This is a genomic window from Mesobacillus sp. (assembly GCF_047739415.1).
Lineage (GTDB): Bacteria > Bacillota > Bacilli > Bacillales > Cytobacillaceae > Mesobacillus.
In genome coordinates this window covers 1-48408 of sequence record NZ_JBIQOE010000052.1, presented here as the reverse complement: position 1 = coordinate 48408, position 48408 = coordinate 1, and the positions used below count along the sequence as shown (strand labels likewise).

General features: G+C 42.6%; 47 protein-coding genes. All 47 read left to right on the top strand.

Annotated features, from left to right (window positions below; translation table 11 throughout):
• Positions 1 to 958, top strand: a 958-nt coding sequence (locus tag ACH0QE_RS04870; RefSeq protein ID WP_415799564.1) for a flagellar hook protein FlgE, incomplete at its 5' end; no start/stop codon positions are given.
• 54 nt (positions 959 to 1012) lie between these two features.
• Positions 1013 to 1234, top strand: coding sequence for a flagellar FlbD family protein (locus ACH0QE_RS04865; protein ID WP_415799563.1), 222 nt, complete (start codon positions 1013 to 1015; stop codon positions 1232 to 1234).
• Complete coding sequence (gene fliL / locus ACH0QE_RS04860) at positions 1224 to 1652, top strand: flagellar basal body-associated protein FliL (protein ID WP_415799562.1); 429 nt, start codon at positions 1224 to 1226, stop codon at positions 1650 to 1652. Before ACH0QE_RS04865 ends, fliL begins: the two co-directional genes overlap by 11 nt.
• Before the next feature lie 42 nt (positions 1653 to 1694).
• Complete coding sequence (gene fliM, locus ACH0QE_RS04855; RefSeq protein ID WP_415799561.1) at positions 1695 to 2696, top strand: flagellar motor switch protein FliM; 1002 nt, start codon at positions 1695 to 1697, stop codon at positions 2694 to 2696.
• Positions 2683 to 3948: a flagellar motor switch phosphatase FliY gene (gene fliY / locus ACH0QE_RS04850; RefSeq protein WP_415799566.1), complete on the top strand. Its 1266-nt coding sequence runs from the start codon at positions 2683 to 2685 to the stop codon at positions 3946 to 3948. Before fliM ends, fliY begins: the two co-directional genes overlap by 14 nt.
• 18 nt (positions 3949 to 3966) lie before the next feature.
• A complete protein-coding gene (locus tag ACH0QE_RS04845) occupies positions 3967 to 4329 on the top strand; it encodes a response regulator (protein ID WP_079508438.1) in 363 nt (120 codons plus the stop codon).
• A 21-nt stretch (positions 4330 to 4350) separates the two neighbouring features.
• A complete protein-coding gene (locus tag ACH0QE_RS04840) occupies positions 4351 to 5013 on the top strand; it encodes a flagellar biosynthetic protein FliO (protein ID WP_415799560.1) in 663 nt (220 codons plus the stop codon).
• Entirely contained in the window at positions 5006 to 5671 is a 666-nt protein-coding gene (gene fliP, locus ACH0QE_RS04835) for a flagellar type III secretion system pore protein FliP (protein WP_415799559.1), read from the top strand. Before ACH0QE_RS04840 ends, fliP begins: the two co-directional genes overlap by 8 nt.
• Positions 5672 to 5685: 14 nt before the next feature.
• Positions 5686 to 5955 (top strand): flagellar biosynthesis protein FliQ, encoded by a 270-nt coding sequence (gene fliQ, locus ACH0QE_RS04830; RefSeq protein WP_023614879.1) that lies wholly within the window; start codon positions 5686 to 5688, stop codon positions 5953 to 5955.
• Between the two features lie 4 nt (positions 5956 to 5959).
• Complete coding sequence (gene fliR / locus ACH0QE_RS04825; protein ID WP_415799558.1) at positions 5960 to 6736, top strand: flagellar biosynthetic protein FliR; 777 nt, start codon at positions 5960 to 5962, stop codon at positions 6734 to 6736.
• Entirely contained in the window at positions 6737 to 7822 is a 1086-nt protein-coding gene (gene flhB / locus ACH0QE_RS04820) for a flagellar biosynthesis protein FlhB (protein ID WP_415799557.1), read from the top strand.
• Between the two features lie 34 nt (positions 7823 to 7856).
• Complete coding sequence (gene flhA / locus ACH0QE_RS04815) at positions 7857 to 9893, top strand: flagellar biosynthesis protein FlhA (RefSeq protein WP_415799556.1); 2037 nt, start codon at positions 7857 to 7859, stop codon at positions 9891 to 9893.
• A complete protein-coding gene (flhF, locus tag ACH0QE_RS04810) occupies positions 9890 to 11065 on the top strand; it encodes a flagellar biosynthesis protein FlhF (RefSeq protein ID WP_415799555.1) in 1176 nt (391 codons plus the stop codon). The genes flhA and flhF overlap by 4 nt, the downstream gene beginning before the upstream one ends.
• The gene (locus tag ACH0QE_RS04805) at positions 11058 to 11924 is read left to right on the top strand and encodes a MinD/ParA family protein (protein WP_415799554.1); all 867 of its coding nucleotides are present in this window, start codon (positions 11058 to 11060) and stop codon (positions 11922 to 11924) included. Before flhF ends, ACH0QE_RS04805 begins: the two co-directional genes overlap by 8 nt.
• Positions 11925 to 11931: 7 nt before the next feature.
• A complete protein-coding gene (locus ACH0QE_RS04800) occupies positions 11932 to 13020 on the top strand; it encodes a protein-glutamate methylesterase/protein-glutamine glutaminase (protein WP_415799553.1) in 1089 nt (362 codons plus the stop codon).
• A gap of 19 nt (positions 13021 to 13039) precedes the next feature.
• On the top strand, positions 13040 to 15097 hold the full coding sequence (locus ACH0QE_RS04795; protein ID WP_415799552.1) for a chemotaxis protein CheW: 2058 nt from the start codon (positions 13040 to 13042) through the stop codon (positions 15095 to 15097).
• 45 nt (positions 15098 to 15142) lie between these two features.
• A complete protein-coding gene (locus ACH0QE_RS04790) occupies positions 15143 to 15598 on the top strand; it encodes a chemotaxis protein CheW (RefSeq protein ID WP_415799551.1) in 456 nt (151 codons plus the stop codon).
• Positions 15599 to 15615: 17 nt separating this feature from the next.
• Positions 15616 to 16257 carry a chemotaxis protein CheC gene (locus tag ACH0QE_RS04785; protein WP_415799550.1) on the top strand — a complete coding sequence of 214 codons (642 nt, stop codon included), beginning with the start codon at positions 15616 to 15618 and terminating at the stop codon, positions 16255 to 16257.
• On the top strand, positions 16250 to 16747 hold the full coding sequence (locus tag ACH0QE_RS04780; protein ID WP_415799549.1) for a chemotaxis protein CheD: 498 nt from the start codon (positions 16250 to 16252) through the stop codon (positions 16745 to 16747). Before ACH0QE_RS04785 ends, ACH0QE_RS04780 begins: the two co-directional genes overlap by 8 nt.
• Positions 16748 to 16808: 61 nt before the next feature.
• Positions 16809 to 17570 (top strand): FliA/WhiG family RNA polymerase sigma factor, encoded by a 762-nt coding sequence (locus tag ACH0QE_RS04775; protein WP_415799548.1) that lies wholly within the window; start codon positions 16809 to 16811, stop codon positions 17568 to 17570.
• Between the two features lie 19 nt (positions 17571 to 17589).
• Positions 17590 to 18972, top strand: coding sequence for a FapA family protein (locus ACH0QE_RS04770; protein WP_415799547.1), 1383 nt, complete (start codon positions 17590 to 17592; stop codon positions 18970 to 18972).
• Between the two features lies 1 nt (position 18973).
• Complete coding sequence (locus tag ACH0QE_RS04765) at positions 18974 to 19288, top strand: hypothetical protein (RefSeq protein ID WP_415799546.1); 315 nt, start codon at positions 18974 to 18976, stop codon at positions 19286 to 19288.
• 9 nt (positions 19289 to 19297) lie between these two features.
• Positions 19298 to 19870, top strand: coding sequence for a hypothetical protein (locus ACH0QE_RS04760; RefSeq protein ID WP_415799545.1), 573 nt, complete (start codon positions 19298 to 19300; stop codon positions 19868 to 19870).
• 144 nt (positions 19871 to 20014) lie between these two features.
• Positions 20015 to 20725 (top strand): 30S ribosomal protein S2, encoded by a 711-nt coding sequence (gene rpsB, locus ACH0QE_RS04755; protein WP_041967225.1) that lies wholly within the window; start codon positions 20015 to 20017, stop codon positions 20723 to 20725.
• 149 nt (positions 20726 to 20874) lie between these two features.
• Positions 20875 to 21759, top strand: a complete 885-nt coding sequence (gene tsf, locus ACH0QE_RS04750; RefSeq protein WP_415799544.1) for a translation elongation factor Ts — start codon at positions 20875 to 20877, stop codon at positions 21757 to 21759.
• Between the two features lie 127 nt (positions 21760 to 21886).
• Positions 21887 to 22612, top strand: coding sequence for a UMP kinase (gene pyrH / locus ACH0QE_RS04745; RefSeq protein WP_102262217.1), 726 nt, complete (start codon positions 21887 to 21889; stop codon positions 22610 to 22612).
• Positions 22612 to 23169, top strand: a complete 558-nt coding sequence (frr, locus tag ACH0QE_RS04740; protein WP_415799543.1) for a ribosome recycling factor — start codon at positions 22612 to 22614, stop codon at positions 23167 to 23169. Before pyrH ends, frr begins: the two co-directional genes overlap by 1 nt.
• Before the next feature lie 676 nt (positions 23170 to 23845).
• The gene (locus tag ACH0QE_RS04735) at positions 23846 to 24622 is read left to right on the top strand and encodes an isoprenyl transferase (RefSeq protein ID WP_415799542.1); all 777 of its coding nucleotides are present in this window, start codon (positions 23846 to 23848) and stop codon (positions 24620 to 24622) included.
• 19 nt (positions 24623 to 24641) lie between these two features.
• Entirely contained in the window at positions 24642 to 25430 is a 789-nt protein-coding gene (locus ACH0QE_RS04730; RefSeq protein ID WP_415799541.1) for a phosphatidate cytidylyltransferase, read from the top strand.
• A 102-nt stretch (positions 25431 to 25532) separates the two neighbouring features.
• The gene (gene dxr / locus ACH0QE_RS04725; protein ID WP_415799540.1) at positions 25533 to 26675 is read left to right on the top strand and encodes a 1-deoxy-D-xylulose-5-phosphate reductoisomerase; all 1143 of its coding nucleotides are present in this window, start codon (positions 25533 to 25535) and stop codon (positions 26673 to 26675) included.
• A 51-nt stretch (positions 26676 to 26726) separates the two neighbouring features.
• On the top strand, positions 26727 to 27989 hold the full coding sequence (gene rseP / locus ACH0QE_RS04720; protein WP_415799539.1) for an RIP metalloprotease RseP: 1263 nt from the start codon (positions 26727 to 26729) through the stop codon (positions 27987 to 27989).
• Between the two features lie 99 nt (positions 27990 to 28088).
• A complete protein-coding gene (locus ACH0QE_RS04715) occupies positions 28089 to 29792 on the top strand; it encodes a proline--tRNA ligase (protein WP_415799538.1) in 1704 nt (567 codons plus the stop codon).
• Between the two features lie 284 nt (positions 29793 to 30076).
• Complete coding sequence (locus ACH0QE_RS04710; RefSeq protein ID WP_415799537.1) at positions 30077 to 34402, top strand: PolC-type DNA polymerase III; 4326 nt, start codon at positions 30077 to 30079, stop codon at positions 34400 to 34402.
• 200 nt (positions 34403 to 34602) lie between these two features.
• Positions 34603 to 35073: a ribosome maturation factor RimP gene (gene rimP, locus ACH0QE_RS04705; RefSeq protein WP_192470369.1), complete on the top strand. Its 471-nt coding sequence runs from the start codon at positions 34603 to 34605 to the stop codon at positions 35071 to 35073.
• Positions 35074 to 35276: 203 nt separating this feature from the next.
• Positions 35277 to 36386 carry a transcription termination factor NusA gene (gene nusA / locus ACH0QE_RS04700; RefSeq protein ID WP_213366983.1) on the top strand — a complete coding sequence of 370 codons (1110 nt, stop codon included), beginning with the start codon at positions 35277 to 35279 and terminating at the stop codon, positions 36384 to 36386.
• A 16-nt stretch (positions 36387 to 36402) separates the two neighbouring features.
• A complete protein-coding gene (gene rnpM / locus ACH0QE_RS04695; RefSeq protein WP_102265029.1) occupies positions 36403 to 36684 on the top strand; it encodes an RNase P modulator RnpM in 282 nt (93 codons plus the stop codon).
• Positions 36684 to 36986: a YlxQ family RNA-binding protein gene (locus ACH0QE_RS04690; protein ID WP_041967213.1), complete on the top strand. Its 303-nt coding sequence runs from the start codon at positions 36684 to 36686 to the stop codon at positions 36984 to 36986. Before rnpM ends, ACH0QE_RS04690 begins: the two co-directional genes overlap by 1 nt.
• Positions 36987 to 37005: 19 nt before the next feature.
• Positions 37006 to 39303, top strand: coding sequence for a translation initiation factor IF-2 (infB, locus tag ACH0QE_RS04685; RefSeq protein ID WP_415799536.1), 2298 nt, complete (start codon positions 37006 to 37008; stop codon positions 39301 to 39303).
• Positions 39303 to 39584: a DUF503 domain-containing protein gene (locus tag ACH0QE_RS04680; protein WP_415799535.1), complete on the top strand. Its 282-nt coding sequence runs from the start codon at positions 39303 to 39305 to the stop codon at positions 39582 to 39584. Before infB ends, ACH0QE_RS04680 begins: the two co-directional genes overlap by 1 nt.
• 19 nt (positions 39585 to 39603) lie before the next feature.
• Entirely contained in the window at positions 39604 to 39984 is a 381-nt protein-coding gene (gene rbfA, locus ACH0QE_RS04675; protein WP_041967210.1) for a 30S ribosome-binding factor RbfA, read from the top strand.
• A 293-nt stretch (positions 39985 to 40277) separates the two neighbouring features.
• Positions 40278 to 41195: a tRNA pseudouridine(55) synthase TruB gene (gene truB, locus ACH0QE_RS04670; protein WP_415799534.1), complete on the top strand. Its 918-nt coding sequence runs from the start codon at positions 40278 to 40280 to the stop codon at positions 41193 to 41195.
• Between the two features lie 87 nt (positions 41196 to 41282).
• Positions 41283 to 42236, top strand: coding sequence for a bifunctional riboflavin kinase/FAD synthetase (gene ribF, locus ACH0QE_RS04665; protein ID WP_415799533.1), 954 nt, complete (start codon positions 41283 to 41285; stop codon positions 42234 to 42236).
• A gap of 122 nt (positions 42237 to 42358) precedes the next feature.
• Positions 42359 to 42628, top strand: coding sequence for a 30S ribosomal protein S15 (rpsO, locus tag ACH0QE_RS04660; protein ID WP_023614845.1), 270 nt, complete (start codon positions 42359 to 42361; stop codon positions 42626 to 42628).
• Between the two features lie 294 nt (positions 42629 to 42922).
• Entirely contained in the window at positions 42923 to 45040 is a 2118-nt protein-coding gene (pnp, locus tag ACH0QE_RS04655) for a polyribonucleotide nucleotidyltransferase (RefSeq protein ID WP_415799532.1), read from the top strand.
• 55 nt (positions 45041 to 45095) lie between these two features.
• Complete coding sequence (locus ACH0QE_RS04650; RefSeq protein WP_415799531.1) at positions 45096 to 45314, top strand: hypothetical protein; 219 nt, start codon at positions 45096 to 45098, stop codon at positions 45312 to 45314.
• 128 nt (positions 45315 to 45442) lie between these two features.
• On the top strand, positions 45443 to 46408 hold the full coding sequence (locus ACH0QE_RS04645; protein WP_415799530.1) for a polysaccharide deacetylase family protein: 966 nt from the start codon (positions 45443 to 45445) through the stop codon (positions 46406 to 46408).
• Between the two features lie 84 nt (positions 46409 to 46492).
• Complete coding sequence (locus tag ACH0QE_RS04640) at positions 46493 to 47725, top strand: M16 family metallopeptidase (protein ID WP_415799528.1); 1233 nt, start codon at positions 46493 to 46495, stop codon at positions 47723 to 47725.
• The last annotated feature ends 683 nt before the right edge of the window (positions 47726 to 48408 follow it).

The window sequence follows — 48408 nt, the reverse complement described above, 5'->3', positions numbered from 1 at the left end:
ACGCGCACTTGACCTTGCGATTTCAGGCGATGGCTATTTTGTTGTAAAACAAGGCCAATCCCAAATGTACACCCGTGCTGGGAACTTCTATCTTGATGATAACGGGACATTGGTAACTGGTGAGGGATTGAAAGTACAATCCTATAATCAAATCGGTCAGTTAGAAGATATAACTGTTAACGTAAATGCGCTTTTACCTGCTAAGCAGACGACTGAATTAGTAATGAAGGGCAACCTTCCAAAGGACGCTAAGGGCAATTCAGAATTACTTCAGCAAATTAAGGTAGTGGATGATCAAGGGATAGAGCACGTGGTCGATTTGAAAATTTCGCCTGTGGATGCATCTGCTGGATCTTGGAAATTAGCTTTTACTGATAAGTCAATCACAGTTGATCCTAACAATCCAAACGCAAATATTGTTGAGCAAACAATCACAATACCTGATTTTGACCCAACAAATCCGCCAGCGGACTTATCTATAACTCTAAAGGTTAATGATGGGAGTAACGGTGCCAGGGACCTAACCGTGTTAATGCCAATCAAAGACTTAACCAAGGAAGGCGGCAGCATGGACGCTAACGCCTACCCTGACGGCAATACACAGGGTGCATTGGAGAGTTTCAACATTGGTTCTTCCGGGGAAATCAACGGAGTTTTCTCGAATGGGTTAGTACTCACGCTTGGCCAATTAGCGCTTGCCAAATTCAGCAATCCATCAGGGCTTTCTAAGATCGGAAATAACACTTTCCAGGAATCAGTTAACTCTGGAACAGCCAATATCAATGTTGCTGGAGAAGGTAGGGGTTCCATCGCGGCTGGTGCCCTTGAAATGTCAAATGTAGACCTTTCAGAAGAGTTCACAGAAATGATTACGGCTCAGCGTGGTTTCCAGGCAAATACAAGAATCATTACAACATCAGATGAAATCCTCCAGGAGCTCGTAAACTTAAAACGATAGACTAGGAGAGGAGCAGGGCTGAAAGGGTATTCCTTTTAGCCCCTGTGAATTAATGTGATTAAAGTAACTAAATTAAACGGTAAATCATTTAGAATTAATTCATTATTTATCGAAGTGGTGGAAGCCTTTCCGGATACAACGATTACATTAATCAATGGGCGAAAGTATGTCGTTAGGGAAAGTGAAGATGTAGTGAGCGATTTAATCCAGGAATTTTATCAGAGTGTCGGCCTTCTTGGAGGGCGAGTGTTGGAGGAACTGAATCATGAAGAATAATAAACTAGTAATGATTATGTCGGTCATGCTGGTAGCCATATTGCTCGTAGGGACTATAGCAGTTGTAGCGGTTATGCAGCTTACAGCTGAGGATGGCGAAAAGGAGCCAAGCATCGATGAGGTGCTGGAAGCTTCGGTGGACATCCCTGAGGTAACAACGAATTTGGCATCGAATGATTTTATTAAGATTTCTTTTAAAATTGAAACAGACGGCAAAAAAGCAAAAGAAGAGTTGGAAAAGAGAGATTTTCAGGTGAAAAACCTGATTATTTATGAACTATCCGAGAAAAAGGCAGAAGAGCTGCAAGGCAAGGAAGGCAAGATGAACCTTGAAGAAACCCTCAAAGCCAAGTTGAATGACCTGATGCAGGATGGAAAAATCAATAAGGTCTATATAACGGGTTCTCTCCTCCAATAACAGAATGAATTAAATTACCGTAACTATATGGAGGTGAAGAGAATGTCGGGAGAGGTATTATCGCAAAGCGAGATAGATGCTTTGTTATCCGCTTTATCAACAGGAGAAATGGATGCGGATGAATTAAAGAAAGAAGAAGTAGAAAAAAGGGTTAAAGTATATGATTTTAGAAGAGCTTTACGTTTCTCAAAGGACCAAATCCGCAGCCTTACCCGAATTCATGAAAACTTTGCCCGGCTATTGACGACCTTTTTCTCAGCTCAGTTGAGGACGTATGTCAATATTAGTGTCGCGTCAGCCGACCAGATTCCTTATGAGGAATTTATCCGATCCATTCCGAAGATGACAATCTTGAATGTTTTCGATGTAGAACCTTTGGAAGGCAGAATCCTGATGGAGGTTAATCCGAATATTGCATACGCGATGATGGATAGGCTGCTTGGCGGAAAAGGGACAAGTCATAATAAAGTCGATAGCTTGACAGAAATCGAAACCAGGATCATGTCAAATATGTTTGAGAAAGCTTTTGAGAACTTTAGGGAGGCATGGGGTTCTATATCAGAGATCGACCCTCAGCTATCGGAATTTGAGATTAATCCGCAATTTTTGCAAATGGTTTCGCCGAATGAAACCGTAGTGGTGATTTCGCTGAACACTACTATTGGAGAAGCCAGCGGAATGATCAATATATGCATCCCGCATGTAGTTCTGGAACCAATCATCCCTAAATTGTCAGTGAAGTATTGGATGCAATCCGATAAGAAACAAAGCTTGCCTATCGAAAATTCAGTATTGCAAAGTGAAATCCAGAAAGCTGATGTTTCAATTACAGCTGAAATTGGTTCATCTGAAATATCGATCCAGGACTTTTTAATGCTGGAGATCGGCGACGTGATTGAATTGAATCAGCAGATTGATAAACCATTACTGATAAAAGTCGGAGATATCCCTAAATTTGTAGGACAGCCAGGGAAAATTAACAAAAAGTTAGCCATTCAAGTGTTTGATACATTTAAGGGGGGAGACGATGATGGTGAGCGATGACATGTTATCTCAAGATGAAATTGATGCGCTTCTTAGAGGAACCTCTGATGAAGCAGAAGAAACAGAAAGTACCATTAATGTAGATGACTATTTTTCTTTTATGGAAAGAGATGCGTTAGGTGAAATAGGCAATATATCATTTGGCAGTTCAGCTACCGCACTATCAACTTTATTGAACCAGAAGGTGGAAATTAATACCCCTACGGTTACAGTCGTGCACAAGTCAAAACTTGAAGATGCTTTTCCAGATCCTTATGTGGCCGTACAGGTTTATTACACAGAAGGATTTACCGGCAGCAATATGCTTGTTATCCAGCAAAATGACGCAGCGATAATCGCCGATTTAATGCTTGGAGGCGATGGACTGAACCCAAGGGAATTACTTGATGAGATTCAGCTAAGTGCAGTACAAGAGGCAATGAACCAGATGATGGGATCTGCTGCAACCTCGATGTCGACAGTATTCAGTAAAAGAGTCGATATTTCACCACCGAATATCAATCTGTTGAATGTGGTTGAAGGTGAAGGCACTGATTCGATTCCTGAAGACGATATTTTGGTGAAAGTATCATTCGCGTTAAAGATTGGTAATCTAATTGATTCAAATATTATGCAGCTTTTGCCAGTCACTTTCGCAAAAAGCCTGGTTGATGAGTTATTGAATCCAGGTGGTGCGTCGGCACAGGTACCTGAAACCCAGGAACCAGTTATGCCACAAAATAGTCAGATGGGTATAAATAATCCAAATGCAACTCAAGAAAAACAGGACTTCTCTCAATATCAGCAATTCCAGCAGCCGGAAAATCAGGCTCACACGGAGCAAGTTTATTATCAGCAGCCAACAAATCAGGGAGTTCCACAAGGACATGGCTATTCTCAGCCAATGCAATCTGCACCACAGCATATAGGCAATGTGATGCCAGGTGCGCAGCCAACGGTTCAACCCGCAGTATTCTCAAGTTTTGAGACAGTACAGACACAGCAGGCGGAGACAAAGAACCTGGATATGCTGCTTGATATCCCGCTGCAGGTCACAGTTGAACTGGGCAGAACGAAACGTTCTGTTAGGGATATCCTCGAGCTGGGGTCGGGTTCAATTATCGAACTAGACAAATTAGCTGGAGAACCAGTCGATATTCTTGTCAACAATCGCCTGATTGCACAGGGTGAAGTAGTTGTTATTGATGAGAATTTTGGAGTCCGTGTTACGGATATAATCAGCCAGAGTGATCGCATTAAAAAATTAAAATAATCTTCAGGGGGAATTTCAATGGCGAACAAGATTTTAGTCGTAGACGATGCGGCTTTCATGAGAATGATGATTAAGGACATTTTGACAAAGAACGGCTTTGAGGTCGTCGCAGAAGCAGCAGACGGTGCACAGGCACTTGAGAAATATAAAGAATTCCAGCCGGACCTTGTTACAATGGATATCACAATGCCGGAAATGGACGGCATCACTTCTTTAAAAGAAATCAAGAAAATCAATCCGAACGCAAAGGTCATCATGTGTTCAGCAATGGGCCAGCAAGCGATGGTCATTGATGCAATCCAGGCAGGTGCCAAAGATTTCATTGTAAAGCCATTCCAGGCAGACCGCGTTATCGAAGCGATTTCAAAAACATTAGGTTAGTGAACTTTTATCATTTAGAGGGTGCGGCAATTGTTAAGATTAATCCGAACTGCCTCGACAATTCTATTCTTATTAGCTGCTCTGTTAAGTCCGGTTAGCTTGGCGAGCGCAGAGCAGCTAAATAAAAGTGTGAAGGATTGTTTGAAAGATCAGTCGTGTGATGATGGACAGGCAGATAAAAAAACAAACATATCAGACGATAAAAAATCCCAGGTAGGGGTCAGTTTTCTGGATTTCCTCAGGATGATCCTTGCTACCGCCTTTGTGGCAGCATTAATCTACTTCCTCCTTAAATTCATCAACAAAAAGAGTATGGTATACAAAAGTTCGCAGCTTGTTGAAAATCTTGGAGGCACAAGCCTTGGCGCCAACAGGTCAGTCCAAATCGTCAAAGCGGGCAATAAGCTGCTCATTGTAGGTGTGGGAGAGAATATACAACTTTTAAAAGAAATAGACGATCCGGAAGAGTACAGCCAAGTCATCCAGGAATATAACAATAAAATGGAGCAGCTTGTACAGCCAAGCGATATTGTGACAAAGTTGCTTAAAAGAGCGAAGAAAGATGGCGGCAATCAGCGTTCAGAATTTTCCGCGTTACTGAAGAATCAGCTGAGTGATATGGCGAGCGGAAGAAAGAAAATGCTTGAGGAGATACAAAAGAAAGGGTCAGAAAAAGATGAATGAGTTTATGGAGTTTTTCAACAGCAGTACTCCTGAGAGTGTATCGACATCCGTAAAGCTGATGCTCCTGCTGACTGTACTTTCTATTGCGCCAGGCATCCTGATTTTAATGACAAGTTTTACAAGGATCATCATCGTTCTTTCCTTTGTCAGAACGGCGCTTGCAACACAGCAAATGCCGCCCAACCAAGTGCTGGTCGGACTTGCGATGTTCCTGTCATTCTTCATCATGGCACCTACTTTCCATGAAGTGAATGAACAAGCTCTGACGCCTTTATTCAATGAAGAAATCAATTTGGAGCAAGCATACGAGAGGGCATCTATCCCTTTTAAAGAATTCATGAGCGTTCATACGAGGCAGAAGGATTTAGCGTTATTTCTTGAATATTCAAAGGCTGAAACGCCTGAATCCATTCAGGATATCCCTCTGTCAGCTCTTGTCCCTGCATTTGCCATCAGTGAAATCAAAACAGCCTTCCAAATCGGGTTCATGATATTTATCCCTTTTCTGGTGATTGATATGGTAGTGGCAAGTGTCCTGATGTCGATGGGGATGATGATGCTGCCGCCAGTCATGATTTCACTCCCATTTAAAATTTTGCTTTTTGTCATGGTAGATGGATGGTATTTAGTCGTGAAATCATTATTACAAAGTTTTTAAGCAGGTGAATGAAAATGACATCAGAAGCGGTTATTTCGATAGCTGAACGAGGAATTTATACAGTTTTAATGATTTCAGGGCCTTTGCTGATACTTGCGCTGGTAGTTGGTTTGATCGTCAGTATTTTTCAGGCAACAACGCAAATCCAGGAGCAGACATTGGCTTTTGTTCCAAAGATTGTGGCCGTCCTGGTCGGAGTCGTCTTCTTTGGTCCGTGGATGTTAAGTTATATGCTGAGCTATGCGAGTGAAATATTTTCAAATCTTACAAGGTTTGTAGGCTGATGAGATGCTAGATTTTATTCCATCTTTTCCAGCATTCCTGCTGATTTTTGTAAGGGTGACGTCCTTTTTCTTGATGATGCCTTTATTTTCATATCGGACGATACCTGCATCACATAAAGTAGGACTGGGCTTCATGCTTTCTATCATCATGTTTACCGCAATAGGAGCTCCAGAAATCGCAGTAGATAGCACGTATTTCATGCTGGTCATCAAGGAAGCAATGGTTGGGTTATTCATAGGCTTCATTGCAGCGTTGATGATGGCAGCCATCCAGATTGCCGGGGGATTCATTGATTTTCAGATGGGGTTTGCGATTGCGAATGTCATCGATCCACAGTCAGGAGCACAAAGCCCGCTGATGGGACAGTATTTATATACGATTGCTCTTTTGTTTCTGCTGACGGTCAATGGCCATCATCTGTTGATAGACGGGATATTTTACAGTTATGATTTTATCCCGATTGATCAGGTGATGATTCCGTTGGGGAATGAAAATATTGCCGAATTCATCATCCTGGCTTTTAACAAAATGTTCATTATTGCCTTTCAAATGTCCTTGCCGGTGGTCGGCAGCTTGTTCCTGGTTGATGTTGCGCTGGGGATTGTAGCAAGGACCGTTCCGCAATTGAATATATTCGTTGTCGGACTGCCAGTCAAAATTGCTGTAAGCTTTCTCGTACTTATTGCGGTAATGGGCGTGCTGATTATGGTTATATCGGATCTGTTTTCCACCACTCTTGCGACGATGAGGGGATTGATGGAATTGATCGGAGGAGCTTAAATGGATTTTTTAAGGATAGACCTGCAATTTTTTGCAGGCGAGAAAACAGAAAAAGCGACTCCTAAAAAGAGGCAGGACGCACGGAAAAAAGGACAGGTTGCCAAAAGCCAGGATGTCAATACAGCTATTGTCCTCCTTGCTGTGTTTTTGTTTTTGATGTTTTTTGGCAGTGTGATGCTGGAGAGACTTATCGGAATACTTCGCCATTCCTTGCAAAATTATATGTTGATGGATTTGACAGCAAATAACATAGAATCCATTGTAATTGAAATTTTGGGTGAACTGGTCATTTTCCTTGGCCCGGTCATGATCGTTGCTTTGATCGCAGGGGTGGCTGCCAACTACATGCAAGTCGGCTTTATGTTTTCTACTGAAGCAATACAAATGAAACTTGAGAAAATTAATCCGATCAGTGGCTTTAAGAGGATTTTTTCAATGAGGGCTATCGTTGAATTGCTAAAATCAATCCTCAAAATCACCTTTGTAGGTGTGATTGCTTTCTCAGTCCTGTGGTTGAGATTGGACGAAGTCCTGCTGCTCGCTAATAAGAGTGTTGGTGCTGCAATTGCCACTATTGCCGGGCTGACGCTCCAAATGGGCCTTTTTGCTTCCGGAGCATTGCTATTTTTATCACTATTGGACTATCTGTATCAAAAATATGATTATGAGAAAAGTATCCGTATGTCCAAGCAAGACTTGAAAGATGAGTATAAAAATATCGAAGGTGACCCTCTGATCAAGTCGAAAATCAAGCAAAAGCAAAGAGAGATGGCAATGCGGCGGATGATGCAAGAAGTCCCAAAAGCGGATGTGGTCATAACAAACCCGACCCATTTTGCGATTGCGTTAAAGTATGACGAACAAAAGGCCGATGCTCCGATTGTTGTAGCAAAAGGTGTCGATTTTGTCGCTCAGAAAATTAAATTGATTGCCAAGGAAAATGATATTATTTCTGTTGAGAACCGTCCTCTGGCAAGGGCTTTATACAGCCAGGCTGAAATCGGGGATGCTATTCCTGAGGAATTCTTCAAAGCGGTGGCAGAAATCCTGGCCTATGTATATCAAACAAAAAATAAAGTGCTGTAATTCTTAGGTATGCAGTGTTTAGGAGAGAAGTACTATGTCAGCAAGAGATCTGTCCGTCCTGCTTAGTGTCATATTAATCGTAGCCATGTTGATCATTCCTTTTCCGCCGTGGCTATTAAGTGTACTAATCATGGTAAACATCTCAATTGCACTTCTGGTGCTGTTGAACACAATGAATATGACCGAGCCGCTCCAGTTTTCTGTTTTTCCTTCACTGCTGCTGTTGTTAACTTTATTCAGGCTTGGCCTGAATGTATCGACAACACGTTCAATCCTGTCAAAAGGTGAAGCTGGCGGGGTGGTTGAGACCTTCGGTACCTTTGTTGTCGGAGGAAATGTTGTTGTCGGGATGGTTGTGTTCCTGATATTGATCATTATCCAATTCGTCGTCATCACAAAAGGTTCAGAACGTGTATCAGAGGTTGCAGCAAGGTTTACACTTGATGCGATGCCTGGTAAGCAAATGAGTATCGATGCTGATTTGAATGCCGGGATGATTTCTGAACAGCAGGCGCGTGAACGACGCGAAAAAGTAAGCCGCGAAGCCGATTTTTACGGCGCAATGGACGGTGCGAGTAAATTCGTAAAAGGAGATGCAATAGCGGGAATCATCATCGTTCTGATCAACTTGATCTTCGGGATTGTCATCGGCATGACTCAATTAGGGTTAAGCATTGGAGATTCAGCTGAAAAATTTTCGCTATTGACAGTAGGTGATGGGATTGTCAGTCAAATTCCGGCACTGCTGATTTCGACAGCGACGGGTATAGTGGTTACTCGTGCTGCGTCTGACGGTAATCTGGGAATTGATATTACCTCACAGTTACTTGCTTATCCTAAAATGCTGTATGTCGGAGCAGCCACGATTTTCCTGCTGGGGCTGTTTACGCCAATCCACGATATGCTTACGATTCCAATCGCGGCACTGATGGCTTTTGGCGGGTACTCTTTCTCCCGTATTCCAGAGCCTGATAAGCAGCAGCTGCAGGAAATGGAAGAAGACATTCAGATGGACGAGATGAAGAGTCCTGAAAGTGTTGTCAATCTATTAAATGTTGATCCAATTGAGTTTGAATTCGGTTATGGGTTGATTCCACTTGCAGACGCTAACCAGGGAGGAGACCTCCTTGACCGGATTGTCATGATCAGAAGGCAGCTGGCGATTGAACTTGGACTGGTTATTCCAGTGGTCAGGATCCGGGACAATATCCAGCTCCAGCCTAACGAATACAGACTGAAAATCAAAGGAAACGAAATGGCCCGGGGAGAATTGCTTCTCGATCATTACCTGGCAATGAGTCCTGGAATAGATGATGATTCTATTGAAGGAATCGATACAATTGAACCAAGTTTTGGGTTGCCTGCTAAATGGATCACGGAAGAAATGAAGGAACAGGCTGAAATATTTGGCTACACCGTTGTCGATCCTCCTTCAGTTGTGTCGACCCATATTACCGAAGTAATCAAGGCTAATGCACATGAACTGCTGGGAAGACAGGAAACGAAGCAGCTGATCGATCATCTTCGTGAAAGCTATCCGATCCTTGTCGAGGAAGCAACACCTAATCCATTATCAGTTGGTGAAATTCAAAAAGTACTTGGCAAGCTGCTTAAGGAGAATGTATCAATCAGGAATTTGCCGATTATCTTCGAAACACTTGCAGATTACGGAAAAGTAACAACTGATACAGACATCCTTGCTGAATATGTTCGCCAGGCACTTGCAAGGCAAATTACGAACCAGTATTCGCGAAATGGAGAAACCTTAAAGGTGATTACGCTATCAGGACGAGTGGAAAAGGTAATTGCTGAAGGTGTCCAGCAAACAGAGCACGGTAACTACTTATCTCTTGACCCGGCAGTTTCTCAAGGGATTTTGGAATCTGTAGCAAATCAGGTAGAGCAGTTAAGCATAATGGAACAAACACCGATCATATTATGCTCACCTGCGGTCAGGATGTATGTGCGCCAATTGACGGAAAGGTATTTTGCACAGATTCCTGTATTGTCTTATAACGAACTTGAAGCAAATGTTGAAGTCCAAAGTGTCGGAGTGGTGAATGTAGAATGAAAGTGAAAAAGTATACAGCTTCATCCATGCCGGAAGCAATGAAACTAGTCAGAGGGGAACTGGGAAGTGATGCAGTAATCTTGAATTCTCGTGTCGTCCAGACAGGAGGGTTCATGGGCTTTTTTAAGAAAAACAGCATTGAAGTAATTGCCGCCATTGACCCAGACACTGAAGTAAGTCCAAGGCCTGCCATTATGGATAAGCCATATAAATATAAGCCGTCCGTAAAAGATGATGAAACTAAAAAGGACACACAAACTGTAAGGAGGAATCCTATAACGGAAACACCTCCAAAAGCCGACAAGGATCTGCTGAAAGAAATTTCACAGCTTAAGGAATTGTTAAAAGGAACGGGTAAATCTGAAGGAGTCTCTTTGCCAGAACCAGTGAGCAGGCAAATCCAATACTTGAGAGATCAGGAAGTAGACCATGAGATCATAGATGAATTTGCTGCAGTCCTTCTTGAAAAGTGGTACCTAGGCGGAACAAAAGCAAGTGATGAGGAAATCGCCGAATGGATTGCCACAGCTATTTCACACAGGCTTGCTCCACTTTCTTTTGAAGGTGTTACTTTCAAAAAGAAGTTTGTCAATGTCATTGGACCAACCGGAGTTGGGAAAACGACAACGCTGGCTAAGGTTGCTGCTGAATGTGTATTGAAGCACGAGAAGAAGGTGGCCTTTATTACGACAGACACCTATCGAATTGCTGCAATCGAGCAGTTGAAAACATATGCAAAAATCCTCGATGTCCCAATCGAAGTTTGCTACAACCTGGATGATTTCAAGGCTGCAACAGATAAATTCTCGGATTATGACCTTGTCTTTATTGATACAGCTGGACGGAATTTCAGAAATCAAAAATATGTTAACGACTTGAAAAATGTGATTGATTTTGGTAAGGACATGGAAACCTACCTTGTCCTCGCTATGACGGCAAAACAAAAAGATATGGAAGAAATCCGCAAGCAATTTTCGCTGATTCATATTGATCAATTCATTTTTACCAAATTGGATGAAACTGCTGTTTACGGGTCGATGCTTAATATGGCAATAAAGTTTTCGACTGGAATTGCCTATTTGACCAATGGACAAGATGTGCCAGATGACCTGATCGAGGCAAATCCTGAACTGATTGCAAATACTATTCTTGGAGCAAGCAACTATGAATGACCAGGCAGAAAAATTAAGAAACCGTCTTAAAATGGAAACTCCTGCAAAGGAAGCGAAAACACTTGCAGTGGTCAGCGGAAAGGGTGGAGTCGGCAAATCGAACTTTTCACTTAACTTCTCAATTTCCCTGGCCAAAAAGGGCTTTAAGGTATTGCTATTTGATCTGGATATCGGAATGGGGAATATCGAGATTTTAATGGGTAAAAATACTTCGCTCTCCATTGCCGATTTTCTTTCAGGCAAATCATCGATGGAGGAAGTTATTTTTCAAGGGCCGCATGGCGTTGAATATATTTCAGGCGGTACAGGTTTAAGCCAGTTGGTCAGGATGGACCGTGATAGTGTCGAATATTTTACTTCGAGCTTAAGTGAAGTACTGAGGAAGTATGATTATCTTATTTTTGATATGGGAGCCGGATTGAACGAAGAAACATTATCAATCCTGCTGTCTGTCAACGAAATATTTGTAATCACTACGACTGAACCAACTTCATTGATGGATGCCTACGCCACTATGAAATACATTCACCTTGCAAATTCAGAATTGCCTTTCTATTTAGTGGTCAACAGGGCGGGTTCTGCCAAGGAGGGCAATGACACGATGGCAAGGCTTGAGGATGTTCTTGTTAAATTTTTGGGCAGGACGCCTACCAAGCTCGGGATTCTGCCAGATGATAAAACAGTCCAGGAAGCCGTGAAACGCCAGATCCCTTTTACAATGTTCAATGAAAGGTCACAAGCTTCTAAAGGAATGGCAGCAATTATCGAAAAATATATCAATAAAGAGAGCTACAATGCCGAAAAGAGAGATAACAGGAGTTTTACAGCAAGATTGAAGCAATTCCTTTTCGAAAGGTAGTGGTCGAGTGGCAAAAATTAGAGTTCTCATCGTAGATGATTCGGCTTTCATGCGTAAGCTGATCAACGACTTTCTATCAGAACATCCAGAAATTGATGTTATTGGCACGGCTCGTAACGGAGAGGATGCCATTAAAAAATGGCGGGAATTACGCCCTGACGTTATTACACTTGATGTTGAGATGCCGAAATTAAACGGGTTAGAAGTTTTGAAGGTGATTATGCAAGAACAACCGCTTCCGATTGTTATGCTTTCAAGCACCACGAAAGAAGGCGCAGATACGACTCTGCAGGCGATTCAAGCGGGAGCTGTTGATTTTGTGGCAAAGCCATCCGGGTCCATTTCTATTGATTTACATAAAATCAAAACGGAGTTAATCCAGAAAGTTTTATCAGCGAGTAAAGCTAACTTAACTAAAATAAACATTCTGGAAGATTCGAAATCTGTTGGAAAGAAACAGAAGAGTCCAATAGATTCAGAGTTAAAGGTAACTGGGCATGTAACAACCAGAGGATTTTCCCGTGAATCCAAAAAGATTGTCTGCATAGGAACATCTACCGGGGGCCCGAGGGCATTGCAGCATGTTTTAACTTCATTGCCAAAAGATATAAATGTACCTGTGCTTGTCGTCCAGCATATGCCTCCAGGTTTTACAAAGTCACTTGCCAATCGTCTTGATTCTTTAAGCCAGATTAAAGTCAAGGAAGCGGAAGATGGCGAGATTATTCAAAAGGGAACTGCGTACATAGCTCCCGGTGGATATCACTTGAAGATTAAGACTTTAGGTTCTACGCTGGCAATCAGCCTTAGCCAATCGCCGCCTCGTAATGGCCATCGACCTTCCGTTGATGTGATGTTCGAGTCGATCAGTACCATCAAGAACTACTCTAAAATTGCTGTTATCATGACAGGAATGGGCTCAGATGGTTCAAAAGGGCTGGTTGAGATGAAAAAAAGCGGCACAGTTAAAGTGATTGCCGAATCGCAGGATACATCAATCGTTTTCGGGATGCCGAAAGCAGCAATAGCAACGAACATGGTTGATGAGGTAGCGAATGTAGAAAACATCGCTCAATCAATCATGAATTATATTTGAGGCCGGGGGTGCAGTGCACATGGAATTGAATCAATATCTTGAAGTCTTTATAGAAGAAAGTAAAGAACATTTACAGGCCTGTAATGAACAATTGCTGGAATTAGAGAAGAATCCACAGGATTTAACGATCATTAATGAAATTTTCAGATCAGCCCATACTCTTAAAGGGATGTCAGCGACAATGGGTTATGAAGATCTGGCAAGCCTTACTCATCAAATGGAAAATGTACTGGATGCGATACGGAATAACAGATTGACAACAACACCTGAAATACTTGATGTTATTTTCATGGCTGTCGATCATCTTGAGGATATGGTTCAGTCAATTGCCGCAGGGGGCGACGGTAAAAAAGACGTAGCCGAAACAGTTGAAAACTTAAAAATGATTGAAAAAGGCGAACCGCTGTCAAATTCCGCTAATAAGGAAGTTGCAGCTACAGCGGCTTTGGAAGTCAATAATCAATCTCATTATGATGAATTTGAATTGACCGTCTTGAAGCAGTCCAAAGAACAAGGATTCGGTGTTTATGAAATTGCTATCGCTTTGCGCGAAGATTGCTTACTAAAAGCTGCACGGGTTTATATGGTTTTTGAGGTACTGGAGAAGATCGGAGAAGTAATCAAAGCAAACCCATCAGTAGAGCAGCTGGAGGAAGAACAATTTGACCATGAATTTATTGTAACAATTGTCTCAAAAGATGATCCAGAGGATATTAAAGGCAAGATTATGAAGGTGTCTGAAGTTGTCAAAACTGACTTAAGATCCTTAGAGTTTGATGAAGAAAGTAATGAAGAAACTTTTGAAGTAATGGATAATTCAAAAGCTCCAAATGGATCCAATTCTTCTGTCCCTGATCAATCAGAATCAATTGCATCTGAAGTTTCTCCGGTAATTGATAAAAAAGGCAGTGTCAAACAGCAAAGTAATAGCAGTAAAACGATAAGGGTAAATATCGAACGTCTTGATATTTTAATGAATTTGTTTGAAGAGCTTGTAATCGACCGCGGCAGACTAGAGCAAATTTCCAAAGACCTTGAAAATGGCGAACTCACTGAAACAGTTGAAAGAATGTCAAGGATCTCCGGTGATCTGCAAAATATCATTTTGAATATGCGGATGGTCCAAGTTGAAACGGTATTCAACCGTTTCCCTAGAATGATTCGTCAGTTAGCGAGAGATCTAAATAAGAAGATCAACCTTGAAATCGTAGGTGCTGAAACAGAATTGGATCGCACTGTAATAGATGAAATTGGTGATCCACTTGTGCATTTATTGAGGAATTCAGTGGATCACGGTATCGAATCACCTGAAGAGCGCAGGGCCAAGGGCAAGAACGAAGAGGGGACTGTCGTACTTCGAGCTTTCCATAGCGGTAATCATGTGTTCATTGAAATTGAGGATGATGGAGCTGGGATCAGCAGGGAAAAGGTATTGAAGAAGGCCATCAGCAAGGGAATCATCACTGAACAATCAGCTGCTGGATTTACTGATAAACAGGCGTATGAATTAATTCTTTCATCTGGCTTCTCTACCGCTGAAACTATATCCGATATTTCCGGACGCGGGGTAGGATTGGATGTTGTAAAGAATACGATCGAATCCTTGGGAGGATCAATCTCTATCGATTCAAAGGAAAATGAGGGGACTATTTTCTCGATTCAGCTTCCGCTGACCTTATCGATCATTTCTGTTATGTTAGTCGAAATCCAGAAAGAAAAATTCGCTATTCCTTTGTCATCGATCATTGAGACAGCCATAATCAAAGATACTGACATCATGAATGCGCATAATCAAAAGGTGATTGATTTTAGAGGCAAGGTCGTGCCGCTGCTGTTCTTAAAGGATATCTTCGAGGTACCGTCAGAGCAAGTTGATGATCAATTCCACTCTGTCATTATCGTTCGAAAAGGAGATAAAATGGCTGGTTTGATTGTAGATTCATTCATCGGCCAGCAAGAAGTAGTCCTTAAATCACTAGGAAATTATTTAACGAATGTATTCGCAATTTCCGGAGCTACAATCCTTGGAGATGGACAAGTAGCTTTGATAGTGGATTGCAATGCCTTAATTAAATAGATTCCTGCTTAACTCAATGACGATGATATTTTAGGAGTGATGAAAATGGCTGAAAATCTGGTTTCAGACTTGAAAGTAATCGTGTTCCAGCTGAATGATAAAGAGTATGGTGTTCCAGTAAGCCAGGTGAAATCTATTGAAAAAATCATGCATATCACAAGGGTCCCTCATACGAATCCTTTTGTAAAAGGTGTAATGAACCTCCGTGGAGTAGTGACTCCGCTTTTGGATTTGCGTGTCAGGTTTGGCATAGAGGAACAAGCATACAACGAAGGTACTCGTGTAATCATTGTTTCTGTAGAAGATAAAGAAGTAGGCTTGATTGTAGACGGCGCAAATGATGTCATTGATATCCCAACAAGCTTGATTGAACCACCGCCTGAAGTCGTGGGTATAGCAGCTGAAGGTTTTATTGATGGAGTAGCCAATCTGGATAAGAGGTTATTGATTTTAATAGACTTGAACAAAATCCTTGAGTCCGATGAAGTTAAAGCTTTGTAAGTGAAGGGAATATAACTATGACTTTTCTAAAAAGCATTTCGGACATACACCTTGATATATTAAAAGAGGTAGGAAATATTGGAGCGGGACATGCTGCAACAGCTCTATCAACTCTATTGAATAAAAAAATTGATATGAAAGTGCCCAGTGTCAGGGTCGTATCCTTTGACGAAGTGATGGACCTTGCCGGTGGACCCGACAATGTGGTAGCAAGCGTTTTTCTTCGGATAGAGGGCGATGCTCCAGGGAGCATGTTCTTTATCCTTCCGCTTCCACAGGCAGAGAAATATATCGGCCAACTTACAAAAAACCAATCATTCTCGTTTTCCGAAGAACCTGATAATGAACTTGCATTTTCCGCCCTCCAGGAATTAGGCAATATTTTATCAGGGTCATATTTATCTTCTCTTTCGGATTTTACGAAACTGAGCCTGTACCCTTCAGTTCCGGCTTTAAGTATAGACATGGTAGGAGCAGTCATCAGTTTCGGACTGCTGGAATTATCTCAGGTCAGTGATTATGCAATCGTGATCGATACGGCTTTGGATGAAGAAGAAGCTCAGTTGCCTGACAGTGTGAATGGCCATTTCTTTCTATTGCCAGACCCAGATTCATTCCATATCATTTTTTCTGCACTAGGAGTAAGGGTTGATGCATAAAACAGCAGAAATCATCAAAGTTGGCATTGCTGATATGAATATTGTTAAGGTTCCGGATTTAATACGTACTACAGGTCTTGGTTCTTGTGTTGGTGTGGTATTGTATGATCAGGCAAAGGAAATCGCTGGTATGGCACATATTATGCTGCCAGATTCATCATTATCTCGTGCAGAGCCGCTGAATAAAGCCAAGTTCGCTAATACTGCCATTAAGGAACTGCTAAATTCCTTGATAAAAATAGGAGCAAGACCTTCAGGGATAAAAGCGAAGATTGCTGGCGGCGCGCAAATGTTCCAGTTTTCAGGAAGCAGCGACATGATGAGAATTGGACCAAGGAATGTAGAAGCAGTTTTACAGGAATTGAAGGAACTCAGGATTCCGGTCATAGCCCAGGATGTAGGTGGGAATAGCGGAAGGACAATTGAGTTCGACCCAAAAACCAGTTTGTTGCAAATCAGGACTGTTAATAAAGGGAATAGTGAAATTTAATGGAATTTGCTTATCTAATAGCTTCAAAGAATAATGCGTAATGCGCGTGAGGAGGATTACAATGGTACGAGGATCCACTTCGGAAGAACAGATGACATGGGATAAATGGGTACAGTTCCGTGATCCGGATGCAGGTAATTTGCTGATAAAAAAATATATGCCACTTGTTTCCTACCATGTGCAAAGAATTTCAGTGAGTCTTCCGAAAAGTGTGTCTAGAGATGATCTAAGAAGTCTAGGAATGATTGGTTTATATGATGCTCTAGAAAAATTCGATCCAAACAGGGATTTGAAATTTGATACATATTCTTCATTTCGAATTCGCGGAGCGATTTTAGATGGATTAAGAAAGGAAGACTGGCTGCCAAGAAGTACCCGGGAAAAAGCCAAAAAAATTGATGCAGCGATTGAGAGACTTGAACAGCGATTTATGAGAAATGCGACCATCGAAGAAATTGCCAGCGAACTGAACATGGATGAAACAGAAATTTACACAACAATAAATGAACATTTCTTTGCGAATGTACTTTCCATAGATGAGCATCCAAGTGAAAATGATGAACGCGATAACCAATCATTTGTGATCAAGGATGAAAAAGCTGAAATTCCTGAAGATAAACTTATTAAGTCTGAATTGCTCGAAGAGATAGCTGAAAAAGTTTCAAAATTAAATGATAAAGAACAACTCGTATTGAGTTTGTTTTATAAAGAAGAATTAACATTAACAGAGATTGGTCAAGTCATGAATTTATCTACATCGAGGATCTCACAAATTCATTCAAAAGCGATATTTAAACTGAGAAAATGGTTAGAGACAGCTTAACAGAAGGCGGGAGATCAACTTGGCGACGGAATATAAGTTGAAGTTATCACATGACAGGCTTACAGCTGAATTGATTCTGGATATCGGAAGTAAAGAAAAAGCTTATTCTGTAGATGAATTAATGAATATTTTAAAAGACGAAAAGATCGTGTTCGGTGTTAAGTGGGATGTTGTAACGAAAATCTCAGAAAATCCTAATTCCTTCGAGTATCCGATCACTATTGCTGCAGGAGAACCAAAAGTGGATGGTGCAGATTCATATTTGCGCAACGAACTCCAACAAAATAGTCCGGATGACCAAAAAGTCTTTAACTTTCGATCTGTCATCCATATTCCCTCAGTCAGGAAAGGTCAGTTGTTGGCATCTGTAGTCCCGCCAATGAATGGCCGACATGGGACAGATGTCACTGGGAACACCATTCCCGCAAAGCCTGGACGCCCCCTTAGGGTGAAGCCGGGGAATAATGTTATGTTTGAATCCGGGCAGTTCTATGCAACATGCGATGGACAAATAAGCATTACTGAGAAAGCAATCTCGGTCAATCCTGTATTCGAAGTCAGAAGTGATCTTGATTTAAGGACAGGGAACATTGATTTTGTAGGAAATATCGCCATTAGAGGAGATGTCCCAAGCGGGTATGAATTGAAAGCTGGGGGAGACATCGTAGTTGATGGACTTGTTGAGGCAGCCAATCTCCATGCAGAAGGCAACATCATCATCAAGGGCGGTATAGCCGGAGCGATGAAGGGTAAGGTTTCAGCAGGGGGAAGTATACTGGCGAATTATCTGAACCAGGCCAATGTAAAAGCAGGACAGGATGTTATCGTGAAGTCCTCTATACTGCACAGTAAACTGGCTGCTGCAGGTAATGTAGAATGCCGTACTGGAACAATCATTGGGGGGACAATCTCTGCTGGCCGAAATATTTCCGTCAAGGAATTAGGCAATGAGCTTTTTACTAAAACCGAATTAGCCGTTGGCTGGGATCCATTGCTGGAAAAAGCTGAGCTCGAAACTCTCCAATCCATCGAAACAGCAAAAGCCAATATTAGAAAACTCACTGAAATAGAAGTGAAGCTTGCTGAAATTGGCAACCGTTCAGGTGCACTTACTGCTGAACAAAAACAGATGATTGCGAAACAGCGAAATACAAGGCGGACTCTCGAAGCGGACTTAGCTGAATTGCTGTCTGAACTCGAGTTTTTACAAATTGAAAAACAGGATAGATTATTCTCGTCATTATATGTATACGATAGAGTATTCCCAAATACAAAGGTGTTTTTCGGGAAGTATGCGATTCTGACAAATCAGTTTTACAAGAAAGTTAGCTTTCATCTGGAAAATAGCGAGATTTCGATTCATCCGATTGTAGATAAAGAAAGTCCACTAGTTAGGAAGTGACATGATGAGCCTCAAAGCAATCGAAATGCAGATTGCGCTTCCGAGGACACATGATGCCGGCAAGATTCAGGAACAACTTCAGCAGCGGGGACAGCATCTTCAGGAGCATGCGGCACAAAGTGTGACAAAGGAAGATGATCTAAAGCGCAAGACCGTGGTTAAAAATAACCAAAAGCAAGAAGCCCGCCTTAATCAGGAGGGCAGCCGATCAGGCCACCAGCAGCAAAATGGCAGAGAAGGTCAAAGTGACAAGGATGACCAACCTGCACAGCATCACCACCCGTATAAAGGGAAGGTGATTGATTACAGCGGATAGAGGGATGTTATGACCACTTTTCTACTACTCTTAAGCCTCATATTAAACGCAGCAGCAATCTTCGCAATCATCCTATTATACTTACGGCAAAATCGGCTTGTGGAAGCAGAGAAAAAGCAGGAAAGAATCATCAATGAGATTGAAGAGGTATTTTCAGCATATCTCTTCGAATTAAAAGAGGAAAATGAAAAGTTCCTTGAATTGATGACACAAAATAATAGTCAAAAGCAGCCTGGAGGTATAGAAGCCACTGCTACGGGGGCAGCACAAAGGGAAACAGAAACAGGCCCAGATAAGGTTACTCCGGAAATTCAGCAAAACCGTCTCGGCAAAGGCATTTCCTATCATGCTGCAAGGAACGCATACCAGCAAAACCGTGAACCAGTACCAGCTGATTTAAATGATAAAATAGATATGGGATTGCCAGGAGATAACGTTGATTCAAAAGAATTAAGTTTTGTGGATCAGGTTGTGCACATGAAAAAACAGGGTTTGACGATTGAAGAAATTTCCAGAGACCTGGATAAAGGGAAAACAGAAATAGAACTTTTACTTAAATTTCGGCAAAAAACGCAAGAATAACTTGAATGTCACTTTTATTTATGCTATATTATCTCATGGTGTTAATACACACGTTCATTGATTCGGCCAGATGGTGCTGTTTCGTCAGTTCCTGGCTGAAGATGATTTGGACGGAGGAAATCAAAACCATTAGGAGGAAACACAATGTCAGTAATTTCTATGAAGCAACTGCTTGAAGCTGGTGTACACTTCGGTCACCAGACTCGCCGTTGGAACCCTAAGATGAAGAAATATATCTTCACTGAGCGTAACGGCATCTACATCATCGACCTTCAAAAGACTGTTAAGAAGGTTGAAGAAGCATACAACTACGTGAAAGAGCTAGCTGGTAACGGCGGTACTGTTCTTTTCGTAGGTACTAAAAAACAAGCTCAAGATTCTGTTAAAGAAGAAGCAGCTCGTTCTGGTATGTACTATGTTAACCAACGCTGGTTGGGTGGTACTCTAACTAACTTCGAAACAATCCAAAAGCGTATCTCTCGTCTTAAGAACATCGAAAGAATGTCAGAAGACGGAACTTTTGAAGTACTTCCTAAGAAAGAAGTAGTTCAATTGAAGAAAGAGCAAGAGCGTTTAGAAAAGTTCTTGGGCGGAATCAAGGACATGAAGGGCCTTCCAGATGCTCTTTTCATCATTGACCCACGCAAAGAGCGCATCGCTGTTGCTGAAGCTCGCAAATTGAATATTCCTATCGTTGGAATTGTTGATACAAACTGTGATCCAGACGAAATCGACGTAGTTATCCCTGCGAACGATGACGCGATCCGCGCTGTTAAATTGCTAACTTCTAAAATGGCTGACGCTATTATCGAAGCTAAGCAAGGCGAAGAAACTACAGAAGCTGTAGAAGCTTAATTTAAAATAAGGTGATATAGGGAAGCACCCTTTATCACCTTTTTTTAAGACTTATATTCCATATAACTTCCATTGGGGTTTATATTGGCGAAATCAAGTTAAAATAAAGTATAGTTACATATAACCAAGATTTTAGGAGGAATTTCATTATGGCAATTACTGCACAAATGGTAAAAGAATTGCGCGAAAAAACTGGCGCTGGTATGATGGATTGCAAAAAAGCACTTCAAGAAACAAATGGAGATATGGATCAGGCAATCGATTTCCTTCGTGAAAAAGGTATTGCGAAAGCTGCTAAGAAAGCTGACCGCATCGCTGCTGAAGGTACAACTTACATTCTTGCAGAGGGAAATGAAGCTGTAATCCTTGAAGTGAACTCTGAAACAGACTTCGTTGCAAAGAACGAAGGCTTCCAGGTTCTTGTTAAGGAAATCGCTGAGCACCTGCTAAAGAACAAGCCAGCATCTGTTGAAGAAGCTAATGCTCAATCAATGGTAAATGGAGAAACAGTTGAAACTCGCATCAACAATGCAATTGCTAAAATCGGTGAGAAGCTTTCACTTCGCCGCTTCGAAGTAAAAACTAAAACTGATAACGATGCATTCGGTGCTTACCTTCACATGGGCGGGCGCATTGGCGTTCTTTCAGTTCTTGAAGGAACAACAGACGAAGCTGCTGCTAAAGACGTTTCTATGCACATCGCTGCATTGAACCCTAAATATGTATCACGTGACGAAGTATCTCAAGAAGAAGTTGAGCATGAGCGTCAAATTCTTACTCAACAAGCTCTTAACGAAGGCAAGCCAGAAAATATCGTTGCTAAAATGGTTGAAGGCCGCCTGAGCAAATATTTCGAAGATGTTTGTGTTCTTGACCAGCCATTCGTTAAGAATCCTGACCAAAAAGTACGCCAGTTTGTTGAATCAAAAGGCGGAACACTTCGCGAGTTTACTCGTTACGAAGTAGGCGAAGGCATCGAAAAGCGTGAAGATAACTTTGCTGAAGAAGTAATGAACCAAGTAAACAAGAAATAATTTTTACTAGCCTATGTAATTGCAGGGAACACTCCAGTGTTCCCTGTTTTTGGACATAGCTTTAATTAGGCTTTTCCGATAGCATACTTGCTATCGCGAAGCTTTAAATTACATATGGAGGTACCCTATGACGAGCCCTAAATACAAAAGAGTTGTTTTAAAGTTAAGTGGAGAAGCATTAGCCGGAGAACAAGGATTTGGCATCAATCCGTCGGTAATCAAAAATGTTGCAGACCAGGTGAAGGAGATTGCGGAACTGGATGTGGAAGTCGCTGTTGTAGTAGGCGGAGGAAATATCTGGAGAGGCAAAATCGGTGAAGAAATGGGAATGGACAGAGCGACGGCAGACTACATGGGCATGCTCGCTACCGTCATGAATTCCCTGTCTTTACAGGACAGTCTGGAACAAGCGGGAATCGAGACAAGGGTTCAAACTTCCATCGAAATGCGCCAGGTTGCAGAGCCGTACATCAGAAGAAGGGCAATCAGACATCTGGAGAAGAAGCGCGTCGTCATTTTTGCAGCCGGAACAGGAAATCCGTACTTCTCAACGGATACGACAGCTGCATTGCGTGCTGCTGAGATCGAAGCAGATGTAATCCTTATGGCAAAGAATAACGTTGATGGCGTTTATTCTGCAGACCCGCGAGTTGACAAAAACGCAACTAAATATGATGAACTCTCATACCTGGATGTGTTGAAGGAAGGTCTTGCTGTCATGGATTCAACAGCTTCATCCCTGTGTATGGACAATGATATCCCGTTAATTGTATTCTCTATTATGGAAAAAGGTAATATTAAACGAGCAGTAATGGGTGAAACAATCGGAACAATCGTGAGGGGGAAAAACTAATGCCAAAACAAGCAATTGCTAACGCGAAAGAAAGAATGACAAAAGCGATCCAAGCTTATACCCGCGAACTTGCCAGCATCCGTGCAGGTCGAGCAAGTGCCTCTCTTTTAGACAGAGTACAGGTGGATTATTATGGAGCACCAACTCCAGTCAATCAACTTGCTGGTATTTCTGTACCGGAAGCGCGTCTTTTGGTTATCCAGCCATATGATAAGACAATCCTTGGTGAAATTGAAAAAGCGATCTTAAAGTCTGATCTTGGACTGAATCCTTCAAACGATGGATCAATCATCAGAATCGCGATTCCTCAGCTAACTGAAGAGCGACGCAAGGAGCTTGCAAAGCAAGTTAAAAAGGAAGCTGAAGAAGCAAAAATCGCTATCCGCAATATTCGTCGTGATGGCAACGAAGACCTGAAGAAGCTTGAGAAAAACGGAGAAATCACAGAAGATGACCTCCGTGGATACTCTGACGACATTCAAAAGCTTACGGATGAACATATCGCAAAAATCGATCAGATTACAAAAGACAAAGAAAAAGAAATCATGGAAGTGTAAGGCTTCTATCGTAGTCAACATCGAAAACCCTCTGTTTTCCAGGGGGTTTTTTCTCTATACATATTATGAAGATAAAATGACGTTGAGCTATAATCTGGGTGTGTTAAGGTTTATAGTTGTATTTTAAGTCCTGTTGATTGGAGTGGAAGGCGCGTAGACTCCTGCGGGATGCAGCTGGACAGGTGAGACCCCGCAGGAGCTTGCTCCGAGGAGGCTCAGCGCCAGCCCCAAGGAAGAATTCGCCTTTTGAAAAAGCCGGCAGTTGGGCTCTTTCATAATTCTTCCCGCGGAAAGCGAAGTGCCTGGAACGGAAATCAACAGCCTTATTAAGGAAGTTTATTTAAACAAAGAGTTTACGAAAACAGCCTGAATGATAGAATATAATAATATTGGCTGTTGTATTCTGTTTTACTGCCAAACAACATATTCTGTATATAAGGCTCCTTTTGTTAGGAGCAGGCTGGAATTGCAGAATATTAAGGTGTAGTCCAACGGTTTATAGAGATATCTTTTTTCTTTTTTGGTATGATAGTGGCATATGGAATTGAAAGAGAGAAGAAAAGGATTGCTTTCAATGAGCAGTCCGGCTTCAGCGCCAAATGAATGCTAGGCATAGTCAGCGCCTGGATGTATGACTCATTGGAGCTAAAGATAATCTTTTGGGGGAGCTGTCCAAATGTTAAATAAAATGAATCCGTGGAAGAAGGAGCAAAATCCTTCCAGTTTCCGTGATCGCGTACTTCAAATTAAAGATCATGAAGTCCCTTCCCATGTTGCCATTATCATGGATGGTAATGGGCGTTGGGCTAAAAAACGCGCTTTGCCCCGGGTTGCTGGCCATCATGAAGGCATGAAGGTTGTCCGCAAAATAACCAAGCTCGCCAATGAGCTTGGTGTTAAGGCACTAACTGTTTATGCTTTCTCTACTGAAAACTGGAAAAGGCCCAAAATGGAAGTTGATTTCCTGATGAAGCTGCCTGAAGAATTCCTTGGCACCTTCCTTCCTGAACTAATAGAAGAAAATGTCCGTGTCGAAATGATTGGATATATGGATAAGCTTCCTGAGCATACCAAAAGGGCAGTAGGGAAAGCGATGGAAGAAACGAAGGACAATACCGGACTGGTTTTGAACTTTGCTCTTAACTATGGTAGTCGGGCAGAAATCATTGACGGTGTTAAAAGAGTCATGGATGATGTTAAAAATGGTAATATTACCGAAAGTGAGCTGACCGAAGAAGTCTTCTCTTCTTATCTCATGACAAAGGATTTGGATGATCCGGACTTGTTAATCAGGACAAGTGGTGAAATCCGCTTAAGCAATTTTATGCTTTGGCAGCTGGCATACACGGAGTTCTGGTTTACTGATGTACTGTGGCCGGATTTTGATGAAGAACATTTTGTCGAAGCAATTGAAGCATTCCAGGGCCGACAACGGCGTTTTGGAGGAGTATAAAAAAGGTGTGAATACTTAGATGAAGCAGAGAATCATTACAGCAGTCATAGCAGCGGCTATTTTTCTTCCAATCGTTATTTTTGGAGGCTGGCCATTTATTGCAATGGTTTACCTAATAGCTTCCGTTGCTTTATATGAAGCACTCAAGATGAAACAATTAAAGCTATTCTCCGTCCCGGGGATTCTTTCTTTGTTATTATTGTGGATTTTCTTGATTCCCGAACAATATAGTGACTTTCTTAATGAATTTGATTATACAAAACTGGAACTTTTCTTCCTTGGAGTGCTTTTATTTCTGACTTATACTGTCATAACTAAAAATCGCTTCACTTTTGAGGATGTTGCTTTTTCAATCATGTCTACACTTTATGTTGGACTTGGATTTTATTTCTTCATTGAAACAAGAGAAGCAAGCCTGGATTATGTGTTTTATTCGCTATTCATTATATGGGCTACCGACTCAGGAGCCTATTTTATCGGGCGTGCATTTGGCAAACATAAGCTTTGGCCTGATATCAGTCCAAACAAGACAACAGAAGGCTTTTGGGGCGGTGTAGCTTCTGCACTCGTAATTGCCGCGATGTTCAGTGTGTTTGGAGATATGAAAGTACCGGCAGTCATACTTCTTTTGGCGACTGCATTTTTGTCTGTGTTTGGCCAAGTAGGGGATCTTGTCGAGTCAGCACTAAAACGACATTATAATGTAAAGGATTCAGGGAACATACTTCCAGGTCATGGAGGCATGCTTGACCGCTTTGACAGCCTGTTGTTTGTCTGGCCGTTAATACATTTATTCCATTTGTTATAATGGAGCCAAAGTTATTATTCATTTGGCTTATAACAAAACGACTGAATTTTGATTATACCGGGTACGTACCGTTTCCCGTTGGAGATATTAGGAGTGAAATTTGTGAATAGAATCAGCTTGTTGGGAGTGACAGGATCGATTGGAATCCAAACGCTTGATGTTATCAGGGAGCACCCTGAAGAATTCAAGCTTGTATCGATGTCTGCTGGTAGGAACGTGGAACTTACTAGGAAGATCATATCTGAATTTTTGCCAGAACTGGTTTCTGTGCAAGAGAAAGACGATGCTGAACGGTTAAAGTCAGATTTTCCACAGGTGAAGATTGTATATGGACAAGAGGGCCTGAAAGAAGCGGCAGTTTTTCATAAGTCGGATATACTTTTAAATGCAGTTCTCGGAAGTGTTGGGTTAAACCCGACGCTAGAGGCTATCAGATCCGGAAAAACAATTGCGATAGCGAATAAGGAAACGCTTGTCACTGCTGGCCATATCGTGATGGAAGAGGCAAAGCGTCATAACGTGCCGATCCTTCCTGTTGACAGTGAGCACTCTGCGATTTTTCAGGCATTGCAGGGTGAAAAAGAAAAAAATATTGAGAGACTGATCCTCACTGCATCGGGAGGAAGCTTCAGAGATCGCACCAGGGAAGAATTGCAGGGTGTTACAAAAGCAGATGCATTGAATCACCCAAACTGGTCGATGGGAGCAAAAATTACGATTGATTCCGCAACAATGATGAATAAAGGGTTAGAAGTCATTGAGGCGCATTGGCTATTCTCTCTCCCTTATGACGATATTTCTGTCATACTCCATCGCGAAAGTATCATTCATTCGATGGTAGAATTTCATGACACGAGTATTATGGCCCAGTTGGGAACACCAGATATGAAAGTGCCAATCCAATACGCTCTTACATACCCAGACAGGCTCCCGTTAGTCTCGGGAAAGAGACTGAATCTGGCTGAAATTGGCCGGCTTCACTTTACAGAAATGGATTTCGACCGGTTCCGGTGCCTGAAGTTTGCTTACGAAGCTGGTCGGGCGGGAGGCACTTTGCCGGCAGTCATGAATGCTGCAAATGAAGCAGCGGTAGCCGCCTTTTTGGACGACAGAATCACTTTCCTCCAAATTGAAGACTTGATTGAGAGAGCAATGGAAAGCCATAAAGTCATAGAAAACCCTGACCTTGAAACAATTCAAGAGGTTGACAAAGAGACAAGAAGCTATGTAAAGTCACTACTATAAGTTTAAGTCTCAAGAGTGGATTCTTATCCTATTAAAAGGTGGTTAGAAAATTTGAATACAGTTATTGCCTTTATCGTCATTTTTGGTGCCCTGGTATTCTTTCATGAACTTGGGCACTTGATTTTCGCCAAACGTGCAGGTATCCTATGCCGTGAATTTGCAATTGGATTCGGTCCGAAGGTCTTTTCTTTTAAGAAAGATGAAACGACTTATACCATCCGCCTCCTGCCTATCGGAGGATTTGTCAGAATGGCTGGCGAAGATCCTGAAATGATTGAGATCAAGCCAGGGCATAGAGTAGGTTTGCTTTTTAACAAGAGTGAAGAAGTTCAAAAAATCATTCTGAATAATAAGGAAAAGTATCCTGATGCACGAATAGTTGAAGTGGAAAGAGCCGACATTGAACACGAGCTTTTTATTAAAGGTTATGAAGAAGGGGAGGACGACAGCAAGCTGACAACCTTCCCAATAAGTAAAACAGCGGTTCTAGTCGAGAACGGGGTAGAAACGCAAATTGCTCCATTTGACAGGCAATTCGGTTCTAAAACGCTTGGACAAAGAACTATGGCAATCTTCGCTGGACCTATGATGAATTTTATCCTGGCGATGGTTATTTTCATTATTCTTGCTATTTTCCAGGGTATCCCTTCCAATGAACCTGTTTTAGGAAAGCTAACTCCAGATGGAAGTGCCCTTAAGGCTGGGTTGCAAGAAGGTGACGTTGTAAATAGCATTGAGGGATCAGAAGTCTCAAGCTGGCAGGATGTTGTCGAAATCATCCGCAAGAATCCGGGGAACGAACTGGATTTCTCGATCGTTCGTGAAGGACAGAATATCGAGCTGCCTGTAACACCTGAAGTAAAGGACGTTGAAGGCGAAAAAATCGGATTGATCGGCGTATACAGCCCTGTAGAAAAATCGCCATTAAAATCGATTTCCTACGGTGTGAAGGAAACATACTTTTGGACAAAAGAAATATTCACTATGCTTGGAAAATTGTTGACCGGCCAATTTTCGATAGATGCATTATCAGGACCGGTGGGCATTTATGTCTCAACTGATACGGTTGCCAAATCAGGCATCTTCTATCTAATGAAATGGGCTGCGATTCTGAGCATCAACCTGGGAATCATGAACCTCCTGCCATTCCCGGCACTAGATGGCGGCAGGCTGACCTTCTTTGCGGTTGAAGCGCTAAGAGGAAAACCAATCGACAAGCAAAAAGAAGGAATGGTCCACTTTGTTGGCTTCGCGTTATTAATGCTGCTGATGCTGGTGGTCACTTGGAATGATATTCAAAGATTCTTCCTGTGAATGATCATATCCACTGCCACATTTAACTTCCTGCCCGGACCGCACCGGGCAGGAACATTTTTTTTAAAACATGAACGAATCCTAATGAGGTGTTAATAAATGAAGCAAAGTATGTCGCTTATTCCTACTTTAAGAGAAGTACCATCGGATGCAGAAGTCAAAAGCCATCAGCTATTGCTCAGGGCTGGATTCATCCGCCAAAACGCAAGCGGTGTTTATACATATATGCCTTTAGGGCGCAAGGTTCTGCAAAAAGTCGAGGCAATCATCAGAGAAGAAATGAACAATGCTGGTGCTGCTGAGTTATTCATGCCAGCATTGCAGCAAGCGGAACTATGGCAGGAATCGGGCCGCTGGTATTCATATGGTCCGGAGCTTATGAGATTAAAGGACAGGCATGACCGCGAGTTCGCCCTTGGCGCGACTCATGAAGAGGTCATCACCAGCCTTGTCCGTGATGAAATAAAATCTTATAAACGTCTTCCTTTGACACTTTATCAGATTCAGACTAAATTCCGTGACGAAAAACGACCAAGGTTTGGTCTCCTTCGCGGCCGTGAATTCATCATGAAGGACGCATACTCTTTCCATGCGACACAAGAGAGCTTGGATGAGGTTTATGAGCGTCTCTATAAGGCTTACTCCAATGTGTTTAAACGTTGTGGCTTGAACTTCCGTGCCGTTATCGCTGATTCGGGCGCAATGGGAGGAAAGGATACTCATGAATTCATGGTCCTTTCAGATATCGGGGAAGATACGATTGCTTATTCCGATACGTCTGAATATGCGGCCAATGTCGAAATGGCGCCAGTAACTGCTGTTTATGAGAAGAGCAGTGATCCTGCAAAGGAACTTGAAAAAGTACACACAGAAAACAAGAAGACAATTGAAGAAGTCTCTTCCTACCTTAATGTAGAGTCTAAAGATTGCATCAAATCTTTGCTCTTCAAGGTGGATGATCGCTATGTACTTGTATTGGTGCGTGGAGATCATGATGTGAACGATATTAAATTAAAGAATCACTTTGAGGCTTCAGTTGTTGAGTTAGCAGATACAAAGACGACGAAAGAGGTTCTGGGCTGCTCAGTTGGTTCTCTTGGGCCGGTCGGAGTCGATAGCGTTGAGGTAATCGCAGACAATGCCGTGCAGGCAGTAGTGAATGGTGTTTGTGGAGCAAATGAAGAAGATTACCATTTTAAGAACGTAAATCCAGGTCGTGATTTCGAAGTAACTTCATATATAGACCTGCGCTTCATCAAAGAAGGAGATCCGTCTCCAGATGGCCAGGGAACAATTGTCTTCGCCAAAGGCATTGAGGTCGGACATGTATTCAAGCTTGGCACCAGATATAGTGAGGCAATGAATGCCGAGATTCTTGACGAGAATGGAAGAACTAAGCCAATGATCATGGGCTGCTATGGAATTGGTGTATCCCGGACAATGGCCGCTGTAGCAGAACAATTCAATGATGAAAACGGCCTTGTATGGCCAACAAACATTTCGCCATTCGATGTCCATCTCATTGCAGTGAATATGAAGGACAGCGCCCAGGCAGAAGTGGCTCAAGAGCTATACGCTAGCCTGCAGGCAGCAGGGTTGGAAGTCCTAATGGATGATCGTCAGGAAAGGCCTGGAGTGAAATTCGCAGATTCAGACCTGATTGGTTTGCCAGTAAGAGTTACAGTCGGAAAAAAAGCCGGCGAAGGAATCGTCGAAGTCAAAATCCGTAAAAACGGCGAAATGCAGGAAGTCCAAAAAGATGAATTAGCAGTTACTTTGAAAAACATTTTGAAAGAACTATAATCAATCAGCGGATCCTAAAAGGGTCCGCTTTTTTGGCGTTTTGAAGTTCTCCTGATTTATCGTGGTGGTTAGTCGAGTTGTAAAACTGACCAAAAAGTGTCTGAAGCAACAAGAATTCTATTCATAATGCAGTACCGAAATGGTAATATCAAACACAGGTAACGGGACATTCATTTTATGTTATAATAACCTTTGCTATTAATCACGTTTTGATACAATTAAACAAACGGGCAATTTGGCCCGATAGATAGAATTTAAGCTTTTCAGATGGGAGAGAAATAACCATGGGTGATCTTTCTTCAGGGAAAAAAGAAAGGTTTCAGCTCCTGCTGCAACAGCTGCAGCTAACAGAAGATGCAATTGTCACTCATTTTCAAAATGCTGAAATTGACAGGGTAGTGATTGAAAAACAGGCAAGGAAATGGCATTTCTTTTTCCAGTTTGAAAGAATCATTCCTTGTCAGCTGTATAGCACTTTCATAGGCAAGCTGGAACAGACTTTCTCACATATTGCGAAAATATCATACTCGGTAAGAGTACTTGAACAGGCAATCAGTGACCAGGAAATCCTTGATTACTGGAAGTCTTGCATTAAAGAAATAGATGGCATCGCGCCTCCATTGTTAAAGCTCCTGAATGAACAAGTTCCCCAAGTCCAGGGAACAAAACTCATTTTAACAGCTAGGAATGAAACTGAAGGACTTGCTCTTAAGCGTAAGTACGGCAGCATTATTGCTGAGATTTACCAGAGCTTCGGTTTTCCTTTACTTACTATTGATACGGTCGTAAGTAAAGAAAGCTCTTCGGATGAATATGAAAAATTCATGAAGGCAAAAGAGAAGGAAGACCAGGAACGCGGTCTGATGGCAATGATCGAGATGCAGAAGAAGGAAGCTGAACAAGCCAAGGGAGATGGACCGCCGCAGGATGGGCCTGTTAATATTGGTCTAACGATTAAAGACGATGCTGACTTCCGCAAACTTGAAGACATCGTTGATGAAGAACGCCGCGTAGCCGTTGAGGGATTTGTATTCTTTGCCGAAACGAAAGAACTTCGCAGCGGCAGGACGCTTTTGACATTTAAGATCACTGATTACACAAGCTCCATCATGGTAAAAATGTTCTCGCGCGATAAAGAAGACGCAGCTATTTATCAGCGTGTTTCAAAAGGAATGTGGCTAAAGGTAAGAGGAAGCATCCAGAACGACACATTTGTCCGCGACCTTGTCATGATTGGAAATGACGTAAATGAAATCAAACCTAAGGGAAGAATTGATTCTGCGCCTGAAGGCGAAAAAAGAGTCGAGCTTCACCTTCATTCACCAATGAGTCAGATGGATGCAGTGACTCCTGTCAGTGCACTGGTTGCCCAGGCAGCAAAGTGGGGTCACAAAGCTGTGGCCATTACGGACCATGCAGTTGTGCAATCCTATCCAGAAGCCTTTGGGGCTGGAAAGAAAAATGATATTAAGATTCTGTACGGTGTAGAAATAAACCTTGTTGATGATGGTGTGCCGATTGCCTATAATGATGCGCACAGAGTGCTGGCGGACGATACGTACGTCGTATTTGACGTCGAAACAACAGGTCTGTCTGCTGTATACGATACAATCATTGAACTTGCGGCTGTCAAAATCCGCGGCGGAGAAATCATCGACCGGTTCGAATCATTCGCAAATCCTCATCATCGTCTATCGGCAACAACAATCAACCTTACCGGGATTACTGACGATATGGTCCGCAATGCGCCGGAAGTGAGTGAAGTGCTTCAAAAGTTCCATGAATGGACAGGAGACTCCGTTCTTGTAGCCCACAACGCATCATTCGATATGGGCTTTTTGAATGTTGGCTATAAGAAAATCGGTTTTGGCAAAGCACCAAATCCAGTTATTGATACACTCGAACTTGGCCGTTTCCTTTATCCGGACATGAAGAACCACAGATTGAATACTTTGGCCAAAAAATTCGATATTGAATTGACACAGCATCACCGTGCGATATATGATGCCGAGGCTACGGGCTATCTATTGCTCCGTATGCTGAAGGATGCTTCTGAAAAAGGGCTTGAATACCATGACCAACTGAATGACAATATGGGCCAGGGTAAAGCCTACCAGCGCGCACGTCCTTACCATGCAACATTGCTTGCTCAGAATGAAGTAGGCATGAAAAATATCTTTAAATTAGTATCAATAGCACATATTGATTATTTTTACCGTGTGCCACGAATCCCGAGGTCTGTTTTAAATAAACACCGTGAAGGGATCCTGATAGGGTCGGGCTGTGACAAAGGTGAAGTTTTTGAGGGCATGATGCAGAAGGGACCTGAAGAGGTCGAAGAAGCAGCACAGTTTTATGACTACCTCGAAGTCCATCCCAAGGCTGTCTATGCACACTTGCTCCAACTGGAACTAGTTCGGGACCAGAAGGCCCTTGAGGATATCATTAATAATATCGTCAAGCTTGGGGAGAAGCTGGACTTGCCAGTAGTTGCTACAGGCAATGTTCACTACCTGAATGAAAATGATAAAATATACCGCAAAATCCTGGTCAATTCCCAGGGAGGTGCCAATCCGCTAAACCGTCATGAGCTTCCTGACGTGCATTTCAGGACAACGAATGAAATGCTTGATGCCTTTAAGTTTCTGGGTGAGGAAAAGGCAAAAGAGATTGTTGTGGAAAATACAAACAAGATTGCCGACATGATCGATGTCATCAAGCCGATCAAGGATGATCTTTACACGCCGAAAATTGAAGGCGCAGACGAAGAAATGCGCAGCATGAGCTATGGAATGGCACGCAGTATTTACGGGGACGACCTTCCTGAAATCGTTGAGGCGCGTCTTGAAAAAGAATTGAAAAGTATCATAGACAACGGGTTTGCAGTTATCTACCTGATCTCTCATAAACTTGTTAAAAAATCATTGGATGACGGCTATCTAGTAGGTTCACGTGGATCGGTTGGTTCTTCTTTTGTAGCGACGATGACGGAAATCACAGAAGTTAATCCGCTGCCTCCGCACTATGTGTGCCCTAAGTGCAAAAAATCAGAGTTCTTCAATGATGGTTCAGTCGGTTCAGGGTTTGACCTTCCCGACAAGGATTGTCCGGATTGTGGAATCAAATATAAAAAAGACGGCCATGATATTCCATTTGAGACCTTCCTTGGTTTCAAAGGGGATAAGGTTCCCGATATCGATTTGAATTTTTCTGGTGAATACCAGCCTCGTGCCCATAACTATACGAAAGTATTGTTTGGAGAGGACTATGTTTACCGCGCCGGAACGATTGGTACGGTTGCAGATAAAACGGCCTATGGTTATGTAAAAGGCTACCAGGGTGACAATAACCTGCAGCTTCGCGGTGCGGAAATTGACCGTCTTGCATCCGGCTGTACCGGTGTAAAACGTACGACTGGCCAGCACCCCGGAGGAATCATCGTTGTTCCGGATTATATGGATATTTTTGATTTTTCGCCAATCCAATTCCCGGCAGACAGCAGCACATCTGAATGGAAAACAACTCATTTTGATTTCCATTCGATTCACGATAACTTGTTGAAGCTGGATATCCTTGGGCACGATGACCCGACCGTCATCAGGATGCTTCAGGATTTAAGCGGGATCGACCCGAAGACAATCCCGACTGACGACCCTGAAGTCATGAAGATTTTCAGCGGGACAGAATCAATTGGTGTGACGGAAGAACAAATCATGTCGAAGACTGGTTCGTTGGGTATTCCGGAATTCGGTACGCGCTTTGTTCGCCAGATGCTCGAGGATACGAAGCCGACGACATTCTCGGAGCTCGTACAGATATCGGGTCTTTCCCACGGTACGGATGTATGGCTCGGAAATGCGCAGGAATTGATCCATAACAATATCTGTAATCTGAGCGAAGTAATCGGCTGCCGTGATGATATCATGGTATACCTGATTTATCAGGGACTTGAGCCGGCATTTGCTTTTAAAATCATGGAATCAGTCCGTAAGGGTAAAGGGCTGTCAGATGAAATGGAAGAAGAAATGCGCAAGAATAAAGTGCCGGAATGGTATATCGATTCTTGTAAAAAGATCAAGTACATGTTCCCTAAAGCCCACGCGGCTGCTTATGTTTTGATGGCGGTGAGGATTGCCTATTTCAAAGTGCACCATCCGCTTATGTATTATGCAGCTTACTTCACAGTCAGGGCAGATGACTTCGACGTCGATGCAATGGTCCGTGGTTCAGAGAGCATCCGGGCGGTGATTGAGGAAATCAACGCTAAGGGGCTTGACGCTTCGACAAAAGAGAAGAACTTGATGACCGTCATGGAACTCGCGCTTGAAATGTGCGAGCGTGGATTTGGGTTCGCTAAAGTCGATCTTTACAAATCGAGTGCGTCAGAATTCATCATCGAGGGCGATAAGCTGATCCCGCCGTTTAATGCGATACCTGGACTCGGGACGAACGCGGCGATTAATATCGTTAAAGCTCGTGGAGAAGGAGAATTCCTGTCTAAGGAAGACCTGCAGCAGCGGGGTAAGATCTCCAAAACTATTCTTGAATACCTGGACAATCATGGCTGCCTGGAGGGCATGCCAGACCAGAACCAGTTATCATTGTTCTAAATTAGCTTACTGGAAAGGCAAGCTATAACTGCCGTTTGTTTGCAATAAATATCTGGTTATGTTATATTTTTATTGGAAATACTAAGGATATCTCTGGCAGAGAGTGGGGCAACCCGCTCTTTCTTGTTTGTTAGGCACTTTTACGGGGATAAAAACCAAATAGTGATTAAGTAATGAGGTTGTGTCAAAGGAGGGATTTTATGAGCAAGGTTACCGAAGTTGTGGAAGAGCTAGTAACTCCCATCTTAAATGAAAACGAACTAGAATTGGTAGACATCGAATATGTCAAAGAAGGAAAGAACTGGTTCCTGCGCGTATACATTGATAAGGACAACGGAATTGATATCGAAGAATGCGGCATCGTCAGTGAGCGCCTTAGCGAAAAGCTCGATGCCATTGATCCAATCCCGCATAACTACTTTTTGGAAGTCTCCTCACCAGGTGCAGAACGTCCGCTGAAAAAGGAGAAAGATTATCAAAAATCAATCGGCAAGAATGTCTTCATTAAGACCTATGAACCAATCGATGGGGAAAAGGCTTTTGAAGGGGTCTTAACTGATTACAATGGGGAAACTGTCACTGTTGAAGTGAAGATTAAAACTCGCAAGAAAACAGTCGTTATCCCATTTGATAAGATTGCCAGCGCGAGACTCGCTGTCACTTTTTCATAATCTGTCCAGAAAATATCTTCAGTTAATTAATCATAGGATCGTTTCGGACCTTTTGTTTTTAGGCAAAAGCTCAAACATGCTTAAACATAATCCTCCCCACGGTGGCGGATGAAAACGTTTAAGGTTTGAGCTGGTGGACAGAGGGCAGAGTTTCGAAAAGAGCCATACAAAGTAGGGTAGTAAAAAAGGGGGATTTATATCTCATGAGCAGCGAATTGATGGATGCTCTTACGATTCTTGAAAAAGAAAAAGGAATTTCCAGGGACGTCTTAATTGATGCAATCGAGGCAGCGCTAATTTCTGCATATCGCCGCAACTTTAACCAGGCGCAAAATGTCCGTATTGATTTAAACCTTGGCAATGGTTCCATGCGCGTTTTTGCGAGAAAAGAAGTAGTTGATGAAGTTTTCGATCCGCGTTTGGAAATCTCTCTAGAAGAGGCACAGAAAATTAATCCGAATTACGTGGTTGAAGATGTCGTTGAACTTGAAGTCACGCCTAAGGATTTCGGAAGGATTGCTGCGCAGACTGCCAAGCAGGTAGTTACTCAGCGTGTCCGTGAAGCTGAAAGAGGAATCATCTATTCTGAGTTCATCGACCGTGAAGAAGATATCATGACAGGTATCGTTCAGCGTCAGGATCCCAAGTTCATCTATGTAAGCCTGGGGAAAATCGAGGCGATCCTGCCAGCGAATGAACAGATGCCGAACGAACATTATAAGCCTCACGACCGCATCAAAGTATTTATCACCAAGGTTGAAAAAACCACTAAAGGTCCACAAATCTTCGTTTCCAGAACCCATCCGGGACTGTTAAAGAGACTATTCGAGATTGAAGTTCCTGAAATTTATGATGGAACTGTTGAAATCAAATCAGTGGCGCGTGAAGCAGGAGACCGCTCTAAAATCTCTGTTCACTCAGACAATCAAGAAGTGGATCCAGTTGGTTCATGTGTCGGCCCTCGTGGAACTCGTGTCCAGGCTGTCGTCAATGAGCTTAAGGGTGAAAAAATCGATATCGTAAAATGGTCTGAAGACCCAGTCGTGTTTGTTGCCAACGCGTTGAGCCCATCAAAGGTTCTTGATGTCATTGTCAACGAAGAAGAAAAAGCGACTACGGTTATTGTTCCTGATTACCAGCTGTCGCTTGCAATCGGAAAGCGCGGGCAAAATGCGCGTCTTGCCGCTAAGTTGACTGGTTGGAAGATTGACATCAAAGCAGAAACTGAGGCAAGGGAGTCCGGGATTTATCCTCGTGACAATGAGCCGCTTTTAACTGCAGATGACGATTTTGAAGATGAAGACATCGATTAGGGTGAGGTGAATGATCGTGAACAGCCGCAAAAAGGTTCCTATGCGAAAATGTGTCGCTACCGGTGAAATGAGGCCGAAAAAAGAACTAGTTCGCATCGTTCGCTCCAAGGAAGGAGAAGTCTCCATCGACCTGACAGGCAAAAAATCAGGCCGAGGCGCTTATCTTTCTAAAGATAAAGAAGCAGTGCAATTAGCAAAGAAACGAAATATATTGTCCAAACAGCTTGAAACTCAAGTGGACGATGCAATATACGATGAGTTGAATGACCTCATCGAAAAGGAGAGCAGACTATCCTGATGAACTCAAATCAATGGATGTCATTGCTTGGCTTAGCCAATCGAGCACGGAAAATTATTTCAGGGGAAGAGCTTTCCGTCAAAGAAATTAGAAGCGGGAAGGCGAAACTCATTTTGCTTTCTGCGGATGCATCCGCAAATACTACAAAAAAGATTACCGACAAGTGCAAGTCCTATAATGTGCCTTACAAAGTGGTCCCGGACCGGTATCAGCTTGGCCAGGCGATCGGCAAGGAAGCACGTGTTGTAGTAGCCCTGTTGGACGAGGGTTTTGCAAAAAAACTGTTGACGTTGCTCGATTAATTCTAGCGGGGGTGAAGATATGAGTAAAACACGCGTTTATGAATATGCAAAGAAGCATAATTTATCGAGTAAAGACGTGATTGTAAAATTAAAAGAAATGAATATAGAGGTTTCAAACCATATGACAACTATGGAAGATGAAACCATTAAGAAACTTGACGCTGTCTATAATAAGAAGGAAGAAAAGCCGCAAGCACAGGCAAAGCCGCAGCAGCAGAGCCAGCAAAAGGCTTCACAGGGACAGAAACTAGCCCAGAACCGCAACCAAGACCAAAAGCCTAACCAGGGACAGAATCGCAATCAATCCCAAAATCAGCAAAAAAACAACCAGGCACAGCCAAAAGCTCAGCTTAAGACAACTGCTAGCGCTTTTTCAGACGACGAGCGTCGTGCAACAACTCCTGAGAAGGTGAAAACTTCAGCAGCTGCTAAAAAGCCTGGGAACTCCCAGCCTTTCAACAAAAACAATAAGAACAAACAAAATAAGAATAGAAACCAGCAAAACCAGAATAAGGGCAGACAGAATCAGCAGCAGGCTCCACAACAGCCTAAGAAGGTTAAAGAGCTTCCTTCAAAGATTACTTTTAGTGAATCATTGACAGTAGCTGAATTAGCCAAGAAGCTTAACCGTGAGCCGTCTGAGATCATCAAGAAGCTCTTTATGCTTGGTGTCATGGCTACGATCAACCAGGACCTTGATAAGGATGCAATTGAACTGATTGCAACTGATTATGGTGTTGAAGTTGAAGAAGAAATCAAGATTGACACAACAGACCTTGAAGTTTACTTCACAGAAGATGATGAAGCATCTATGGTTGAAAGGCCGTCAGTTGTAACGATCATGGGTCACGTTGACCATGGTAAAACAACCTTGCTTGATTCAATCCGTAACACGAAAGTGACTGCAGGAGAAGCAGGCGGCATCACTCAGCACATCGGTGCATATCAGGTTGAAGAAAACGGCAAAAAAATCACATTCCTTGATACACCTGGTCACGCAGCGTTCACAACAATGCGTGCTCGTGGTGCAAAGATTACCGATATAACAATCCTTGTTGTAGCTGCAGATGACGGTGTTAAGCCGCAGACTGTAGAAGCATTGAACCATGCAAAAGCTGCCAATGTACCTATTATCGTAGCTGTTAATAAAATGGACAAACCGACTGCAAATCCGGATCGTGTTATGCAGGAGCTAACTGAATACGGACTTGTTCCAGAGGCATGGGGCGGCGAAACAGTTTTTGTTCCGATTTCTGCCTTAACAGGAGAAGGTCTCGATAACCTGCTGGAAATGATTTTGCTAGTTGGTGAAGTGGAAGAATATAAAGCAAATCCTAATCGAAATGCAATCGGTACTGTAATCGAAGCGCAGCTTGATAAAGGCCGCGGATCTGTTGCTACATTGCTTGTCCAGAACGGTACACTGAAGATTGGTGACCCAATCGTAGTCGGCAACACTTTCGGCCGAGTACGTGCAATGGTCAATGATCTTGGCCGCCGTGTCAAGGAAGCTGGCCCGTCGGCACCTGTAGAAATTACAGGTTTGAACGATGTTCCTCAAGCAGGCGATCGTTTTGTAGTATTCGATGATGAAAAGACAGCCCGCCAGGTTGGAGAAATCCGTTCACAACAGGCTGTACAGGCACAAAGAAGCGAAAAGGCGCGCGTCAGCCTCGATACTTTGTTTGAACATATGAAACAAGGGGAAATGAAAGACCTAAATCTAATTATTAAAGCCGACGTCCAAGGTTCAGTTGAAGCACTTGCAGCAGCATTGCAAAAACTGGATGTGGAAGGTGTAAATGTAAGAATCATTCACACTGGTGTTGGTGCGATCAATGAGTCTGACATCACACTTGCAGCAGCTTCTAACGGTATCGTCATCGGTTTCAACGTCCGTCCGGACAATAATGCAAAGCGTGCTGCAGAGTCAGAGAGCGTAGATATCCGACTTCACCGCATTATTTACAAGGTGATCGAAGAAATCGAATCAGCGATGAAGGGCATGCTTGATCCGGTTTATGCTGAAAAGGTCATCGGCCAGGCTGAAGTCCGCCAGACCTTCAAGGTATCGAAAATCGGAACGATTGCCGGTTCATATGTTACTGACGGTAAAATCACCCGTGACAGTGGCGTTCGTTTAATCCGTGACGGAGTCGTCATCTTTGAAGGAGAAGTCGATGCGTTGAAACGCTTCAAGGATGATGCCAAGGAAGTAGCACAGGGCTACGAATGCGGTATTACCATTAAAAACTTCAAAGACGTCAAGGAAGGCGACGTTATCGAAGCATATATCATGGAAGAAGTGGAACGTTAATGGTAGTAGGCTTAGCAGCCTGTGAGTGCATCATCTATGATGCTCATTCTCTAAAAGAAAAGAGAGCTGTTTTGCAGCGGATTATTACAAGGCTGAAGCAGAAGTACAATATTTCGGTTTCTGAAGTAGATCATCACGATGTTTGGCAGCGAACAACAATTGCCATTGCAGCCGTATCGGCATCGAAGGTATCAACTGAAAGAGAGCTTCAGAATGCCTTGAAAATGATTGATTCTTTTCCGGAGATTGAACGTACCATCACCGAAATAGAATGGCTTTGATAGAACGAGGTGATTGAAAATGGGTCATAGAGTAAATCGTGTTGGCGAACAAATGAAGAAAGAAATAGGCGATATCATCAGCCGTAAAATCAAGGATCCTCGAGTAGGTTTCGTAACAGTAACGGACGTCGAGGTTACAGGGGATCTTCAGCAGGCAAAGGTGTATATCTCTGTTTTAGGCGACGAGCAACAAAGGGAAGACACTCTTAAAGGATTAGCGAAGGCCAAAGGCTTCATCAGGACAGAAATTGGCCAGCGAATCCGCCTGAGAAAGACTCCTGAACTGATCTTTGAATTTGATGAAACGATGGCTTATGGTAATCGTATCAATTCGCTAATCCATGAGCTGCATAGGGATGAGCAGCCTGGAGAAGAAGAGCAAGAAAAGGACAATGATTAAACGGATAGACATAATTGTCTGAACCGTTGATCTTGATATGAAAAATGGATAGACACTTTTGTCTATCCATTTTTTTCGATAAGCGGCGTATATACGAATAATACATTGATGTTTTCGTAAAGGTTGTTGTACGTGATAAAAAGCCATTTGTCGGTCGGTATTAAGTTTGCAAGCTCTTTTCTCATAATATGCTTTAATTTTGTGAAACATAGGTCATCCAATCCTATTTTGTAGCCCATAGCAACAAAGGTTGAGAAAAGAGCCTAATACATAAAAGAATCGAGGTAAAAGAAATGGAAGGGATTCTGCCTCTATTTAAACCAGCGGGAATGACTTCGCATGATTGTGTGTTTAAACTTAGGAAACTGTTAAGAACAAAGAAGGTCGGTCATACAGGCACACTTGATCCTGATGTGACTGGAGTATTGCCAATTTGTGTTGGCAAGGCGACGAAAATTGCCGAATACATTACAGATGCAGGAAAGGCATATGAGGGAGAAGTCACCCTGGGATTCACGACCACTACAGAAGATGCTTCAGGTGAGAAGGTCGAAGAAAAACGAGTGGACAGGGTAATAACAAGAGGCGAGATCCTACAGGTCCTTCAGTCGCTGGAGGGTGAAATTGAACAGACACCTCCAATGTATTCAGCTGTAAAAGTAAATGGAAAAAAATTATATGAATACGCGAGACAAGGGATCGAAGTTGAAAGGCCAACCAGGAAGGTGACTATTTATGGCATAGAACTTCTTGATGGCAGGAATTCGTTTGAAGGTGAGCAGGTCAGCTTTAAATTCCGGGTATCATGCAGCAAGGGGACGTACATTCGGACATTGGCAGTGACGATCGGGGAAAAATTAGGCTATCCTGCACATATGTCTTCCCTTGTAAGAATACAATCCGCAGACTTCACTATTGATGACTGCTATACTTTTCAACAGCTTGAAGAATTGGCCGAAGAAAGCGAGCTGGAAACTGCTCTACACCCATTGGAAGCTGGTATTTCTTATTTGCCGAAATATCGCATTAATGATAAAGTAGCAGAGAAAGTGAAAAATGGGGCTCTGCTTACTATCCCAGAGGATTTTAAGGGGATTGACGGTCCTATCGTAGTAGAAACAGAAGACGAAAAAGCGCTCGCGATTTACAGGGCTCACCCAACCAAAATTGGGATGATTAAGCCTGATAAAGTTCTAAGAAATGAGCAGTAGACTATTTTTTGCTTATTTTTACAAATAAGCGATTATTGCAATTGTCTTGATAAATGAGCAGCTGGGTCAGAAAAGGTGAGTAATATCGTGGAATTGATTAAGCTAAACCATCCTCATGAATATAGAAGAGAAGATTTTCCGCCGATGGCTATGGCACTTGGCTATTTTGACGGAGTGCATTTAGGGCATCAGCAGGTCATCAAAGAAGCAAAAAAAGAGGCTGTAGCCAAAGGCCTGAAGAGTGCGGTCATGACCTTTGATCCTCATCCTTCTGTAGTTCTTGGCAAAAGTGTCCAACACATGGAATATATAACACCCTTGGATGATAAAACTCGAATAATCAAGGATATGGGTGTTGATTACCTATTTGTTGTCAACTTTTCAATCGAATTCTCAAGTCTTTTGCCCCAGGAATTTGTCGATCAATATATCATCGGTTTGAATGTACAGCATGTTGTTGCGGGATTCGACTATTCTTACGGTAAAATGGGGAAAGGGAATATGGAGACAATTCAGTTCCATTCGAGAGATAAATTCGATTTTACAGTAGTATCAAAGCTGTCCACTCTAGAAGAAGAAAAGGTTAGCTCTACCTTGATCCGTACCTTTTTAAGGGATGGAAAGGTGGCTAAGATGCCAGAATTGCTAGGGAGATTTTACACCACTAAGGGAACAGTTATAAATGGAGAACGCCGCGGGCGAACAATTGGTTTTCCAACGGCGAATGTTCAGATGGAAGACCAGTACATCCTTCCTCCAACAGGAGTTTACGCTGTAAAGATTCAGGTTGAAGGAGCATGGCATGAAGGTGTATGCAATGTCGGCCACAAACCAACCTTCCATAAGGAGAAAAAGGACAAACCTTCGGTGGAAGTCCATATTTTCAGTTTTAATAAAGAGATCTACGGGGAGTCAGCAGTGATAGAGTGGCACCTCCGTCTTAGAAGTGAGCGGAAATTCGAGGGAATACAGCAGCTTGTTGCCCAAATCGAAAAAGATAAGCAAGAAGCAGTGCTGCACTTTGAAAAAAACAAGGGTTAGACTTGCATTTTGTCGTAAAAAGATGTATTCTTATTAACGTATCAAAAAAGAACCTTTGCTTGGCAAGTCGAGTCACCGACGCTTGCTCGGTAACAGGGGATTACTAATTGGAGGTGAAACGGATGGCAATCACAAAAGAACGTAAAAACGAACTTATCAACGAATTCAAGACTCACGAAAGTGATACTGGATCTCCAGAAGTTCAAATCGCTGTCCTTACTGCAGAAATCAACACATTGAACGACCACTTGCGCGTTCACAAGAAGGACCACCACTCACGTCGCGGTCTTTTGAAAATGGTAGGTAAGCGTCGTAATCTTTTGACTTACCTTCGTAACAAGGATGTTGCTCGTTACCGCGAGTTAATCAACAAGCTTGGTCTACGTAGATAGTCTGTAAAAGCGGGATTTATCCCGCTTTTTTATTAGGAAATTTTTTTGTGTGTACATAACATTATAATGATATTAAGCGCTGTGTTTTGGCGCATACTATAACATAAAAGTCTTCTCCTGAGGCAGGACAAGCAATTCAAAATGATGTCTGGATAACCAGACTGGTCTTATGTGTTTTAATCTCTTTTATAAAGGTATATTTGTTATAAGACAGGCAATGGTGCTGTTTTTTAAATAATTTTCCCAGATAATAAAATCTGGATGGATTTTCATGGTAGAGAGGGGCTTAAATGTATGGAACAAGAAAAACAAAGTTTTTCCTTTGACTGGGCAGGCCGTAAGCTTACAGTCGAAATAGGGCAGCTTGCTAAGCAGGCAAATGGAGCTGTCCTTGTCCGTTACGGCGATACAGCGGTGCTAAGTACTGCAACTGCTTCAAAAGAACCGAAGAATTTAGACTTTTTCCCGCTAACAGTAAATTATGAAGAAAGATTATATGCTGTCGGTAAAATCCCAGGCGGTTTTATTAAGCGTGAAGGACGTCCAAGTGAGAAAGCTATCCTTGCCAGCCGCTTGATTGACCGTCCAATCCGTCCTTTATTCGCTGATGGTTTCCGTAATGATGTCCAGGTAATCAGCATCGTCATGAGTGTTGATCAAAACTGTTCGTCAGAAATGGCAGCGATGTTTGGTTCTTCACTTGCACTATGTGTATCAGATATTCCATTTGAAGGACCAATCGCTGGTGTGACAGTTGGAAGAATTGATGGAAAGTTCATTATCAATCCTTCTGTTGAAGAAACAGAAAAGAGTGATATGCATCTTGTCGTTGCAGGTACAATGGATGCGATCAACATGGTTGAAGCAGGTGCTGATGAGGTTCCTGAAGAAGTAATGCTTGAAGCGATCATGTATGGACATGACGAAATCAAGCGTCTGATTGCTTTCCAACAGGAAATCGTTGCACAGGTTGGTAAAGAGAAGCGCGAAATTACACTCTTTGAACTAGACAAAGAACTAGAAGCGGAAGTTCGCGGAATTTGCGAACAAGACATGCTGGCTGCAATTCAGGTACAAGAAAAGCATGCACGCGAAGACGCAATCAAAGAAGTGAAAAATTCCGTTGTTGCTCGATATGAAGAGCAGGAAGCAGATGCAGACCAGCTTAAAATGGTGAAACAAATCCTTGATAAAATTGTCAAAGGCGAAGTTCGCCGATTGATCACTGAAGATAAAGTTCGTCCAGATGGACGTAAACTGGAAGAAATCCGCCCGCTTTCATCAGAGGTTGGATTACTGCCAAGAACCCACGGTTCCGGTTTATTCACAAGGGGACAAACACAGGCTTTGAGCATTTGTACACTTGGAGCTATGGGTGATGTCCAAATCCTTGATGGCCTTGGAATCGAAGAGGAAAAACGCTTTATGCACCATTATAACTTCCCATTATTCTCTGTAGGTGAAACTGGACCAATCCGTGGGCCAGGGCGACGTGAAATTGGGCACGGTGCGCTTGGTGAACGTGCGCTTGAACCTGTTATCCCTAATGAAAAAGATTTCCCATATACAGTCCGCCTTGTATCCGAGGTACTAGAATCAAATGGTTCTACATCACAGGCGAGTATTTGTGCAAGTACATTAGCGTTGATGGATGCTGGTGTGCCTATTAAAGCACCGGTAGCTGGTATTGCTATGGGTCTGATTAAATCAGGTGAGCATTACTCAATCCTGACTGATATCCAGGGGATGGAAGACCATCTTGGCGATATGGACTTTAAAGTAGCTGGAACGGCAAAAGGTGTTACGGCATTGCAGATGGATATCAAGATCGATGGGTTATCTCGTCAGATTCTTGAAGAAGCATTGCAGCAGGCACAAAAAGGCCGTATGCAAATCCTTGAATCTATGCTTGCGACTATCAAGGAACCACGTGAACAGCTTTCAAAATATGCTCCGAAAATCATTACGATGTGGATCAAGCCGGATAAAATCCGCGACGTCATTGGACCAAGCGGAAAACAAATCAATAAAATTATTGAAGAAACTGGCGTCAAGATTGATATCGAACAAGATGGTACGGTGTTTATTGGTTCAGTAGACGAAGAAATGATCCAAAAGGCCAAGAAAATTATCGAAGATATCGTCCGTGAAGTCGAAGTCGGAGAAATGTATCTTGGCAAAGTCCGCCGCATCGAAAAGTTTGGGGCGTTCGTGGAAATTTTCCCTGGAAAAGACGGTTTGGTACACATTTCCGAGCTCGCTGAAGAGCGGGTAGGAAAAGTTGAAGATGTCCTTAAGCTGGGAGATGAACTTCTGGTTAAGGTCACTGAAATCGACAAGCAAGGAAGAGTCAATCTTTCACGCAAGGCAGTATTAAAAGAACAGCGAGAAAAAGCTGAAAAACAATCATAAACAAGAAATGCGGAAGCGCCTTGGTCAGCCCCGACAAGCGATGGAGGGCCTGCCAGTGAAGTCGTTCTTTGACTTCATTGGCAGGACCGAAGCGTCTCGAGGGGCTAGGCGCTGGAGCTGGACATTAATCTCAGTACAAAGATTTTCTTATAAATCATTCAAAGGCCGGGGGCAATCCCGGTCTTTTTATTATTTTCTCAAGTTTTTTACAACCCAAGCTCATCTGCAGCATTTTCCACGCAAGCCAGTAGTCATGCAAATCTCTTTTCTTTGATGGCTCAAAGTCGTCTTTCGTTCTACCTTGTCCTTCTGTTTCATAAAATTAAATAAGGCCATGTTCGTTCATTCGAGGCTAAAAGTCAATTTTACCAAATGGTCTTAACAGAAGAGGAGGCACATTAAATGAGAAAGTTCATATTAATTTCTGTCATGTTGATTGCAGGCTGGACTATGGTGAATAATCCATTCTCTCATACATATGTAACAGGACTTAAAACCGGGGCACTTGCGGTCGCAGGGAATGAGAATTCATTGATGTCAGAAATCGAAATGAAAGCAAAAGAATATGAAATTGAACCTTCGGATGCCAGGAAGGATCCGGTCTGGAAGGTGATCCCCGGCTACAACGGTCTTAAAGTAGATGTAAAAAAATCATTTAACAAGATGGAGAAGGAAGGGAAATTTGATCCGGAAAAGCTGGTCTTTAAACAGGTTCCTCCTCAAATCCATCTAAGTGATTTGCCGCCCATGGCAATTTACAAAGGACATCCTGAAAAGCCAATGGTGAGCTTCATTATCAATGTAGCATGGGGAAATGAGTATTTGTCCGAGATGCTGGCGACATTGAAGAAACATAATGTAACCGTAAGTTTTTTTCTTGAAGGCAGATGGGTAAAGAATAATCCAGGTATGGCGAAAATGATTGCTGATGCAGGCCATGAGATAGGAAACCATTCATTTACGCATCCAAACATGAAACAGCTCTCTGCCTCTAAAATCAATGAAGAGATTAGCAGGACAAATGAAGTTATTGAAGCAGTAACCGGGGTGAAAACCAAATGGTTCGCTCCACCGAGCGGGTATTACAAGGACGAGGTGGTTGAGATTGCCGCAGCCCATAAATTAGGTACGGTCATGTGGAGTGTTGATACAATCGACTGGCAGAAGCCGTCGCCAGAAAAACTGATCAACAGGGTGATGGGAAAAGTTCATAATGGCGCAATGATTTTAATGCATCCAACAGAGTCGACGGCTGCCTCGCTCGACCAATTAATCACGCAAATAAAAGGTAAAGGCCTGCAAATTGGAACCGTTTCAAATATGTTGAGTGAAAATCGGATAGTATCGGCAAAAAAAATGAAAGAATAGCATTGTATTTGGAAAAAGTAAGTTAAATGGACTATACTAAGTAAATGCAGAAGTTTTAGCAGCAGGTTCCAGAGGAGGAATATAATGATAAAGAAATATACATGCCAAAACGGTGTAAGAATCGTACTAGAACAAATTCCAACTGTCCGTTCTGTCGCAATCGGAGTATGGATCGGAACGGGCTCCCGGAATGAAAACCCAGAGAATAATGGGATTTCCCATTTCCTTGAGCATATGTTCTTCAAGGGCACTAAAACAAGGTCTGCCAGAGAAATCGCCGAGTCCTTTGACAGCATTGGCGGCCAGGTGAATGCATTCACTTCCAAGGAGTATACCTGCTATTACGCTAAGGTGTTAGATAATCATGCACAATATGCACTTGAAGTTTTAGCGGATATGTTCTTTAATTCTACCTTTGATTCAGAGGAGCTAAATAAAGAAAAGAACGTTGTAAATGAAGAAATCAAGATGTATGAAGATACTCCTGATGATATCGTGCACGATTTGCTTAGCCAGGCTGTTTATGGTGACCACCCACTGGGGTACCCAATCCTTGGTACGGAGGAAACGCTCCAAAGTTTTACAGGAGAAAAATTGGAGCAGTATATGCATGATACTTACAGACCGGAAAACGTGGTCATTTCCATTGCTGGGAACGTTCCGGAATCCTTCATTAATAATGCTGAAAAATTCTTTGGCTCATATGAAGCAAGCAAAGAGACGATGGAGTACGAAAAACCAGCGTTCCACGCAACGCAGGCTTCCCGGAAAAAAGAAACTGAACAAGCACATTTGTGCCTTGGCTTTGAAGGATTGCAAATTGGCCATTCAGACGTCTATAGCCTGATTGTGTTGAACAATGTACTGGGAGGCAGCATGAGCAGCAGATTGTTCCAGGAGGTACGTGAACAACGCGGCCTTGCTTATTCTGTATTTTCCTATCACTCCGCATATCGCGACAGCGGAATGGTGACTATTTATGGCGGGACCGGAGCAAATCAGCTTGGCGTTTTATATGAAACAATCCAGGACACACTTTCAAAGCTGCGCGCAGAAGGAATTACGGAGAAAGAACTCAACAACAGCAAAGAGCAGCTTAAAGGCAGCCTGATGCTAAGCCTTGAGAGCACAAACAGCCGTATGAGCAGAAACGGAAAAAATGAACTTCTGCTGAGAAGGCACCGCTCCCTAGATGAAATCGTCGAACAAATCGACCAGGTGACTAAGGACAGCGTCGATGGCATGGCCAATAGTATCTTCACAGACAAATACTCTGTCTCGTTGATCAGTCCAAATGGCGAACTGCCAAACTTATAAAATCGTCCCATCGACAGCAGCTTCCATGTGAAGCTGCTGTTTTTAAACCATTCAGTAACGGGTATCGGGCTGATTCCTGACAGCTTTGTGATCTTCTTCTGAAAAGCTGTCAAGAAAACGAAGGAATCGTGACAGGTTTGTCCTCTGATGCTGGAAAGTTGTCAAGAAAACGAGGGAATCGTGACAGGTTTGTCCTCTGATGCTGGAAAGTTGTCAAGAAAACGAGGGAATTGTGACAGGTTAGGCCTCTGCACCTGAAAAGCTGTCAAGAAAACGAAGGAATCGTGACAGGTTGGATATCTAATACTGAAAAGCTGTCAAGAAAACGAGGGAATCGTGACAGGTTGGGCATCTGATATTGAAAAGCTGTCAAGAAAACGAAGGAATCGTGACAGGTTGGGCATCTGATACTGAAAAGCTGTCAAGAAAACGAAGGAATCGTGACAGGCTGGGCATCTGATATTGAAAAGCTGTCAAGAAAACGAAGGAATCGTGACTGGTTTGTCCTCTGATGCTGGAAAGTTGTCAAGAAAACGAAGGAATCATGACAGGTTAGGTCCCTGATACTGAAAAGCTGTCAAGAAAACGAGGGAATCGTGACAGGTTAGGTCTCGGATACTAAAAAGCTGTCAAGAAAACGAAGGAATCATGACAGGTTAGGCCTCTGCACCTGAAAAGCTGTC

Excerpts from the sequence above, each read along its gene's own strand:
- fliL (WP_415799562.1), top strand. The coding sequence starts at position 1,224 with ATGAAGAATAATAAACTAGTAATGATTATGTCGGTCATGCTGGTAGCC.
- fliM (WP_415799561.1), top strand. The coding sequence starts at position 1,695 with ATGTCGGGAGAGGTATTATCGCAAAGCGAGATAGATGCTTTGTTATCC.
- fliY (WP_415799566.1), top strand. The coding sequence starts at position 2,683 with ATGGTGAGCGATGACATGTTATCTCAAGATGAAATTGATGCGCTTCTT.
- ACH0QE_RS04845 (WP_079508438.1), top strand. The coding sequence starts at position 3,967 with ATGGCGAACAAGATTTTAGTCGTAGACGATGCGGCTTTCATGAGAATG.
- fliP (WP_415799559.1), top strand. The coding sequence starts at position 5,006 with ATGAATGAGTTTATGGAGTTTTTCAACAGCAGTACTCCTGAGAGTGTA.
- fliQ (WP_023614879.1), top strand. The coding sequence starts at position 5,686 with ATGACATCAGAAGCGGTTATTTCGATAGCTGAACGAGGAATTTATACA.
- fliR (WP_415799558.1), top strand. The coding sequence starts at position 5,960 with ATGCTAGATTTTATTCCATCTTTTCCAGCATTCCTGCTGATTTTTGTA.
- flhB (WP_415799557.1), top strand. The coding sequence starts at position 6,737 with ATGGATTTTTTAAGGATAGACCTGCAATTTTTTGCAGGCGAGAAAACA.
- flhA (WP_415799556.1), top strand. The coding sequence starts at position 7,857 with ATGTCAGCAAGAGATCTGTCCGTCCTGCTTAGTGTCATATTAATCGTA.
- flhF (WP_415799555.1), top strand. The coding sequence starts at position 9,890 with ATGAAAGTGAAAAAGTATACAGCTTCATCCATGCCGGAAGCAATGAAA.
- ACH0QE_RS04805 (WP_415799554.1), top strand. The coding sequence starts at position 11,058 with ATGAATGACCAGGCAGAAAAATTAAGAAACCGTCTTAAAATGGAAACT.
- ACH0QE_RS04795 (WP_415799552.1), top strand. The coding sequence starts at position 13,040 with ATGGAATTGAATCAATATCTTGAAGTCTTTATAGAAGAAAGTAAAGAA.
- ACH0QE_RS04790 (WP_415799551.1), top strand. The coding sequence starts at position 15,143 with ATGGCTGAAAATCTGGTTTCAGACTTGAAAGTAATCGTGTTCCAGCTG.
- ACH0QE_RS04785 (WP_415799550.1), top strand. The coding sequence starts at position 15,616 with ATGACTTTTCTAAAAAGCATTTCGGACATACACCTTGATATATTAAAA.
- ACH0QE_RS04780 (WP_415799549.1), top strand. The coding sequence starts at position 16,250 with ATGCATAAAACAGCAGAAATCATCAAAGTTGGCATTGCTGATATGAAT.
- ACH0QE_RS04775 (WP_415799548.1), top strand. The coding sequence starts at position 16,809 with ATGGTACGAGGATCCACTTCGGAAGAACAGATGACATGGGATAAATGG.
- ACH0QE_RS04765 (WP_415799546.1), top strand. The coding sequence starts at position 18,974 with ATGATGAGCCTCAAAGCAATCGAAATGCAGATTGCGCTTCCGAGGACA.
- ACH0QE_RS04760 (WP_415799545.1), top strand. The coding sequence starts at position 19,298 with ATGACCACTTTTCTACTACTCTTAAGCCTCATATTAAACGCAGCAGCA.
- rpsB (WP_041967225.1), top strand. The coding sequence starts at position 20,015 with ATGTCAGTAATTTCTATGAAGCAACTGCTTGAAGCTGGTGTACACTTC.
- tsf (WP_415799544.1), top strand. The coding sequence starts at position 20,875 with ATGGCAATTACTGCACAAATGGTAAAAGAATTGCGCGAAAAAACTGGC.
- pyrH (WP_102262217.1), top strand. The coding sequence starts at position 21,887 with ATGACGAGCCCTAAATACAAAAGAGTTGTTTTAAAGTTAAGTGGAGAA.
- frr (WP_415799543.1), top strand. The coding sequence starts at position 22,612 with ATGCCAAAACAAGCAATTGCTAACGCGAAAGAAAGAATGACAAAAGCG.
- ACH0QE_RS04735 (WP_415799542.1), top strand. The coding sequence starts at position 23,846 with ATGTTAAATAAAATGAATCCGTGGAAGAAGGAGCAAAATCCTTCCAGT.
- ACH0QE_RS04730 (WP_415799541.1), top strand. The coding sequence starts at position 24,642 with ATGAAGCAGAGAATCATTACAGCAGTCATAGCAGCGGCTATTTTTCTT.
- ACH0QE_RS04715 (WP_415799538.1), top strand. The coding sequence starts at position 28,089 with ATGAAGCAAAGTATGTCGCTTATTCCTACTTTAAGAGAAGTACCATCG.
- ACH0QE_RS04710 (WP_415799537.1), top strand. The coding sequence starts at position 30,077 with ATGGGTGATCTTTCTTCAGGGAAAAAAGAAAGGTTTCAGCTCCTGCTG.
- rimP (WP_192470369.1), top strand. The coding sequence starts at position 34,603 with ATGAGCAAGGTTACCGAAGTTGTGGAAGAGCTAGTAACTCCCATCTTA.
- nusA (WP_213366983.1), top strand. The coding sequence starts at position 35,277 with ATGAGCAGCGAATTGATGGATGCTCTTACGATTCTTGAAAAAGAAAAA.
- ACH0QE_RS04690 (WP_041967213.1), top strand. The coding sequence starts at position 36,684 with ATGAACTCAAATCAATGGATGTCATTGCTTGGCTTAGCCAATCGAGCA.
- infB (WP_415799536.1), top strand. The coding sequence starts at position 37,006 with ATGAGTAAAACACGCGTTTATGAATATGCAAAGAAGCATAATTTATCG.
- ACH0QE_RS04680 (WP_415799535.1), top strand. The coding sequence starts at position 39,303 with ATGGTAGTAGGCTTAGCAGCCTGTGAGTGCATCATCTATGATGCTCAT.
- rbfA (WP_041967210.1), top strand. The coding sequence starts at position 39,604 with ATGGGTCATAGAGTAAATCGTGTTGGCGAACAAATGAAGAAAGAAATA.
- truB (WP_415799534.1), top strand. The coding sequence starts at position 40,278 with ATGGAAGGGATTCTGCCTCTATTTAAACCAGCGGGAATGACTTCGCAT.
- rpsO (WP_023614845.1), top strand. The coding sequence starts at position 42,359 with ATGGCAATCACAAAAGAACGTAAAAACGAACTTATCAACGAATTCAAG.
- pnp (WP_415799532.1), top strand. The coding sequence starts at position 42,923 with ATGGAACAAGAAAAACAAAGTTTTTCCTTTGACTGGGCAGGCCGTAAG.
- ACH0QE_RS04645 (WP_415799530.1), top strand. The coding sequence starts at position 45,443 with ATGAGAAAGTTCATATTAATTTCTGTCATGTTGATTGCAGGCTGGACT.
- ACH0QE_RS04640 (WP_415799528.1), top strand. The coding sequence starts at position 46,493 with ATGATAAAGAAATATACATGCCAAAACGGTGTAAGAATCGTACTAGAA.